General features: G+C 64.7%; 48 protein-coding genes, 1 tRNA gene and 1 pseudogene. 27 read left to right on the top strand and 23 right to left on the bottom strand.

From position 1 onward, the window contains the following. Positions 1 to 326: 326 nt before the first annotated feature. Positions 327 to 1700, bottom strand: a complete 1374-nt coding sequence (locus tag FJ957_RS24970) for a Ppx/GppA phosphatase family protein (protein ID WP_140835474.1) — start codon at positions 1698 to 1700, stop codon at positions 327 to 329. A gap of 265 nt (positions 1701 to 1965) precedes the next feature. On the opposite strand from FJ957_RS24970, the gene FJ957_RS24965 reads away from it, so the two are divergent. The 3 genes from FJ957_RS24965 (at position 1966) to FJ957_RS31920 (ending at position 3480) form a co-directional block, all read left to right on the top strand. After that, on the top strand, positions 1966 to 2898 hold the full coding sequence (locus tag FJ957_RS24965; protein ID WP_140835473.1) for a YbhN family protein: 933 nt from the start codon (positions 1966 to 1968) through the stop codon (positions 2896 to 2898). A gap of 203 nt (positions 2899 to 3101) precedes the next feature. Continuing rightward, a tRNA-Gln gene (locus FJ957_RS24960) sits at positions 3102 to 3175 on the top strand. A 140-nt stretch (positions 3176 to 3315) separates the two neighbouring features. Beyond that, the gene (locus FJ957_RS31920; RefSeq protein WP_181177509.1) at positions 3316 to 3480 is read left to right on the top strand and encodes a hypothetical protein; all 165 of its coding nucleotides are present in this window, start codon (positions 3316 to 3318) and stop codon (positions 3478 to 3480) included. 311 nt (positions 3481 to 3791) lie between these two features. Here the strand turns inward: FJ957_RS31920 and FJ957_RS24955 are convergent. Both FJ957_RS24955 and FJ957_RS24950 read right to left on the bottom strand, forming a co-directional pair. Next, positions 3792 to 3986, bottom strand: a pseudogene (locus FJ957_RS24955) (helix-turn-helix domain-containing protein); the annotation flags it as partial. 130 nt (positions 3987 to 4116) lie between these two features. Then, entirely contained in the window at positions 4117 to 5025 is a 909-nt protein-coding gene (locus tag FJ957_RS24950; RefSeq protein WP_181180703.1) for a LysR family transcriptional regulator, read from the bottom strand. A 103-nt stretch (positions 5026 to 5128) separates the two neighbouring features. Between FJ957_RS24950 and FJ957_RS24945 the strand changes: the two genes are divergently transcribed. Next, positions 5129 to 5911, top strand: a complete 783-nt coding sequence (locus tag FJ957_RS24945) for an aspartate/glutamate racemase family protein (RefSeq protein WP_140835471.1) — start codon at positions 5129 to 5131, stop codon at positions 5909 to 5911. 83 nt (positions 5912 to 5994) lie between these two features. Here FJ957_RS24945 and FJ957_RS24940 read toward each other — a convergent pair whose 3' ends face one another. Next, positions 5995 to 7428, bottom strand: coding sequence for an aldehyde dehydrogenase family protein (locus FJ957_RS24940; RefSeq protein WP_140835470.1), 1434 nt, complete (start codon positions 7426 to 7428; stop codon positions 5995 to 5997). A 285-nt stretch (positions 7429 to 7713) separates the two neighbouring features. Here FJ957_RS24940 and FJ957_RS24935 point away from each other — a divergent pair, with 285 nt between their 5' ends. Then, the gene (locus FJ957_RS24935) at positions 7714 to 8775 is read left to right on the top strand and encodes a YeiH family protein (protein WP_246685957.1); all 1062 of its coding nucleotides are present in this window, start codon (positions 7714 to 7716) and stop codon (positions 8773 to 8775) included. Positions 8776 to 8800: 25 nt separating this feature from the next. Here the strand turns inward: FJ957_RS24935 and FJ957_RS24930 are convergent, their stop codons facing one another. Then, on the bottom strand, positions 8801 to 9316 hold the full coding sequence (locus FJ957_RS24930; RefSeq protein WP_140835469.1) for a GAF domain-containing protein: 516 nt from the start codon (positions 9314 to 9316) through the stop codon (positions 8801 to 8803). 90 nt (positions 9317 to 9406) lie between these two features. Here FJ957_RS24930 and FJ957_RS24925 point away from each other — a divergent pair, with 90 nt between their 5' ends. The 7 genes from FJ957_RS24925 (at position 9407) to FJ957_RS24895 (ending at position 17940) form a co-directional block, all read left to right on the top strand. After that, on the top strand, positions 9407 to 9835 hold the full coding sequence (locus tag FJ957_RS24925) for an NUDIX domain-containing protein (protein ID WP_140835468.1): 429 nt from the start codon (positions 9407 to 9409) through the stop codon (positions 9833 to 9835). Further along, complete coding sequence (locus FJ957_RS24920; RefSeq protein WP_140835467.1) at positions 9832 to 10809, top strand: GlxA family transcriptional regulator; 978 nt, start codon at positions 9832 to 9834, stop codon at positions 10807 to 10809. The genes FJ957_RS24925 and FJ957_RS24920 overlap by 4 nt, the downstream gene beginning before the upstream one ends. 123 nt (positions 10810 to 10932) lie before the next feature. Next, on the top strand, positions 10933 to 12237 hold the full coding sequence (locus FJ957_RS24915) for a Xaa-Pro peptidase family protein (protein WP_140835466.1): 1305 nt from the start codon (positions 10933 to 10935) through the stop codon (positions 12235 to 12237). Positions 12238 to 12505: 268 nt separating this feature from the next. Continuing rightward, positions 12506 to 13183, top strand: a complete 678-nt coding sequence (locus FJ957_RS24910; protein ID WP_140835465.1) for an isochorismatase family protein — start codon at positions 12506 to 12508, stop codon at positions 13181 to 13183. Between the two features lie 5 nt (positions 13184 to 13188). Next, a complete protein-coding gene (locus FJ957_RS24905) occupies positions 13189 to 14232 on the top strand; it encodes an alpha/beta hydrolase (RefSeq protein WP_246685956.1) in 1044 nt (347 codons plus the stop codon). Positions 14233 to 14481: 249 nt separating this feature from the next. Next, positions 14482 to 16122: an ABC transporter substrate-binding protein gene (locus FJ957_RS24900; protein WP_140835463.1), complete on the top strand. Its 1641-nt coding sequence runs from the start codon at positions 14482 to 14484 to the stop codon at positions 16120 to 16122. Between the two features lie 132 nt (positions 16123 to 16254). After that, the gene (locus FJ957_RS24895; protein WP_140835462.1) at positions 16255 to 17940 is read left to right on the top strand and encodes a hypothetical protein; all 1686 of its coding nucleotides are present in this window, start codon (positions 16255 to 16257) and stop codon (positions 17938 to 17940) included. 50 nt (positions 17941 to 17990) lie between these two features. On the opposite strand, the gene FJ957_RS24890 is transcribed toward FJ957_RS24895, so the two are convergent. Continuing rightward, entirely contained in the window at positions 17991 to 18773 is a 783-nt protein-coding gene (locus FJ957_RS24890) for a hypothetical protein (protein ID WP_140835461.1), read from the bottom strand. 149 nt (positions 18774 to 18922) lie between these two features. Here FJ957_RS24890 and FJ957_RS24885 point away from each other — a divergent pair, with 149 nt between their 5' ends. From FJ957_RS24885 to FJ957_RS24860, 6 genes are read left to right on the top strand one after another with little or no spacing between them, the layout of a single operon-like run. Next, the gene (locus tag FJ957_RS24885) at positions 18923 to 19549 is read left to right on the top strand and encodes a DUF4129 domain-containing protein (protein ID WP_246685955.1); all 627 of its coding nucleotides are present in this window, start codon (positions 18923 to 18925) and stop codon (positions 19547 to 19549) included. Continuing rightward, positions 19546 to 20760: a DUF4350 domain-containing protein gene (locus FJ957_RS24880; RefSeq protein WP_140835459.1), complete on the top strand. Its 1215-nt coding sequence runs from the start codon at positions 19546 to 19548 to the stop codon at positions 20758 to 20760. The genes FJ957_RS24885 and FJ957_RS24880 overlap by 4 nt, the downstream gene beginning before the upstream one ends. Continuing rightward, positions 20747 to 21703, top strand: a complete 957-nt coding sequence (locus FJ957_RS24875) for a MoxR family ATPase (protein WP_140835458.1) — start codon at positions 20747 to 20749, stop codon at positions 21701 to 21703. Before FJ957_RS24880 ends, FJ957_RS24875 begins: the two co-directional genes overlap by 14 nt. Further along, positions 21700 to 23004 carry a DUF58 domain-containing protein gene (locus FJ957_RS24870; protein ID WP_140835457.1) on the top strand — a complete coding sequence of 435 codons (1305 nt, stop codon included), beginning with the start codon at positions 21700 to 21702 and terminating at the stop codon, positions 23002 to 23004. The genes FJ957_RS24875 and FJ957_RS24870 overlap by 4 nt, the downstream gene beginning before the upstream one ends. Next, positions 23001 to 24017 carry a stage II sporulation protein M gene (locus tag FJ957_RS24865; protein ID WP_140835456.1) on the top strand — a complete coding sequence of 339 codons (1017 nt, stop codon included), beginning with the start codon at positions 23001 to 23003 and terminating at the stop codon, positions 24015 to 24017. Before FJ957_RS24870 ends, FJ957_RS24865 begins: the two co-directional genes overlap by 4 nt. Continuing rightward, positions 24004 to 24882, top strand: coding sequence for an RDD family protein (locus tag FJ957_RS24860; protein WP_140835455.1), 879 nt, complete (start codon positions 24004 to 24006; stop codon positions 24880 to 24882). Before FJ957_RS24865 ends, FJ957_RS24860 begins: the two co-directional genes overlap by 14 nt. Positions 24883 to 24897: 15 nt before the next feature. On the opposite strand, the gene FJ957_RS24855 is transcribed toward FJ957_RS24860, so the two are convergent. Continuing rightward, entirely contained in the window at positions 24898 to 25584 is a 687-nt protein-coding gene (locus FJ957_RS24855; RefSeq protein WP_042646145.1) for a D-lyxose/D-mannose family sugar isomerase, read from the bottom strand. 201 nt (positions 25585 to 25785) lie between these two features. Between FJ957_RS24855 and FJ957_RS24850 the strand changes: the two genes are divergently transcribed. Then, the gene (locus FJ957_RS24850; RefSeq protein ID WP_140835454.1) at positions 25786 to 26844 is read left to right on the top strand and encodes a D-TA family PLP-dependent enzyme; all 1059 of its coding nucleotides are present in this window, start codon (positions 25786 to 25788) and stop codon (positions 26842 to 26844) included. Positions 26845 to 26960: 116 nt separating this feature from the next. Here the strand turns inward: FJ957_RS24850 and FJ957_RS24845 are convergent, their stop codons facing one another. From FJ957_RS24845 to hutI, 8 genes are all read right to left on the bottom strand, one after another. Continuing rightward, positions 26961 to 27719 (bottom strand): heme ABC transporter permease, encoded by a 759-nt coding sequence (locus tag FJ957_RS24845; RefSeq protein ID WP_140835453.1) that lies wholly within the window; start codon positions 27717 to 27719, stop codon positions 26961 to 26963. Between the two features lie 54 nt (positions 27720 to 27773). Then, positions 27774 to 29543: a glucan ABC transporter ATP-binding protein/ permease gene (locus FJ957_RS24840; RefSeq protein ID WP_140835452.1), complete on the bottom strand. Its 1770-nt coding sequence runs from the start codon at positions 29541 to 29543 to the stop codon at positions 27774 to 27776. A gap of 374 nt (positions 29544 to 29917) precedes the next feature. Further along, positions 29918 to 38500: a glucoamylase family protein gene (locus FJ957_RS24835; protein WP_140835451.1), complete on the bottom strand. Its 8583-nt coding sequence runs from the start codon at positions 38498 to 38500 to the stop codon at positions 29918 to 29920. Positions 38501 to 38770: 270 nt separating this feature from the next. Then, complete coding sequence (locus FJ957_RS24830) at positions 38771 to 39358, bottom strand: HutD family protein (protein ID WP_140835450.1); 588 nt, start codon at positions 39356 to 39358, stop codon at positions 38771 to 38773. A gap of 115 nt (positions 39359 to 39473) precedes the next feature. Next, positions 39474 to 41147: a urocanate hydratase gene (hutU, locus tag FJ957_RS24825; protein ID WP_181177511.1), complete on the bottom strand. Its 1674-nt coding sequence runs from the start codon at positions 41145 to 41147 to the stop codon at positions 39474 to 39476. 25 nt (positions 41148 to 41172) lie between these two features. Then, on the bottom strand, positions 41173 to 41991 hold the full coding sequence (gene hutG / locus FJ957_RS24820; protein ID WP_140835449.1) for an N-formylglutamate deformylase: 819 nt from the start codon (positions 41989 to 41991) through the stop codon (positions 41173 to 41175). Next, the gene (hutH, locus tag FJ957_RS24815; protein ID WP_140835448.1) at positions 41991 to 43532 is read right to left on the bottom strand and encodes a histidine ammonia-lyase; all 1542 of its coding nucleotides are present in this window, start codon (positions 43530 to 43532) and stop codon (positions 41991 to 41993) included. Before hutH ends, hutG begins: the two co-directional genes overlap by 1 nt. Next, on the bottom strand, positions 43529 to 44761 hold the full coding sequence (gene hutI, locus FJ957_RS24810) for an imidazolonepropionase (RefSeq protein ID WP_140835447.1): 1233 nt from the start codon (positions 44759 to 44761) through the stop codon (positions 43529 to 43531). Before hutI ends, hutH begins: the two co-directional genes overlap by 4 nt. A 94-nt stretch (positions 44762 to 44855) precedes the next feature. Between hutI and FJ957_RS24805 the strand changes: the two genes are divergently transcribed. Beyond that, complete coding sequence (locus FJ957_RS24805) at positions 44856 to 46211, top strand: formimidoylglutamate deiminase (protein WP_140835446.1); 1356 nt, start codon at positions 44856 to 44858, stop codon at positions 46209 to 46211. 13 nt (positions 46212 to 46224) lie between these two features. Further along, positions 46225 to 46971, top strand: a complete 747-nt coding sequence (hutC, locus tag FJ957_RS24800) for a histidine utilization repressor (RefSeq protein WP_140835445.1) — start codon at positions 46225 to 46227, stop codon at positions 46969 to 46971. 44 nt (positions 46972 to 47015) lie between these two features. Here hutC and FJ957_RS24795 read toward each other — a convergent pair whose 3' ends face one another. Then, on the bottom strand, positions 47016 to 47360 hold the full coding sequence (locus tag FJ957_RS24795) for a RidA family protein (RefSeq protein WP_112098006.1): 345 nt from the start codon (positions 47358 to 47360) through the stop codon (positions 47016 to 47018). 219 nt (positions 47361 to 47579) lie between these two features. Here FJ957_RS24795 and aztA point away from each other — a divergent pair, with 219 nt between their 5' ends. The 4 genes from aztA to FJ957_RS24775 all read left to right on the top strand — a co-directional run bounded on the left by aztA (position 47580) and on the right by FJ957_RS24775 (position 50792). Continuing rightward, on the top strand, positions 47580 to 48398 hold the full coding sequence (gene aztA, locus FJ957_RS24790) for a zinc ABC transporter ATP-binding protein AztA (RefSeq protein ID WP_140835444.1): 819 nt from the start codon (positions 47580 to 47582) through the stop codon (positions 48396 to 48398). Continuing rightward, positions 48398 to 49273, top strand: a complete 876-nt coding sequence (gene aztB, locus FJ957_RS24785; protein WP_140835443.1) for a zinc ABC transporter permease AztB — start codon at positions 48398 to 48400, stop codon at positions 49271 to 49273. The genes aztA and aztB overlap by 1 nt, the downstream gene beginning before the upstream one ends. Before the next feature lie 29 nt (positions 49274 to 49302). After that, positions 49303 to 50244, top strand: coding sequence for a zinc ABC transporter substrate-binding protein AztC (aztC, locus tag FJ957_RS24780; RefSeq protein ID WP_140835442.1), 942 nt, complete (start codon positions 49303 to 49305; stop codon positions 50242 to 50244). Positions 50245 to 50453: 209 nt separating this feature from the next. Continuing rightward, a complete protein-coding gene (locus FJ957_RS24775; protein WP_140835441.1) occupies positions 50454 to 50792 on the top strand; it encodes a TIGR01244 family sulfur transferase in 339 nt (112 codons plus the stop codon). A 67-nt stretch (positions 50793 to 50859) separates the two neighbouring features. On the opposite strand, the gene FJ957_RS24770 is transcribed toward FJ957_RS24775, so the two are convergent. Further along, positions 50860 to 51327, bottom strand: coding sequence for an Lrp/AsnC family transcriptional regulator (locus FJ957_RS24770; RefSeq protein WP_140835440.1), 468 nt, complete (start codon positions 51325 to 51327; stop codon positions 50860 to 50862). Positions 51328 to 51465: 138 nt separating this feature from the next. On the opposite strand from FJ957_RS24770, the gene hppD reads away from it, so the two are divergent. Then, positions 51466 to 52581 (top strand): 4-hydroxyphenylpyruvate dioxygenase, encoded by a 1116-nt coding sequence (gene hppD / locus FJ957_RS24765; RefSeq protein ID WP_140835439.1) that lies wholly within the window; start codon positions 51466 to 51468, stop codon positions 52579 to 52581. 29 nt (positions 52582 to 52610) lie between these two features. On the opposite strand, the gene FJ957_RS24760 is transcribed toward hppD, so the two are convergent. The 6 genes from FJ957_RS24760 to hmgA all read right to left on the bottom strand — a co-directional run bounded on the left by FJ957_RS24760 (position 52611) and on the right by hmgA (position 57022). Continuing rightward, positions 52611 to 52931 (bottom strand): BrnA antitoxin family protein, encoded by a 321-nt coding sequence (locus tag FJ957_RS24760; protein ID WP_140835438.1) that lies wholly within the window; start codon positions 52929 to 52931, stop codon positions 52611 to 52613. After that, positions 52918 to 53175 (bottom strand): BrnT family toxin, encoded by a 258-nt coding sequence (locus FJ957_RS24755; protein ID WP_140835437.1) that lies wholly within the window; start codon positions 53173 to 53175, stop codon positions 52918 to 52920. The genes FJ957_RS24760 and FJ957_RS24755 overlap by 14 nt, the downstream gene beginning before the upstream one ends. Positions 53176 to 53250: 75 nt before the next feature. Then, the gene (locus FJ957_RS24750; RefSeq protein ID WP_140835436.1) at positions 53251 to 53787 is read right to left on the bottom strand and encodes a DinB family protein; all 537 of its coding nucleotides are present in this window, start codon (positions 53785 to 53787) and stop codon (positions 53251 to 53253) included. Positions 53788 to 53802: 15 nt separating this feature from the next. Further along, a complete protein-coding gene (locus tag FJ957_RS24745) occupies positions 53803 to 54816 on the bottom strand; it encodes a fumarylacetoacetate hydrolase family protein (RefSeq protein ID WP_140835435.1) in 1014 nt (337 codons plus the stop codon). Further along, entirely contained in the window at positions 54813 to 55712 is a 900-nt protein-coding gene (locus FJ957_RS24740; protein ID WP_140835434.1) for an MBL fold metallo-hydrolase, read from the bottom strand. The genes FJ957_RS24745 and FJ957_RS24740 overlap by 4 nt, the downstream gene beginning before the upstream one ends. Then, on the bottom strand, positions 55709 to 57022 hold the full coding sequence (gene hmgA, locus FJ957_RS24735) for a homogentisate 1,2-dioxygenase (protein ID WP_140835433.1): 1314 nt from the start codon (positions 57020 to 57022) through the stop codon (positions 55709 to 55711). Before hmgA ends, FJ957_RS24740 begins: the two co-directional genes overlap by 4 nt. 132 nt (positions 57023 to 57154) lie before the next feature. Between hmgA and FJ957_RS24730 the strand changes: the two genes are divergently transcribed. After that, positions 57155 to 57598, top strand: coding sequence for a MarR family transcriptional regulator (locus FJ957_RS24730; RefSeq protein WP_140835563.1), 444 nt, complete (start codon positions 57155 to 57157; stop codon positions 57596 to 57598). Positions 57599 to 57671: the final 73 nt, after the last annotated feature.

Below are 57671 nucleotides of genomic sequence, written 5' to 3'. Positions count from 1 at the left end.
TTGCCCGAGCATGATCCTGCGCGAAAACCGATCGCCACTTTTCGCCGGTCCGGTCCTGAAATTCGGCATCTGGATTTCTGGTCCGCTTTTTCTCGCTCGCTTCATCGTGCCGGTTTTGCGACGGCTTCGCGTTTCACGGAGGGCTTCCCCCACTCCATCGCCGCTTCGCGGCGCCACCTCTTCTCCCTCCGGAGGGAGAAGAAGGGAGCCAAGGCTGGCGACCTCGCGCCTTTCCTCTTCCCCGTCGATCGGGGGAGAGGTGTCGAGCGAAGCCCGACGGAGTGGGGATCGACTGCTCATCAAAACAACGCGGCCACCTTTTGGGATCATGCCCGGCGCCCACCATCGCCACGCCAGACGCCGTCATCGGCCATCAGTTCACTCAGGATTCCCTCGCGCAGGCCGCGGTCGGCGACGCGCAGCCGCTCGGACGGCCAAACACCGCGGATCGCTTCCAGTATGGCGCAGCCGGCGAGCACCAGGTCGGCGCGGTCGGCGCCGATGCAGGGATTGGCGCAGCGCTGCTGGAAATCCCAGCCGATCAGCCGCTCGATCATACGATCGACGCTGTCGCGATCCATCCAGAGGCCATCGACACGGCGGCGGTCGTAGCGCTCGAGATCGAGATGCACGCCGGCCAGCGTCGTCACCGTGCCGGAGGTGCCGAGCAGATGGAAGTTGGGGCTGGCCAGTACATGCGCGAGCCGGTCGCGACCATCGAAGACCTTCAGCCGCACCGCCACGTCGTCGACCATGGCGGCGAAGGTCTCGCGCGTCACCGTGCGTCCGCCGAAGCGCTCGGCGAGCGACACCACGCCGACCGGCAGCGAGGTCCACGACACGATGTGATTGGCGAGCCGCGGAGAGCGCCGCCCGGTCAGGTCGATCAGGGCGATTTCGGACGAGCCGCCGCCAATGTCGAACAGCACCACGCCCTGCGTGTCGCGCTCGACCAGCGAGCCGCAACCGGAAACGGCAAGGCGGGCTTCGGTCTGGCGGTCGATGATTTCGAGCTTCAGCCCGGCCTCGCGCTCGACCCGGTCCAGGAATTCGACGCCGTTGGCGGCCGAACGGCAGGCTTCGGTGGCGATCAGCCTGGCTTTCCTGATCTTGCGGTTGCGCAGTTTCTCGCCGCAGACCTTCAGCGCCTCGACGGCGCGGTCCATCGCGGCATGGCTTAGCCGGCCGCTGGCCGTCAGCCCTTCGCCCAGCCTGACGATGCGCGAGAAAGCGTCGATGACGCGGAACTGCCCGTGACGGCCAGGCACCGCGACCAGCAGCCGGCAATTGTTGGTGCCGAGGTCGAGCGCGGCGAAAACCGGCAATTCCTGCTGCGGCGGACGCGGCGGGGCCTGGAGATGAGGCCTTGGCTCAACCTGTGGCAGGACGGTCCGAGGTTGGTTTGCCGCCGTGCTGGCAGGCGCGGCATGCGGCACGGCCCCGTTCTCGTCGCGCGCGAACACCTTGCGGCCGCGCTTGCGCTTGCGGCGCTTGCGCGTCTTGCCTTTCGGCTGATTGCCCTGCTGGTCGGCCTGACTTGCGCCAGTCTGCCTCTGGTTGGCATGTCTGGGGTCGGCATGTCTTTGGTGCGCACCCGCGTGGCGGCTGAATCGCGCCGTATGTTGGTCCGCCGACTGCGCCGGCGATGCCCCGGACATGCCCACTGCCGACGCGCCCGCGCCGGTATCGTGGTCTTCCACTTCAGTTCCTTCCGGCGCCGCGCGAACCGGGAACGGACGCAGCAGGCACCTCGATTTGTTTCAAGTTGAGGGCAGAGTAGCAGCGCCGTTCGCAATCACCAAGAGCGCATGGCCGAATTTCGCTGACGTCGCATTTTGCCGACGTCACGTTGGGGCAATGTCTTGCCGGTTGAATAGCCGGCTTCAATCAGGCATGTCTCAAATGAGGGTTCGAAAGGGTTTTGGGCACATCAATCAATGAGCTGCAACGCATGATGACGACGCCATGAATTGGAGGCGCTATTTCTGGCCGGTCATAGGCATCGCGGCCGTCGCATTCTCGCTGTGGCTGCTCATTCACGAACTGCGCGGCATTTCGCTCAACGATGTCTGGACCGGCATCTCCACCATCCCGGCGCGCGGCTGGCTGCTCGCGGCGCTGAGCTCAATCGTCGCCTACGCCGCGCTCGCCGGCTACGACCACATCGCGCTGCTGCATATCGGCAAGAAGGTGTCGTGGCTGTTCGTGACGCTGTGCTCCTTCACCACCTACGCGGTGTCGCACAATATCGGCGGCTCGGTGTTTTCCGGCGCGGTCATCCGCTACCGCGCCTACGCCACGAGAGGGCTGACCGGCCAGGAGGTCGGCGTGCTGGTGGCGATCTGCTGGTTCACCTTCATCCTGTCCAGCGTTCTCCTCGGCGGCCTCGTGCTGTTGCTGGAACCCCAGATCATCGATCGTTTCACGGGCGCGCCGCATCACGGCGCGGCCTTCGCCGCCGGGCTCGCCATGCTCATCCTTGTCGGCGCCTACGCCTTCGGCAGTTGGTTGCGGCTCAGACCGCTGAAGATAGGCAGCTTCCAGCTGCACTATCCGGCGCTGCCGATCGTGGCGCGGCAATTGCTGATCGGGCCGATCGAACTGCTGGGGGCCGCCGCGATCATCTATTTTGCCCTGCCCGAGGTTGGCAATCCCGGCTATTTCGTGGTGCTCGGCGTGTTCATGGTGTCGTTCTCGATCGGGCTGTTGTCGCACGCGCCTGGCGCGCTCGGCGTGTTCGAGGTCGTCTTCCTCACCGGTCTTTCGGACATGGATCCGGTCGGCGTGCTCGCCGCCCTTCTGGTGTTCCGCCTGTTCTATCTCATCATTCCGCTGCTGATCGGCCTTGGCGTGGTGCTTTATTTCGAACATTCGCAATACAGCCGCGAGGAGAACTGAAGCCTTCGGCGTCTGGCGGCGGAGCCAATGCATGTCGCCCAAAAAGCGCGGAGCGGTTTTGGGGGAACGACATGCATCGGACAAAGGCTCAAAAAGCCTGCGGTTGATCTCTGCTGCGGGCTTGACTATTTTTCGATGGCGGCTACAAGGCAGCGCTCGCGGCGCATGAGCCGCCCGCTTCGCGCGATACCAATCGCGCCTGCTGGGGAATAGGTTAACGGTAGACCCACGGACTCTGACTCCGTTAGTCCTGGTTCGAATCCAGGTTCCCCAGCCATCAATTTACCAAGCAATTTCAAATGTTTATGCAAGCACAAACTTTGCGCTTGGTGCATTTTCTTGTCGCGCCATGTTGCGAGCCAATACCGTTGATTTCCAACGGTTCCCGCTGATTGACGGCAACTCCACGCGACATGGATGCGACATGAATCAGAGAACCGTGTTCCGCTTTACATCGCCGCAATCGGCGTTGCGATGGTCGCCAACGCGGTTTGGCGCTATCGGCAGCGCGATGTGCTCGAGATGGCGGCAAGCGCCCTGATGGCCGCGCCGGCCCTGGCTGCTCTACTGCCAGTTCGCTGAGTCTCGGCTTATTGGCTGGCTGTATCGTTGTAGGACGGAAACGCTGGCATCAGCCTTGCACAGCAGAGATTGCCGGGTTGATCCCCGGCAGCTCGTCGGGCTTGAGGCTGTAGTTGGGGGCCTCGCCCGGCGAGTTCACCGAAACCGGTGGAAAAGACATAAAAATCTATATCAATACAAGATTGCTAATTTAGCCTCAGCTCCTAGCCGACTCCCACACCCTGACCCGAGTCGGTTAGGTCCGGCAGTTCAACCCAACGCACCCCAACAGAGCGCGGAACTGTCGGGCCGCTAAGGGCCCAGCCTCGCTTCTCGATTTGAAACGGAAGCTGATTGGCATGGCGGTAGGGCCGACGCGACCGATCCGTCAGCCCTTCAAGGCCGCTGTCGTTGTAGCGCGTGAGAATCTTGTAGCCGGTCTTGCGCGAGATATCGAACTCACGGCAAAGCACGGCCATCTTCTCGCCGTCCAGCAGCCGGGCGATGAACTTCAGCCGCTCTTCCATGACGTTACACTCCTTCCAAGGCACCTTGCTCTCCTCGCAAAGGGCCGAAAGTGTAACCCATCTATCCGGAATGAACTGTCACCCATCTCTCGGGAAGGGCATGCAAAAAAATCAAAGGCCTCATTTGCCCTCAGGCGGCAAAGGTCATTGCTCGAAGCTCCGAGAGAACGGCAGTCTCGAATTGGGAGGGCTGGTGAAACTCGCTGGTGACCACACCCAGCTTTCTCGGCGGCAGGCCATCGCGCAAGGGAATCACGGCAAGGCCGGGCAGAGGGCACGATCTGGCGGCGATCTCGGGGACGACGGTCAGGCCGATGTTCTGCTGTGCGAGCTGGCAGCCGGTCATAAGCTGGCGCACCTCGACGGCGGTTCTCGGCTGCAGGCCGGACCGCTCCGACATCATGGCCAGCCAATTGCCCGATGTCGTTCCCGAGGGAAAGCGGATGAAAGGTTCGGCAAGCACCTCTTCGTCGGCAAGCTCGGATCTGGCGGCGAGAGGATGCGATGTCGACAGGACGACGCAGGCGCCGTCCTGGCAGAGCAACTCGAACAGCAGGCCAGGCGACGGAACGAACACGCTGCTGATGCCGAAATCGATTTCGTTCGACCTCACGAGTTGAAACGTCTCTTCGCTGTCGATCTCCACGATATCGAGCACATGGTTGAGGAATCGGGGCCGCAGCGCATGGAAGGCGGGGCCAATGAACATCGCAGCGAAGGACGCCACGCTTGCAACCCGCAGGATCTGCTCGGTGCCGAGGCTGAGCGAAGCGAGCTGATCGACGATCGCCTCGTTGCCCGCAACAAGCCGCCGCAGCCCGGGCAGCAGCGAACTGCCGGCGGGGCTGAGCCGAAGCCCTTCGCGGTCGCGGACCAGAAGCGTGAAGCCCAATTGCTTTTCCAGTTGCGTGACGTGCTGCGAAATGGCCGGCTGGGTAAGGCCCAGCTCTTCCGCGGCCTGGGTGAACGAGTTCAATTCCAGCACCGTCAGCAGGCTGCGCACACGGCGCACGGATATCTCACCGCGTCGGGAAAGCATGACGGGCACCTTCATAAGCGTCTTTGGATGATCATAACGAAACGCTATTTCCTGGCGCATTCATAAGCAACTAGCTTCGCCGCAACGATGTGCGGAGATTTGGATGACGGCTCGCGATTCAGGGGTTCAACGAATTCATGCCCGCAAAAATCATTCCTGCTATGGAATGGGCCTTGGCATCATCATCCTGGACGAGGTGTATCCCGGGTTCCCCGGCGACGTGCGGAACGCCAGCGCCTATCCGTTCCCGATCCAGTATGAAATCGCCGAAGGCGTCGACATCCAGAACCTCGTCCGCGGCGACGACAAGAAAGCCCTGCTCGAGCCGATTGTCAGGGCCGCGCGGAAGCTGGAACGCATGGGATGTCGCGCGATCGCCGCCGAATGCGGCTACTTCGCCTGGTTCCAGAAGGAGATCGCGGCCAGCGTCGATGTGCCGGTTTTCGCGTCGAGCCTGCTGCAGGTGCCCCTCGCCCAGATGATCATCGGTCCCGAAAGGGTCGTCGGCATTCTCGTCGCCGAGGGCGACCGGCTCAGTGACCGGCACCTGACTTCGGTCGGCGTGACGCTCGGAACGAACTATGTCGTCCACGGCGCCAAGGATGACGGCAAGACGCCCCAGTTCGACAATCTCTGGACGAAGGACATCCGGCCCGAAATCCCTACCGCGGATTACGGCCTGGCCGAGCGCGACATCGTCAAGGTCGCGAAGGATTTCGCCGCCGCCCATTCGGACATGGGAGCTATGGTCTTGGAGTGCACCGGGTTTCAGCCCTTTGGCCGGGCGATACAGCGCGAAATCGACATGCCCGTGTTCAGCTGGTCGACCTTGCTGGACTACGCCTATACCGTCGCCGTGCACCGGGATTTCTACGGCCACGTCTGACCTGCGAGGTCAGTCCAAATGAAAAGGCGCGACCGAGGCCGCGCCCTTCTTAAGCTTCTTCGGAGGCCTGGTCTCCGAGCGCCCTACTCCGCCGCCTCGTAACCGGCGATACCCTTGATCTCGAGGAAATCCTCCAGGCCGTATTCGGCATATTCGCGGCCGTTACCGGACTGCTTGTAGCCGCCGAAGGGCAGGCCCGCGTCCCAGGTCGGATAGTTGATATAGACACTGCCGGAGCGCATGCGCGCCGCAACCTGGCGCGCCTTCTCGATGTCCCTGGCCTGGATGTAGGAGGCAAGGCCGAAGACGGTGTCGTTGGCCTGCTCGACCGCCTGCTCGACCGTGTCGTACGGCATGATCGACAGAACCGGCCCGAAGATTTCCTCGCTGGCGATGCGCATGTCGTGCGTGACATTGGCGAAGACGGTCGGGCGGACGTAGTAGCCGCGGTTGAGCTCGGCCGGGCGACCGGGGCCGCCGGCGACCAGCGTGGCGCCCTCGTCGATGCCGCTCTGGATCAAATCTTGAATCTTGTCGAACTGGATCTGGCTCACCACCGGGCCGAGCTTGGACGTGGGCGCGTCGGCCGGGCCGACGGTGAATTTCTCCGCCGCCCTTTTGGCGTAGCCCGCCGCCTCGTCGTGACGGTCGCGCGGCACGAACATGCGGGTCGGCGCGTTGCAGGACTGGCCGCTGTTGCCGAAGCAGCCGGCGACGCCCTTGGTGACGGCCCGCTCCAGATCGACATCGGGGAACAGGATGTTGGCCGACTTGCCGCCGAGCTCCTGATGCACGCGCTTGACCGTGTCGGCCGCCGCCTTGGCGACCTGGATGCCGGCGCGGGTCGAACCGGTGAAGGACATCATGTCGACATCCGGATGGCTGGCCAACGCCTGGCCTACCCCCGGGCCGTCGCCGTTGACGAGGTTGAAGACGCCCTTCGGCACGCCGGCCTCGTCGATGATCTCGGCGAAGATGATGGCGTCGAGCGGCGCGATCTCGGACGGTTTGAGCACCATTGTGCAGCCGGCGGCAAGCGCGGGACCGACCTTGCAGGTGATCTGGTTGAGCGGCCAGTTCCACGGCGTGATCAGGCCGACGACGCCGATCGGCTCCTTGACGATGAGCGAGGAGCCTTTGACATGACGGAACTGGAAGCTCTTCAGCACCTCGGCCATCTTTTCCAGATGTGCCTGGCCGACCCCGACCTGGCTGTCCAGCGCCATCTGCCGCGGCGCGCCCATCTCGCGCGAAACGGCGAGCGCGAGGTCCTTGCTGCGCTTCTTGTAGACTTCGATGACGCGGTTGAGGATATCGAGCCGTTCCTCGACCGAGGTGAAGCCGAAAGTGGCGAAAGCGCGCTTGGCGGCGGCCACCGCCTTGTCGACATCGGCCTTGGAGCCGAGTGAAATCTGGGCGAAAGCGTCTTCGTTCGAGGGGTCGATGACGTCGAGAGCGTTCGGCACCACGGGATCGACCCAGGCGCCGTCGATATAGAACTGCAGATCGTGTGACATGGTTTCGCTCCCTGCGGGCCGCCTTGCTCGATTGTGATGAAGTGATCGTCGTATACCGCCAGAAATAACGATGCGGCATGTGCTCTGTCAAACGCAAGCTTGAAGTGTTTGAGCCAGCGCGTCAGGCGCTGTCAAGCCGGCAGCGTCGACACGGCAGGCATATCGCCCGATCCGGCGGCCCGCTCCTCATCGTTCGAAAAAATCGATCATTATAACTCGAATAATTCGTTGGAAAGATTGGTTCTGGAATGGCATTCCGACTGCGAAAGTGCCTGGAGAATTGAATTGTCTTTCCTGCCCGCCACCGCGAACGATCTTCCAAATCGCCTGAACTCGGCCAACGCCGAGCGCAAGCGCCCTGCTCCAAACTCGATCTCAACCGGCGTCGTGCCGGGACTGGTGCTGGTGGCGATGATCACCAGCGTCGCTTATTCTGCGCGCGGTTTCTCCGGCCTCACCTTGTTCAGCCCGATGATCCTGGCGGTCGTCGCCGGCATGGTCTATTCCAACGTGCTCGGCCTTCCTGCCCATGCCAAGGCCGGCATCGCCTTTTCGCAAAAGCGCCTGCTGCGCTTCGCCATCGTGCTGCTGGGCTTCCAGCTCACGCTCGGCCAGGTAGCGGGCATCGGCCTCGACGGCGTCGGCATCGTCGCCGCCACGCTCGGCGCCACCTTCCTCTTCACCGTCACGCTCGGCCGGCTGATCGGCGTCGACCGGAAGCTCGCGCAACTCATCGCCGCCGGCACCTCGATCTGCGGCGCCTCGGCGATCGTCGCCACCAACATCGTCACCGATGCGCGCGACGAGGACGTCACCTATGCCGTTGCCGCCATCACGCTGTTCGGCACCGTCGCCATGCTAGTCTTCCCACTGCTGGCACCCGTGCTTGGGCTCGATCAGCACGCATTCGGTCTGTGGGCGGGAGCCTCGATCCACGAGGTGGCGCAGGTGATCGGCGCCGGTTTCCAGAACGGCACGCTCTCCGGCGAGACCGCGACCGTCGCCAAGCTGACGCGTGTCGCCATGCTGGCGCCGATGGTGATCGCGCTCGGCCTGATGGCGCGCCGCGGCAGCACCGACGCATCCGGCGCAAAGCCGCCGATGCCCTGGTTCGTGGCTGCTTTCGTCGCGATCGTGGCGCTGAACAGCCTGGTCGCGATCCCGGCCCAGCTCCACTCGGTGATCGCTTTAGCCGCGCAGGTCATGCTGACCATGGGGCTCGCCGCCATGGGCCTTCAGGCCGACATTTCCGAGCTGCGCTCGCGGGGCCTTCGGCCTCTGATGCTGGCCTTCTCGGCATTCATCTTCATCGCGGGCTTCAGCCTGGTGCTGGTAAGGTTCGCCTGAGGCAGGCCGGGGCCGGCCTCACCTTTCAGTCTTCGTCTTCGTCTTCGTCCTCGAACTCACACGCCGCGACGTAGATCGCGGCGAGTTTCTCGATGCCGGCCTGGTCTTCCTTGTCGAAGCGCCCGGGCAGCGGGCTGTCGAGGTCGAGCACGCCGAACGCGCCTTCAGCGTCGCGCAAAAGCACCACCAGCTCGGAACGCGAATCGGCATCGCAGGCGATGTGGCCGGGAAATTCGTTGACGTCCTTGACCAGCATCGACATGTCGAGCTCGATGGCCTTGCCGCAGACGCCCTTGCCGACGGCGATGCGAACGCAGGCGGGCTTGCCCTGGAAGGGCCCGAGCACCAGCTCGTCCTCGGAGGCGAGGAAATAGAAGCCGGCCCAGTTGAGGTCGGGCACCATCTGGTAGATCAGCGCCGCCGTGTTGGCGGCATTGGCGACGGAATCGCCCTCGCCTTCCAGCAGCGCTTTCAATTGCGTGGCCAACTCCTTGTAGAAGGCCGGCTTGTTGCTTGTGTCGATTGCCGTTGCCGCGAACATCGCTTGATCTCTCCGTTGCAAGCCGGCCGCGCGGCCAGCTACAGTTCACTTCTCTGTGCCACCAAAACCGCCGTTGGGAAACAGCCTATCGTGACCTCCAGTCATTCCAGATCAGCGAAGGCCAGGACGATCCGCATCGCCGCCGCTATCATCCGCGACGACGACGGCAGGCTGCTTCTGATGAGTAAGCGCGGTACCAGCGCCTTCATGCAGGCCGGCGGCAAGATCGAGCCGGGCGAGTTGCCGGCCGCCGCCCTTGCGCGCGAATTGCGCGAGGAGCTGGGCGTTGCCGTCGATCCGGTCGAGGCCTTCCATCTCGGTTCTTTCTCCGCGCCCGCCGCCAATGAGCCTGACACCCGCGTCGAGGCCGAGCTGTTCGAACTCTCCATCACAGGCGAGCCGGTCCCGGCGGCCGAGATCGAGGAGATGATCTGGCTGAACCCGGAGCTGGCGAGCGGCATGGAACTCGCGCCGCTTACCGCCGATATCGTGCTGCCGCGCTACGGCCGCCAGCCATGAGTTCACGCAACCAGCCAAGACAGGCGGCAGGCGGAGCGCCTTTGACCTTCGCGGTGCTGGTCTTTCCCGGCTTTCCAATGATGGCGTTTTCTTCCGTCATCGAGCCGCTGCGCGCGGCCAACGTGCTTGCCAGGCGCGAATGCTACCGCTGGGTGATCGTCGGCGCAGACCGGGGCGCGGTCGAGGCCTCCAACGGCGTCGTCATCCAGCCGGGCTTTTGCGCCTCCGACGCGCCGAAGGTCGACCGCATCGTTGTATGCTCGGGCGGCGATGCCGACCATGTCGTGGCCGACGAGGCGATGAGCTGGATCCGCAAAAGCCTGCGCGGCGGCGCGCATATCGGCGCTGTCGCCGACGCCGCCTTTTTCCTCGCCCGCGCCGGTCTGCTCGACGGCCATGCCTGCACCTTGCACTGGACCAGCCAGGCCGCCTTCACCGAAGCTTTTCCGGATATCGAGCTTCGGCGCGATCTCTTCGTCATCGACCGCAAGCGCTTCACCTCGGCCGGCGGCGTCGGCAGCCTCGACATGATGCTGGAGATCATCACGCGCGACTGTGGCGCCGAGATCGCGGCGGGCGTCGCCGAATGGTTCGTACATTCTCCGTTGCGCTCCAGCGTCGACCGCAAGCTGATGCCGCTCAGGCTGCGCACCGGCGTCCAGAACGAGCTGGTGCTGTCGGCCATCGCCATCATGGAGGATGCTGTGGAAGAGCGGCTCGGCATGGCGGAGCTGGCGGCAAGGCTCGGCGTGTCGTCCGACAAGCTCGAGCGCAATTTCCGCGCCGAACTGGATGTCTCGCCCAACGGATATTACCGGCGGCTGCGGCTGAAGCGCGCGGCCGACCTGTTGGCGCATTCGACGCTGATGGTGCGCGATGTGGCGCTGGCCTGCGGTTTTGCGTCGATGTCGAGCTTTGCGAGGGCGTTTCGCGAGGAACATGGTCACGCGCCGAAGGCGATGCGGCGGCATTAGTTGGAATGGTGCGGCTCTACGTTTCCTTCGTCGTTGGCGCGGCATTCGGCACGACATCTGCGGGAATCCGCACACACTTTGCGTGACGCATAGCTCATGTTCTCCGCATCAGGAGACCCCCGCATGAGCATCGTCGTTTTCGACCCCGACAGCACCGAGGATGTGGACTTCAAGGACCGCATGCGCCATCCGGCCGCGGCCGATCCAGCCGGCGGCATGTGGCTGTCCGACACCGAGCCGTCCTTCATCGACGCCGATGCCTTGCGTAAAGGCCGGCTGGCAAAACTGCGCGGCTGGATGCGCGAGGCGGGCTATGGCGGTGTCGTGCTGTTCGACCCCTACAACCAGCGCTACGCCACCGGCTCGCGCAACATGTTCGGCTATTTCCTGCGCAACTCGACGCGGTACTTCTTCATCCCAACCGAAGGGCCGATCGTGCTGTTCGAATATCCGCAGAGCTACCACGTCTCGATGGTGCTCGACACGATCGACGAGGCGCGGCCGTCCAAACTCGTCTGGTCCTCTGTCTCCGGCCGCGATGACGAGACCGCCGGACCGTTCGCGGATGAGATCACCGAGCTTCTGAAGAAGCATGGCGGCGGATCGATGAAGCTCGGGCTCGACCGCTGCAGCCATCTCCAGGCGCTGGCTTTGGAAAAGCGCGGCTGCGAGGTGCGCGATTGCCAGGGCGAGATTCTCGCCGTGCGCGCGGTGAAGACACCGGAGGAAGTCAAATGCCTGCAGGTGTCGATGGCCGGCGCTGAAGCCGCGGTGGCGGCGGTGCGCGAGGCGATCAAGCCCGGCGTTTCAGAGAACGAGTTGTTCGCCATCATGTATGGCGAGGTGATCCGGCAAGGCGGCGAGTTCATCGAGACCCGGTTGCTCACCTCGGGACAGCGCACCAATCCATGGTTCAACGAGGCGAGCGGCCGCAAGATCAGGCCGGGCGAATTGCTGGCGCTCGATACCGACACGATCGGCTGCTACGGCTATTATTCCGACTTCTCGCGCACCTTCCGCTGCGGCCCGGGCAAGCCGACGCCCTATCAGAAATCGCTTTACCGCATGGCGCACGACCAGGTGCAGCACAATATCGGGATCGTGAAGCCCGGCATGGCGTTCCGCGAGATTGCCGAGAAGGCCTGGAAAATCCCCGATCGCTTCGTCGACCAGCGCTACACCTCGGTCATGCACGGCGTCGGCATGCATGGCGAAACGCCTTTCATCGCGCACTCGATGGACTACGAGACCTATGGCCGCGACGGCATCATCGTGCCCGGCATGGTGGTGAGCGTGGAAAGCTACATCGGCGAGAAAGGCGGCCGCGAAGGCGTCAAGCTCGAGGACGAGATCCTGATCACCGAGACCGGCACCGAACTGCTCTCGCGCTTTCCTTATGAGGACGAGTTTCTGGAGCCGCAGGTTTGATGCAGGCAAGCACGATGAGCGCCGGTCCGGCATCGCAAGCCTTGGCGATTGGCCGCAACACCTGTGCCGTCATCATTCCAGGGCGAAGCAAGGAGCGAAGTGACGCGGCGCAGACCCTAGAAGCCATGCCGTTCCGTCTCCGCTTCGCCGCGGTGCGGAATTCTGTTAGGCAGCAATTGACGATCAAGGTACCGGCATGGATTCCAGGGTCTTCGCGACGCCGCTGCGCGGCTGCTTCGCCCTGGAATGACGAAGTTTGAGCATACGCATGAAAACGCCCATTTCCATTCGACGCGGCACGGTGGCCGCGGTGTTCATCGATCTCCAGGAGGAGCATCGCAAGGACAGACGCTATCTGGTCGAGGGGTTTGCCGACATCCTCGCCAATGTGCAGCGCCTGCAGGAGGCGGCGCGGCGCAATTTCGTGCCGCTCCACCACTGGGCCTATATCGTCGACCTCGCCGAGGCGCGGCCTTTCCACCCGGTGGACGAAAGCGGCAAGTCGGCCTTCTCCGACAAGGACGATCCGCTGACGGCGATCTGCCATGAGGTGGCGCCGCAAAACGGCGAAGCCACTCTGGTCAAGCAGGAAGCCAGCGCCTTCGGCAAGAACGATTTCGGCGACAAGCTCAAGGCAGCCGGCATCGAATGGCTGGTGATCGCCGGCGTCTGGACCGAGGCCTGCATCGACGCCACGGTGAAGGACGCGGTGGCGCGCGGTTTTCGCGTGCTGCTGGTCAAGGACGCCTGCGGCAGTGCAAGTGCGGCCATGCACCAGACCGGTATCCTCAACCTCGCCAACCGGCTCTATGGCGGCGCCGTCGTCAACACGCTCGATGCCTGCCGGCTGATGGCAGGCGATACGGTAAGCGTATGGCAGGTCGAGGGCTCGGTGCCGCTGCGCTTCACCTTCGAGAACGCGGCGCGGCTTTACGCCGAGCTCTGACGACAGTGGCCAGCAACCCAAGCAATTCGGCGAGGCGCGGCAACTATGCCGATCGGCTCGACCCGGAGCTGTGGGACTATATTGACAAGGTGGACAGCTGGTACCCTCCGGAGATCGTGGCCGCGCCGACCGCCGAGCAGCGCGCCGTGTACGACAGAATGTGCGTGGCTTTCCATCAAGGACATCCCGAAGGCGTGACGACCAGCGACGGTCTTGTCGCCACGGCGGCGCATGCCATCCCGGTCCGGCGCTACCGCATGGCGGGCAAGGCGGCAGCGGCGATCGTCGTCTATCATCATGGCGGCGGTTTCGTGCTCGGCGATCTCGACAGCCATGACGACATCTGTGCCGAAATCTGCGCCGGCACCGGTTTCGAGGTGGTCTCGGCCGACTATCGGCTGGCGCCGGAGCATCTGCATCCAGCCTCCTTCGACGATGCTCTTGCCGTGTTCGAACGGGTCGCCGCGACCAGCACGCTGCCGATCTTGCTTTGTGGCGAGAGCGCCGGCGGCAACCTCGCCGCCGCGGTGGCGCAAGCGACGCGACAACATGCGCGGCGTGCCATCGGCCAGATGTTGATCTATCCTGGCCTGGGCGGCGACGGGAGCGGGCGTTCCTATGTCGAGCACGCCAAGGCGCCGCTGCTGACGCTCGCCGACATCGAGTTCTACCTCCGCGTCCGCTCGGCGCCCGGGCAATCGCCTGACGACCCGACCCTTTCTCCACTCATGGCTCGTGATTTCTCTGGTCTGCCGCCGACGGTGATCGTCACCGCCGAATGCGATCCGCTGTCGTCGGACGGCGAGACCTATCGCGACCGCATCCTCGCCGCCGGCGGGCAGGCCATGTGGCGCGAGGAGCCGCGGCTGGTGCACAGTTTCCTGCGGGCGCGCCCGACGGTGCCGCGCGCGGCGGCGGCGTTTCGAAGGATTATCAGCGACATTGCAAGGCTGGGTGCCGGTGGCGGAGCGCTAATCTCCCCACTCGTGGGGGAGAAGTCCGGCAGGCCAGAGGGGAGCGCGAAGGATCGCGACCCTTCGGTTTCCTAACGTCCGACATCTGCCTGAGAAGACATCTCCAATCCGCTGAGACGTATGGCGGGACAGCGCCCCCTCTGTCCTACCGGACATCTCCCCTCAGCTGTCCCCCTGCGGAACAGCGCACAAGAACTGCGGAAAACCAAACATTTCGCCGCGGAAAGCGGACCTATCATCGCTCAACAGGCAATGGCGCTCCGGCGGCCGCATCCGCCCCCGCGCATGGCGTCCCCGGAGCGCCCAACAACAGAGGGAACGACGATGAAATTCATGCTGACCGACAGAAAACTGCACCCGCGCGCCAAGTCGATCGCCGACGATTTCAGGAAGGGCGCGATCAGCCGGCGCGAATACCTGGCGCTGATGGCCGGCTTCGGCGTCAGCGCCGCCGGCGCGATGGCGCTGGGCGGGATCGCTCCCTCGCCTGCCCGCGCCGCCGAGCCGAAAAAGGGCGGCGTGCTGCGCGTGGCGATGAACGTCAAAGGCTTCAAGGACCCGCGCACTTTCGACGGCGTCGAGATGTCGAATGTCGCGCGCCAGTGCAACGAATATCTGGTGCGCTGGAACACCGACTTTTCCTTTGAGCCCTGGCTGCTGGAAAGCTGGGAAACCAGCGATGACGCCAAGACGATCACGCTTCACGTGCGCAAGGGCATCACCTGGTCGAACGGCGACACTTTCAACGCCGACGACGTGATCCACAACCTCAACCGCTGGTGCGATGCCTCGGTCGCCGGCAATTCGGTCGCCGCGCGCATGGGCGCGCTGGTCAACGCCGACACCAAGAAGCCGGTCGACGGCGGCATCCAGAAGATCGACGACCATACCGTCAAGATCAACCTGCCGAAGCCCGACATCTCGCTGATCGCCGGCATGGCCGATTATCCGGCGCTGATCATGCACCGCTCCTATGAGGGCGATGCCGACCCGAAGAAGGCTTTGGCCATCACCACCGGCCCATGCGAGCTGGTGAGTTGGGACGCCGAGACGGGCGCGGAGGTGAAGCGCAAGGACAAGCCCTGGTGGAAGGGCGAATTCTATCTCGACGGCATCAAATGGGTCGACTACGGCTCGGACCCCAACGCAACGCTGTCGGCCTTCGAATCCGGCGAGATCGACACCGATCACGAGACCGCTTCGGACGCCGTGTCGCAGACCGACCAGATGGGCCTGCAGAACTCCGAGATCGCCACCGGCTCGACCATCGTCGCGCGCTTCAATGTCTCCAACGCGCCCTATGACGACGTCAAGGTGCGGCGCGCCGCCCAATTCGCCGTCGATAATACAGCAGTGCTGAAGCTCGGCCTCGACGGTCGCGGGAAACCCGCCGACAACCATCATGTCGGCCCCATGCATCCGGAATTCGCCGATATCGGCCCTGCGGTGCGCGATGTCGATCAGGCCAAGAAGCTGATTTCGGAAGCCGGCAAGGCCGACCACGAATATGAGCTGATCTCGGTCGACATCGAATGGCAAAAGAGCACCGCCGATGCGATCGCGGCGCAAATCCGCGAGGCGGGCCTCAAGGTCAAGCGCACGGTATTGCCGGCCGCGACTTTCTGGAATGACTGGAGCAAGTTCCCCTATTCCTGCACCGAATGGCTCGGCCGGCCGCTCGGCGTCCAGGTGCTGGCTTTAGCCTACAAGTCCGGCGCGGCCTGGAATGAAAGCGCCTATGCCAACAAGGAGTTCGACGAGTTGCTCGACAGGGCGCTTGCGACGCCGGACGCGGCGGCGCGCAAGGAGATCATGGCCAAGATCGAGACCAATCTGCGCGACTCCGGCATCATCATCCAGCCCTATTGGCGCTCGGTCTACCGCACCTACCGCAAGGGCGTGCAGGGCTGCGAACAGCACCAGGCGCTCGAGCAGCATTTCGAGAAGGTCTGGCTGGAGTCCTGATCCTCCCAGGACAGAGTGGCCGGCGCGGCGTTCAAGGCCGTGCCGGCCGCTTGTCATTTGCCAAGCGATTGCCTTTCAGCACAGAGTGCGCCGACCGGCTGTCCGCCGGGGGAATGCGAGAAGCAGCAAGGCATGGACCACTTCGATCTCGGCACCTATCGCCGCCCCATCTCCACATCGTCGGCCGAGACGCAGCGCTGGTTCGATATCGGGTTGAACTGGTGCTACGGCTTCAACCATGAGGAAGGGATAAAGTGCTTCGAGAAGGCGCTGGAGACCGATCCCGGCTGCGCCTTCGTGCATTGGGGCATCGCCTATGCCGCCGGGCCTTTCTACAATCTGACCTGGAAGGAACATGGCAAGGCCGAGGCCGACCATGTCGCCAGGCGCTGCTTCGAGCATGCGCGGCTTGCACAAGCCAACGCGGCAAGCGCAAGCCCTGTCGAACGGCGGCTGATCGAGGCGCTGGCCGCCCGCTTCCAGCAGCCGCATGGCGTGAGCGCGGCCGAGTTCGAAAAATGGGACGACGCCTATGCGGCCGCGATGCGTCAGGTCTATCGCGACTTTCCAGACGACCATGACGTGATGGCGCTGACGGTCGAAGCGCTGATGATGCGCACGGTGCGGCGCCTGTGGAACCTCAAGACCGGCGCGCCGGCACCGAATTCCGACGTGCTCGAAGCGCTGGAGATCTGCGAACGTTCGATCCGGCTCTCGGACGAGGCAGGTGCTGCGCCGCATCCGGCGGCGCTGCATCTTCACATCCACCTGCTCGAAATGTCGACGCAGCCCGAGCGTGGCACGCGCTCGGCGGAGCGGCTGGGCACGATGTGCCCCGATGCCGGCCACATGAACCATATGCCTGGGCACATCCATGTGCTCTGCGGCGAGTATGAGAAGGCGAAGATCGCCAGCGAGAAGGCGGTGCGCGCCAACGATCTCTACCTCGCCTATGCCGGCGAGCCGACCTATTACCTGCTCGGCTGCTGCCACGACCTGCATCTGATGATGTTCACCTGCATGTTCCTTGGCCAGTACCGCCCTGCCCTGTGGGCCGCCGACAAGGTGCGCAGCCTGGTGACGCGCGACGTCGTCAGCATTGCCGGGCGGCCGAAACTGACGCAGACGGTCGAGGGCTACCATGCGATGAAATCGCATGTGCAGGTGCGCTTCGGGCGCTGGCGCGAGATCATCGACGAGCCGATGAATGGCGAGCCCGAAATCTATGTGGTGACCGCCGCGCTGCAGCATTACGCCAAGGGCGTGGCGCATGCGACGCTGCGCGAATTCGCGGCAGCCGAGCGCGAGCGCGAGCTATTTAGCCGGCAAATCGACAGCATTGCACCGGAGCGCCGCTTCCTCAGCAACCCGACAAAAGCCTCGCTCGCGGTCGGCGCCACCCTGCTCGACGGCGAGCTTGCCTACCACCAGGGCCGGCATGATGAGGCCTACGGGCATCTGCGGCGCGCGGTCGAGCTCGACGATAATCTCTCCTACACCGAACCATGGGCCTGGATGCACCCGCCGCGCCACGCGCTGGCGGCACTCCTGCTCGACCAGGGCCATGCGGCGGAGGCCGAGCAGGTCTATCGCGACGATCTGGGCCTGAGCGACGCCGTGCAGCGCTGCGCCCAGCACCCGGACAATGTCTGGGCGCTGCACGGGCTGGTCGAATGCCTGAAGCGACGCGGCGAGAAAGAGGAATTGCCGGGGTTGCAGGCGAAGCTCGCGGCAGCACTTGCCAAGGCGGACGTGGCGATAACCTCGTCGTGCCTGTGCCGGACCAGCGCGCAGGCAGACCATTGCTGTTATCATTGAGGCTGCGGGGGTTCGGCGCCCCTCGATCGAGCGCAGCTCCGCGGCGTTCCTTACGAGAATATCTCCGCCAGTTCGTCGATGCTTGCACCTTCCTTCGCCTGGCGCAACTCGACGTAGCTCACCGCCGTGGCGATCGACAGCACCATCGACACCACGGTCTGCACCAGCGCGGCTCCGATCTCGGCTATGATGCCGCCGAACAGCACAAGAACGAGCAATATTCCCCACTGGATGATCATCGCGATGATGATGAGAATAAGGAACAGGCCGAACAGTGCCCAGCGGCTGCCCTTGGTCAGAACCCGGCTGCGCGACATCGAGCCGAACACGCCCCGCCGCTCCTGGATCAGAACCGGCACCGACATCGACCAGCCGAGCCAGAGGATGATGCCCGGCACGATCAACAGCATCAGGCCGATACCCGCGCCGAGACCGACGAGAAGGCCGATGCCAAGCGTCGGCAGCAGAAAGCGGATCGCAATCTGGACGCAGTCGCCGAAGGACGGGCGCTTGCCGTTGAGGTCCTCGATGGTCGCCCGCACCAGCGCCGACTGCAGCAGCAGCGCGCACACAAACGAGATCAGCCCGGCGATGATGGTGATGTAGGAATTGCGAAACATGGCGCCTGGGTCGGCCATGGTGGCGGGGTCGCGCTGCATCATCGCCTCGATCTGCGGCTGGGTCCACAGCCTGACGAGCAATGCCGGCAGACCCGCAAACAAAGCCGCCAACCCCACGCAAAGTCCGACGTTTCGGCCAATCACGCCGAAGGTGTTGCTGAACACCCTGCCGATCTCGAATCGGCCGGGTCGTCCCAATGTTGCAGTCGTCATGATAATTTCCCCCGAGTCACCATCGCATCCAATCGGCGACTTCAAAGTAAATTTGCCAAGATTGAAGGGCTACGTCCAGTGCGCTTGCAATTGTCATGGCGTATTGCCAGTGTCTGCCCCGAACCGCAGGTTGCAGGGGGAACGAGCGGGTGACAGCCGCAGCGACGGATGAGGCCGGACGGCTGGCGCAGTTGCACAAGCAGCTGCTGGCCGACGATTCGATCCAGTTCGCGCTGCCGACCTATGTGCGGCCCGAGCCTCCCGAATGGCTGAAGCCTGTGCTGGAGAGCCTGGCTAAGGTCGGCCCTTACATGATCTATCTATTCTGGGGCGCGGTGATCATCGGCGTCGCGATCATTGCTTTCCTGCTTTTCCTCGAGGCGAAAGGCATTGCCTGGCGCCTGCCATGGCGGCGGAAACGCGAAGAGACCGAAGCAAGGGAAGAATGGCGCCCTGACGCGGGGGCCGCCCAGATCCTGCTCTCCGAGGCCGATGCGCTCGCCGCGCGCGGCGAGTTTGACGAGGCGGTGCATCTTCTGTTGCGCCGCAGCGTCGCCGACATAGCCACCCGGCTGCCCAACTTCCTGCGCCCGTCGCTCACCGCGCGCGATATCGCCGCCGCGGGCTCTATCCCCACCCGGCCCCGCGCCGCGTTCAGCGAGATCGCCCGCATCGTCGAGGCAGCCTTGTTTGCCCGCCGTCCCGTCGGCGCCGAGGGCTGGCGGCAGGCGCGCGGCGCCTATGAGCGTTTCGCCTTCCGGGATGCCTGGGCATGAGCGCGCAGCCCGCCGAGACGACCAAGGCGCCGTTCAGCCGCAGAACCCTGTTCTGGGGCATCTTCGCCAGCCTGCTGGCGGCGGCCGGTTTTTTCCTTTTGTCCACCTATGCGCCCGATTTCCGCCAGCCCGAGGGCGGCGCCACGCCGTTTTCGAAGGGTGGCACCGGCTATGCAGGGCTTGTCGAATGGTTGAAGCTCGCCAACGGACAGGCGCCACCGATGGAGCGCGGCGAGAAGGACCTGGCGTCGCCGCTGGCCTCGACTTTTCTGCTCATCGTCACCATCGCGCCGGGCAGCGACCCGGCCGCGCTCGACCGCATCATCAAGCTGCGTTCCGGCAAGGACACGCTTTTCGTCCTGCCGAAATGGCAGACCTTTCCCTTGTTCAGCCATGACGGCTGGGAGACCAAGGTCGAGCGGCTGCCCAATACGGTCGTCAACGACTGGCTCGGCCGCATCGCCAAGGCGAAGCTCGGCGAGGCGAAGAACACGCTCTCGCAGATTAATATCGCCGGCCGAACGGTGCCCGCGCCGGAGGAACTGCAATGGGTGGCGGACGACCATCCGCTGATCGCGGCCGGAAACGGCAGGGCTATCCTGACCGAGCTCGACAACGAACCTTTCTACATCCTCACCGATCCCGATTTCATCAACAATGCCGGGCTCAAGGACGAGCGGACGGCAGCCGCCGCGCTCGACATGATCGCCATGATCGAGCCCGCCAAGGGCGCCGTCATGTTCGACCTGACATTGCACGGCATCGGCCAGAAATACGATCTTGCCAAGCTTTTGGTCGAACCGCCCTTCCTGGCGCTGACGCTGTCGGTGCTGGTGGCGGCCGCGCTCGCCTTCCTGCATGGGCTCGGCCGCTTCGGCCCGCCGCGCGCGGAAGGCCGCGCCATCGCCTTCGGCAAGCAGGCGCTGGTCGACACGACGGCGATGCTGCTCAGGCGCGCCGGGCGGCTGCAGGGGCTCGGCGACCGTTACGCATCGCTGATGCGGGCACGAGCCGCGGCGCTGCTCGGCGCGCCGCACGGACTGCAGGGCGAGGCGCTCGACCGCTGGCTCGATTCCCGAGACAAGGGCGAGACGCATGGCTTCAGCCGGCGCTGCATGGCCGCGAATGAATCCAACAATTTGGCCGCAATGCATGAAGCAGCCGAACAGCTGCATGACTGGACGGCAAGGAGGCTCGGTGAACGTCGATGAAGTCAAAGCCCTGGCGGGCGCGATCAGGGAAGAAGTCGCGAAAGCGATTACCGGACAGCGCGATACCGTCGACCTGATGCTGACGGCTTTGTTTGCCGGCGGGCATATCCTGCTCGAGGGCCCGCCGGGTACCGCCAAGACCATGACGGCGCGCTGCTTCGCGCAGGCGCTGGGCGTCGCCTATGGCCGCATCCAGTTCACGCCCGACCTGATGCCCGGCGATATCGTCGGCTCCAACATCTACAATTTCCAGACCGGGCAGTTCACGCTGACGCGCGGCCCGATCTTCTGCGATCTTCTGCTTGCCGACGAAATCAACCGCACGCCGCCGAAGACGCAAGCGGCCCTGCTCGAAGCCATGCAGGAGCACGCCGTCACCTTCGACGGCACCACGCATTCGCTCGGCGGTAATTTCATGGTGGTGGCGACGCAGAATCCGATCGAGCATCAGGGCGTCTATCCGCTGCCCGAAGCCCAGCTCGACCGCTTCCTGTTCAAGCACAGGGTGAGCTATCCCGACCTCAAGGAAGAGCGCGCCATCATCGTCCATCACGGCGGCGGCTCTGCCTCGCACGATATCGAGCAGTACGGCATCAAGGCGCGGACCGACCGCAAGACGCTTGAAGCTGCGCTTGCCACGGTCGGCGACGTCACGCTGGTCGACGATGTCGTCGGCTATATCGCGGCGCTTGTGCGCGGCACGCGCGAAAGCCCCGACCTCGAGGTCGGCGCCAGCCCGCGCGCGGGCGCCATGCTGGCGAGAGCCGCGCGCGCCAAGGCGGCGCTCGACGGCCGCAACTACGTCATCCCCGACGACGTCAAGGCGCTGGCCGTGCCGGCGTTGCGCCACCGCGTCGTGCTTTCGCCGGCTGCGCAGATCGACGGGCGGCTGGTCGAGCAGATCGTCTCCGACCTCGTCGACCATACGGAAGCGCCGCGTTGATCTATCCGAGCGGCCGAGCGGTCTGGGCAGCGGCGGCGGGGGCGATCCCCGCCTTCCTGATCGCGCTCGCGCTGCCGCATGTCTGGTATCTCGGCCTATTGTGGATCTGCGTGCTGCTCGCCTTCCTGGCGGTGGACGCGGCGGCGGGCAGAGGCCGCGCCTCGCTCAACGCGACGCTGACGGCGCCGCCGCAGGTCGGCGTCGGCGGGCGCTTCACGCTGCATATCGCGGCGGGTTTCGGCGCCGAGCTGCGGCGCCTGCAGGCGCGTGTCGGGCATGACCAGCGGCTGCAGCCGGTCGCGGGCACCGGCGGCGCGCTGCCGGCCAATGGCGGCACGCTCGATCTCGAATTCGAGGCCATCCGCCGCGGCATCGCCGGCTTCGACCGCCTGTGGCTGCGCTGGCAGGGTCCATTCGGGCTGATCTGGAACCAGGTCGTGCTGCCCGTCGACCGCAAAGTTGCGGTGCTGCCCGACGTCAGCAGCGCGCGCGACGAGGCGATCACGCTCTTGCAGCGCTCCGCTCTTGCCGATGGTCATGCGCAGAAGCGCGCCGGCCAGGGCCGCGAGTTCGAGTCGCTGAAGGATTATCAGCCCGGCATGGGCCGGCGCATGATCGACTGGAAGCGCAGCGCCCGCCACGGCAAGCTTTTGGCGCGCGAGTTCCGGATCGAGGAGAACAACAACATCGTTCTGGCCATCGACAGCGGCCGGTTGATGTGCGAGCCGGTCGACGGCGTACCGAAGGTCGACCGGGCAGTGACGGCGGCGCTCCTGTCGGCCTTCATCGCGCTCAAGGGCGGCGATCTCGTGAGCCTGTTTTCTTTCGATGCCAGGCCGCGCGTCTCCAGCGGCGCGGTGCGCGGCTCGCCGAGCTTCACCATGATCCAGAAGCGCGCCGCCGAGATCGACTATTCGGCCGAGGAGACCAACTTCACCCTGGCGCTGACCACGCTTTCGGCCAAGCTCGACCGGCGCTCGCTGGTCATCATCTTCACCGATTTCGTCGATCCGATCAGCGCCGAATTGATGCTGCGCACCGTCGGCCGGCTGACCGAGCGGCATCTGGTGCTGTTCATGCTGATGAAGGATGTGGAGCTGGAGACTCTGGCCGACATGGCCCCGGCTACGCCCGAGGACGTCGCCCGTTCCGTCACGGCCGGCGACCTCCTGCGGCAGCGGCAGGTGGTGATCGGCCGCCTGCGTCTGCTCGGCGCGCATGTTATCGAGGCCGACCATCAGCGGCTCGGCCCGGCGCTGGTCGAGCGCTATATCCAGCTCAAGGAGGAGAACCTCTTATGACGCTGTCGGCCGGCACCGATGCCGTGCGCCAGTCGCTGGCAAGCTTCCGCCAGGAGCGCGAAGCCGACTGGAAAGCCTTCGAGGCGCTGCTCGCGCGCGTCGAGAAGCGCGCGCCACGCACGCTGTCGGAAGACGAGCTGCTGTCGCTGCCGTTGCTCTACCGCTCGGCGCTGTCGTCGCTTTCGGTGGCGCGCGCGACCTCGCTCGACAGCGCGCTGATCGCCTATCTCGAGGCGCTCTGCCTGCGCGGCTATTTTTATCTCTATGGCGCGCGGCGGAGCCTGCGGACGCGCATCGGCGACTTCTTCCTGCACGATTGGCCGGCTGCGATCCGAGACCTGTGGCGCGAGGTGTGGACATCCGTCGGGCTGACGGTGATCGGCGCCATTGCCGGATATTGGCTGGTCGCTTCCGACAAGCGCTGGTACGACGCCATCATCGCGCCGAGCCTGGCCGGCGGGCGCAACCCGGATTCATCGGCCGAAACGCTGCGCAGCGTGCTTTACGGCGGCGGCGACCATTTCCTGTCGGGGTTCGCGGCCTATCTCTTCACCCACAACACGCAGGTCTCGATCCTGGCCTTCGCGCTAGGCTTCGCGTTCGCCGTGCCAAGCGTGCTGATCATCCTGATGAACGGCTGCATGCTCGGCGCCATTTTCCAGATCTATGCCGCCAAGAGGCTCGGCTTCGAGCTCGGCGGCTGGCTGTCGATCCACGGCACGACCGAACTGTTCGCCATCGCCATCGCCGGCGCGGCCGGCATGCGCATCGGCACCAGCATCGCCTTTCCCGGCGAACTGACCCGCATGGCGGCCGCCGCCCGGGCCGGTCGCGTGGCGGCGACCGCCATGATCGGCGTCACGGTAATGCTGCTTTTTGCCGGACTGCTCGAAGGCATCGGCCGGCAGACGATCACCAGCGACATTGTCCGCTATTCGATCGGCGGCGGCATGCTGGCCTTTTGGATTTGTTATTTCTACCTGTTCCGGATGGTGCGGCATGGCGACCGCTAGGACAGCGAAGGTCAAGAACCCGGCAGCATTGATCCGTCCGCTTGTGACGCCGGAAGGCGTCGACCTCAGGGTCAAGCTGGCCGACGCCGGCACCCGGGCTTCGGGCTTCCTGCTCGACGCGGTGATCATCCTCACTGCGGCCGTGGTCGTCTCTCTGGTGATAATCTTTGGCCTGGCGGGCCTCGGCTTCCAGGACGCGCAGCCACTTTTCATCGTCTGGATCATCTTCATCTTCTTCCTGCGCAACGTCTATTTCATCGCCTTCGAAGCGGGACGGCGGGCAGCCACACCGGGCAAGCGCATGGTTGGCGTGAGGGTCGCGTCGCGCAGCGGCACCGGCCTCACGCTCGATCAGGTCATCGCGCGCAATCTGATGCGCGAGATCGAGGTGTTCCTGCCGCTGTCGATCCTCGCCGCGCGCGCCAGCGCCGATGTCGCCGACACGCTGACGACCATCTTCGGCCTGGTCTGGACGCTGCTGTTCTCGCTGTTCCCGCTGTTCAACCGCGATCGGCTGAGGATCGGCGACCTGCTCGCCGGCACCTGGGTGGTCGAGGCGCCGAAAGTGGCGCTGCTCGAGGATCTTTCGCGGCGCAAGGACCCGATCGCGGCGCGCTTCCAGTTCAGCCCCGCGCAGCTCGACGCCTACGGCATCGCTGAGTTGCAGAAGCTGGAGGAAGTGCTGCGCCGCGACGACTATTCGGCGCTCAAAGCGGTCGCGGAGACCATCGGCCGCAAGATCGGGGCCAAGGTCGAGCCGGTCGATTCAAAGGCTTTTCTCACCGCCTACTACGGCGAGTTGCGCGCGCATCTGGAGCGCAAGCTGCTGCTTGGGAATCGCAAGGCCGATAAGTACGCGCGGTAGCGAAGCGTCCCTCGCCTACCCCACCCACTTCTCGTAATCCGACACCAGCAGGTGCAGCGGCGGCACGTCCTCGTCGATGTTGGAGAAGCGGCCGATCGGCTCGCGGAAGACGTTGTCGGTGAGGTCGTCGTTGACGGTCGAGACCTCGCCGATCAGCACGTCCTTGCCCTCGGCCCAGAAGGCGTGCCAGACGCCGGGCAGAAGCGTGACGCTCTGGCCCGGGTCGAGCTTCAGCAGCCCGCCCGCCGGCAATCTGGTGATGGTGCCGTCGACCGGGACCGACACTTCGGCCTTCGGATCGATGCCGCCGTCGCGGTCGTGCATGAACAGCTCCAGCACCAACTTGCCGCCGCCGCGGTTGATGATGTCCTCGGCCTTGATGTTGTGTCGGTGCATCGGCGAGAGCTGGTCCTTGCGCGAGATCATGATTTTTTCGGCATAGAGCATGCCCATGCCGAGCTTCATGTCCTCGTAGCGGCCGTTGCGGACGGTGAACAGGAACAGGCCGAGCTCGTCGAACTTCTCCTGGCCATAATCGGTGATGTCCCAGCCGAGGCGCGAGGTGAAGATGGCCGAGGAGTCGGCCTTATGCGCCTTCATCTCTTCCGGCGACCAATAAGCGAAGGGTGGCATGATATAGCCGAAGGAGCGGATGAAGGCGTCGGCTTCGCGGATGATGTCGTTGATCTTGGAGCGCTTCATGGTCGTGTTTCCTCCCGGCCGTTGCCTGCTGAAATCTGCCCATCCGAATAGCCCAATACCCGCCCGCTGTCGACGCAAACTGACGGTCTGGCCCCGTGACATGGGCGGCGTTCAGGGCCATAACCCAACTGATTTGTTTTAACGCAATGTCTTGTCCCGCAGCGGTTGCCGCTCGGAAGACATGCTTCGGACGGTGATCCCATGCCAAGCATAGACGACCTCGACACGCCGGCGATCCTCATCGATGCGGCCCGCGCCGAAGCCAACATCAAAAAGGCGCAGGCGCACGCCGATGCGCATGGGTTGAAGCTCAGGCCGCACATCAAGACGCACAAGCTGCCTTACTGGGCAAAGAAGCAGGTGACGGCGGGCGCCGTCGGCATCACCTGTCAGAAGATCGGCGAGGCCGAGGTGATGGCCGATGCCGGGCTGACCGACATTTTCCTGCCCTACAACATCCTCGGCCGCGCCAAGCTGGAGCGGCTGAAGGCGCTGCATGGCCGTGTCACGCTCTCGGTGACGGCGGACAGCCACGAGACGCTGGAAGGGCTTGCCGCCGCGTTCACCGATGCCGGCCATCCGCTGTCCGTGCTGGTCGAGTGCGACACCGGCATGGGCCGCTGCGGCGTGCAGAGCGCCGACGACGCGCTGGCGCTGGCGAAGGTGATCGACAAGGCCAAGGGTCTCAGTTTCGGCGGGCTGATGACCTATCCGGCCGCGGGGCGCGCGGCCGAGGCGGAGGCCTGGCTGAGGACCGCGCGCGATACGCTTGCCGCGGCGGGGCTCGAATGCGAGCGTATCTCCAGCGGCGGCACGCCGGACATGTGGCGTTCGGGCGAAGACAGCGTCGTCACCGAATACCGGCCCGGCACCTATATCTATCTCGACCGCTACCAGGTCGCCAAAGGCGTCGGCACGCTGGACGACTGCGCGCTGACGGTGCTTGCCACGGTGGTCAGCCATCCGACTGCGACCCGCGCCATCCTCGACAGCGGCAGCAAGGCGCTGTCTTCAGATACGCTCGGGCTGCCGGAGTTCGGCGAGCTGCTCGGGGTGCCGGGCGCGCGCGTCACCGGCTTGAGCGAAGAGCATGGCACGGTGACACTCTCGGACGGCGCGGGCCTTGGCATCGGCCAGCGCGTGCGCGTCGTGCCCGATCATTGCTGCGTGGTGACGAATTTGTTCGACCAGGTGCACCTGATCGACGGCGACAAGGTGCTGGAAACGCTGCCGGTGGCGGCAAGGGGACGGATGGGATAGCGCCTCCCCTTCTCCCTTGTGTCCTGCCCTTCGCAGGCTCAGGGCGAGCTCGAAAAGCCAAGCAATTGGCTTTTCGTCCGCTACCGCGGCCGCTTCTCACCCCACGAGAGGAGAAGTTAGATCCGCTCCGCCTGTCGCGCTGCAACCCTGCGCATCGCAATCACGCGGCGCCTGAAAATCTCCGTGCGCATCGCCATCAGGTGCAGCGCGAAGAACAGCACGGTGAAGCCGAGCGCCATGACGCCGAGCGGCCACAGCATCGAGGGGTCGATGGTCGGGCCGCCCAGGCGGAAGACCGACGCCGGCTGATGCAACGTGTTCCACCAGTCGACCGAGAATTTGATGATCGGGATGTTGATGAAGCCGACCAGCGTGATGATGGCGGCGGCCCAGGCGGCGCGGCCGGCATCATCCAGCGCCCGGGTCAGCGCGATGATGCCGAGATACATCAGGAACAGCACGAAGACCGAGGTCAGCCGTGCATCCCACACCCACCAGGTGCCCCACATCGGCTTGCCCCAGATGGAGCCGGTGATCAGGGCCAGGGCTGTAAAGGTGGCGCCGATCGGCGCCGCCGATTTCAGCGTCACGTCGGCCAGCGGATGACGCCAGACCAGCGTTCCCAGCGCCGCGATCGCCATGATCGTGTAGCACATCATGGCGAGCCAGGCGAAAGGCACGTGGATGTACATGATGCGCACGGTGATGCCCTGCTGGAAATCCTCCGGCGCGGTGAAGCTCATATAGAGGCCGATGGCGAGCAGGATCGCCGCGACCGCCGCCAGCCACGGAATGATCTTGTCCGCCAGCCCGACGAAGCGCGTCGGGTTGGCGAGATCGGTCCAGGCGGCAAGTCGTGAGGTGGTGTCGCTCATGCCGACCTAAATAGACCGGCAATGGGTCAGGGGCAATCGGGGGAGTCGCAGCCTTTACGCCGCTTCCGTAACCGGACGGCTGAGGCGGCGGACCTCCTCGTCGTTGAGCAGGCCGCCGGCGCGCAGCAGGGAGGCGAAGCGGCCGTTGCGCAGCGACAGCTCGGTGAAGCCGCCGGACTCGACCACCTTGCCGTTGTCCATGAAGACGACGAGGTCGGCGTCGCGGACCGTGGTCAGGCGGTGAGCGATGATGAAGGTCGTGCGGTTGCGGCGCAGCTCGTCGATCGCTTCCTTGACGCGGTCCTCGGTTTCCACGTCGAGCGCGCTGGTCGCCTCGTCGAGCACCAGGATCGGGGCATCCTTCAGCACGGCGCGGGCAATGGCGATACGCTGGCGCTCGCCGCCCGAGAGCTGGCCGCCGCGCTCGCCGACGACGGTGTCGTAGCCGCAGCTCTTGGAGAGGATGAAGTCCTGCGCGGCGGCGGCATTGGCGGCAGCGTGCACCTCGTCATTGCTCGCATCGGCGCGGCCGACGCGGATGTTGTCCTCGATCGAGCGGTTGAGCAGGCCGGCGTCCTGGAAGACGGTGGCGATCGAATGGCGCAGCGACTTGCGGGTCACCGTGCGGGTATCGATGCCGTCGATCAGGATGCGGCCGCTGGACGGCGTGAAGACGCGCTGCAACAGATTGATGAGCGTCGTCTTGCCGGCGCCGGTCGGGCCGACGATGGCGACCGTCTGGCCGGCCTGGACCTCGAACGAGACGTCCTCGATGCCGTGACCGGAATTGGCGAACTCGAAGCTGACGTCCTCGAAACGCACATGGCCGGTGACGTTGGTGAGCTCGCGCAGGCCATCGGGCTCGACGGTATCGCCGGCCGAGTCTTCAAGACGGTAGAAGTCCTCGAGCTTGGCGCGCGCCTCGGAAATCTGCGTCGTGAAGGCAGACATCTGGTCGAGGCGGGCGATCAGCATCCCGGCAAAGCCGGTGAAGGCGACGACATCTCCGACGCGGAGCTGGCCCTGGGTAACGAGATAGGCGCCGATCGACAGCACGATCATCATCGAGATGGTCGACGACAGGCGGTTCAGCGCATTGGCGATCGCCCACCAGTCGAGCACCGGGTTCTGCGCGTCGAGCAGGTCCTTGACGTAACGCTTCAACGTCGCGGTCTCATGGCCGATGCGGTTGTAGCTCTGCAGCACGGCGACATTGCTGACGCTGTCGGAGACATGGGCAAAGACGGTGTGGTAGTGGCGCTCGACGGCGGTCTGCCCCGACTTGGTGCGGCGCATGACGATGCGGCCGATGCCAACGTAGAGCACGCCGAGGCCGAGCAACACGATGGACATGCGGATATCCATGGCGAGCGCGGTCGGCACCAGCAGCACCAGCGCGATAGCGGTCGAGAGATGCACGCGCATGAATTCGAGCCACAGGCTGAACAGGGTCTCGACGGCGCGCAGCAGCGTGTGCAGCGAATTGGACGTGCCGCGCTGGTGATGCCAGGCGAGCGGCATGGTGATCACGCGCTCGAAGGACTGGCACAGCACTTCGGAGCGGCGGGCATGGGCGAAGCGATCGGCGCCGCGCGCCACCAGCACGAAGGCGATGACGTTGAAGATGCCGAGAGCGGCCCAGACGGCGAGCGTCGAAAACACCGGGCCTTTTTCCGAGATGGCACCGATCACCCGGCCGAGCAGGATCGGCTCGAGGATTGCGATCGCCGCGAGCGCGACATTGGCGCAGCAAATCAGCGCGACGCGCTTCTTGTCGGCCGCCAGATAACCCAGCGCTCTAAAGTAGATCTGCAGAAGTGACACTTCAGCTACTCCGCCAAACTCTTGTCCGTGCTCAATGCCCGTATTGTGCACCGCACCATTTTTTGACACGTATCGGTTAATGTGTCGCGAAACAATGCGTCGTCTATCCCTTCCGTTCCCATTTAGCGAACAAAAGATGACGACGGTACGAAATCTGACGTGATCACCTAACGGTTTGAGATAAAAGGTGAAATGTCAGCCTTGCGGCAAAATAATGGCACTTGCCCCACGCTGCCACATTTTTAATCACAAGCCTCTTGCTTAGCCTGCCCTAAAGTAAGGCACGCGCTCGGGCGCGAGAGGCTCGCCAAGTAAAAACGGCGATCGGCCGCGCACCCCTAGGGACGCGCGGCCGACAAGCCAAGACTTTGATTTTACGCAGGTATCCTGACGACGACTTCGGTCTTGCCGCCGGCTTTCGGCTCGAAAGAGGCCGATTTTTTCTTCGAGCCGTCGACTTCTAACGAGATCGACTTGGTCTTTTTGTCGCGGATGACGCGAAGCTTGACTTCGCCGTCGAACATCTTGAGCGTCGCGGCGTAGCCGTCCCAGTGCCCGGGCAGCTTCGGCCTAAACGTGATCTCCTTGCCGCGCCGCTCGATGCCGAGGATGCCTTCCACCGCGGCGCGGTAAAGCCAGCCGGCCGAGCCCGTATACCAGGTCCAGCCGCCACGGCCGCCCTTGCCTTCGCCGGCATAGATGTCGGCGGCCACGACATAGGGCTCGACGCGGTAGTGCTCGGCCGCCGCCTCGTCCACAGCGTGATTGACTGGGTTCAGCATCGAGAAGCAGCGGTAGGCCTCGTCGGTGCGGCCCATCTCGGCCAGCGCAATCACGAACCAGGTGGCGGCATGGGTGTACTGGCCGCCATTCTCGCGCACGCCCGGCGGGTAGCTCTTGATGTAGCCAGGGTCGTGCTCGCTTGTCGAGAAGGGCGGCGTGAACAGCTTGACGATCTTGAGATCGTCGTCGACCAGCAGCTCGGTCGCCTGTTCCATGGCCGTCGTCGAGCGCGCCGGATCGCCCTCGCCCGACAGCACGCTCCAGGACTGGGCGATGGAATCGATCTTGCACTCGTGCGAATTGTGCGAGCCGAGCGGCGTGCCGTCGTCGAAGCTGCCGCGTCGGTACCATTGGCCGTCCCAAGCGGTGCTTTCCAGGGCCCGCTTCAGCGCGTCCGCGTGCTTCACCCAGGCCTGCGCCCGCTTGACGTCGCCCTGTCCCTTGGCGACAGGCGCGAAGTCGGTGAGCGTCTTCAGGAGGAACCAGCCCAGCCACACGCTCTCGCCCTTGCCGCCCTCGCCGACACGGTTCATGCCGTCGTTCCAGTCGCCGCCGAGGATGAGCGGGAGGCCTGCAGGACTGCTGCGCTTGATCGCCAGATCGAGCGCCCGCGCGCAATGGTCATAGAGCGGCGCGGTGTTCTTGGTGATCTCGGGCGTGAAGAAGGCGTCATGCTCGCCCTCGCCGAGCTGCTGCCCGTCGATGAAGGGCAACTGCTCCTTGAGGATCGCGGCGTCGCCGGTCACCTCGATGTAGCGGGCCGTCGCGTGCGCCAGCCAGACCACGTCGTCGGAGATCATGGTGCGCACGCCGGCATCGGTGCGCGGCAACCACCAGTGCTGCACGTCGCCCTCCGGGAACTGCCGGCGCGCGGCATTGAGGATCTGGTCACGCGCCAGCTTCGGATCGTGCGCCAGAAGGGCGAGCGTGTCCTGCAACTGGTCACGGAAGCCGAAAGCGCCGCTCGCCTGGTAGAAGGCCGAGCGCGCGCGGATGCGGCAGGCAACGGCCTGATAGGGCAGCCAGTGGTTGACCATGGCGTTCATCGCTTCGTCGGGCGTCTCGACCTGGATGGTGTCGAGGAAGCCGCGCCAGGCCTTTTCATTGTCGGCCAGGCGCTGGTCGAAATCCTTGCCGCGGTGGGTCTGCACCAAGGCGCTTGCCTCGGCGGACGTGGCCGCGTCGCCAAGTAGCCAGAGCAGCGTCACGTCGCCACCGGCCGGAATGTCGATGTCGCTGGCGACAACCGCGCAAGGATCGTCGCCCGCCTCGATGCGCCCGGAAAGCGCAAGCCCGCCTAGCACGGCTTGCGGATACTCCGTCGTGCCGTGCCTGCCGACGAATTCGGAGCGGTCAGCGGTCACCGAATGGATTGGATGGCTGGCCCCCAGGAAGGCGACACGCTCGCCGAAGTCGAGGCCATAGGGGTTTTGCGCCAGAAGCGCGCCCGTCGCAGCGTCGCGCGAGGGCACGATGGTCGCCGCAGTGCGCGAGCGATGGCCGCCCAGCACCCATTCGGCATAGGCATAGACGCGCAGGCGCGCCGGCACGGAGCCCGAATTCTGGATGCGCAGCCGGCTGACCTTCACCGGATCGACGGGATCGACAACCTGCGTCAGGTCCATCGAGAGCGGCCCGCGCTTGGAGCGGAAGGTGGAAAAGCCCTGGCCGTGCCAGGTCTCATAAGTCATGGACGGATCGCGGACCGTCGCGGCCATCGGCGAGAACGCCTTGCCGCTGGCGTGGTCGAAGACATAGAAGCCCTCGCCCGGCCGGTTCGACACCGGATCGTTCGACCACGGCGTCAACTGGTAGTCGCGGCTGTTGCGGCTCCAGGTGAAGCCGGCGCCTTCCGCCGAGACGTGGAAGCCGAAGGCAGCGTTGGAGATGACGTTGATCCAGGGCTGCGGCGTCGAACGCCGCCCCGTCAGCCGGGTGACATAGTGGCGGCCGTCCCCGTCGAAGCCGCCAAAGCCGTTCCACAGGCTGAGACCGCCGCCGTCGGCGGCGATATCGCTTCCCCCCTGGCTTGCAGGCACCGGCAAAGGCAGCGGCGGAACCGGTTCGCGCGGCGAGCCGCCCTCGGCCTGCAGCAAGGCATCGCGGGCCTGGAGGGCCGCGGTCTCGGCGCGTTCGAGCTGGTCGAAGATCGTGCCGTTGCGGGTGTGCAGCACGACGCGCGCCACCGACAGCAAGGTCTTGTAGGTCGGCTCATCCATCAGGTCGCGGCGCACGGCGAAGATGTGCTGGCGTGGCCCGAGCTCGCGTCCGCGCAGGCGGCTGTTCTCGCACAGCGTCTCCACGGCGCGCTGCAGGTCCTGCACATAGGACGAGGCCTGCTCGTTGACGACGACGAAGTCGATCATCATGCCGCGGGCGCGCATGTATTCCTGGAAGCGGAGCGCCTGGGCGACGATCTCGAGATCGGCGACGTCGCCGATGCGCACGAGGAAGATCGGGAAATCGCCGGAGATACTGGTCGGCCACAGGCTCGACTGGCGGCCGAGGCCCGACGCGATGGATTCCGCCGGCAGGCGCAGGAACGGATCGGGATAGATCAGGTAGCGCGCCAGCTTCTGCACGTTGGCGGCGTCGGTGAGGCTGAGCCCCAGATGGCGCGTCTGCACCTGGCTGCGCGTCCAGGCCAGCATGGCCTGGCGGGCGAAGCTCTCCTGGTGGTCGAGGCGGGCGATCGCCTCGTCGAGCTCGGCGCGATTGGCGCCGACGGCGGTCCAGAAGGTCAGCGATATCTTCTTGTTGGCCGGCACGCGCACCTGGCGGCGAAGTGCTGCCACCGGGTCGAGCGTGAAGCCCTGGCTGCCGGAAAGCCTGACGCCGGGATCGAAGGCGACGGCATCGGCGATGGTGCGGCCACGGCCGATGAAGGCGCGCCGGTCGGTCTCGGCCTCGGCATCGCGCGACGGGCCCGACGGGTCGGTGACGAAATGCACCATGGTGAGGTCGGGGTCGTTCTTGTCGCGCTTGCGCCGCGTGGCGAAGATCGCGCCGTTGTTCGGCGCGATCTCGGTCTCGACGAACATCTTGGAGAACGCCGGATGCGCGTTGTCCGAGGCTTCGTTGCCCAGCACCAGCTCGGCGAAGGAGGTCACCTCGATATGCCGGTCGGCAGCACCGTCATTGTAGAGGGTGATGCGGCGGCCCTCGCCATTGCCTTCGGAAATGACAATGCACTCGACCTCCGATCGCAGCGAGCCTACGGACTTGGTGAAGCTCGCCTTGTCGTCGCCGAACAGCGTCTGCACGCGTTCGCCCTCGGCGCGCTTCGGTTCCGCCGTGGCCGACCACCAGTCACCCGTCGCGGTGTCGCGCAGGAAGATGTAGGAGCCGAGGCGGTCCTCGCTCGGATCCGGCTGCCAGCGGGTGACGGCAAGCTCGCCGAAGCGGCTGTAGCCGGAGCCGGTCGCGGTGACCATGACCGAATAGCGGCCGTTGGACATGACGTTGGTCGCGCGCAGCGCCTTGATGGGATCGAGGATGACGCGGCTGTCGGGGCTCTCGGTCTCGGTCTCGTCCTTGGATCGCTCGTCCGCTTCCGTCCTTACCGTCGCGGTCGGAATGTCGCGCGGCGCCTTCTCCTGCAACAGAAGCTCGGCCGACTCGATCACCGGATCGCTGTGGAAACGCTCGCGCAGCCGGCCCTCGAAAATGGCGTCCGCGACGGCGGCGATCGACATGCCGGAATGGTGCGCCATGTAGTTCTGCACCACCGCGTGATCGGTGCCTTCGGGCACGCGCTGCGGCGTGAAATCGACCGCATCGTAGAAGCCGTGGCGGCCAAGCGCGCCGATCGCGCGCAGCCGCTGCAGGTTCTGCACCGCCTCGCGCGGGCTGAACTGCGCGGCCAGGATCGTCGCATAGGGTGCGATCACGGTGTTCTGGCCAAGGCCGCGCTTCAAGCCGAGGCCGGGCACGCCGAAATTGGTATACTGATAGGTGAGCTCGCGGTCGCGGGCATTGTAGGCCGCTTCCGAAATGCCCCAAGGCACGTTCTTGGAACGCGCATACTGGATCTGGCGCTTGATGATGAGCTTGCTGGTCTGGTTGAGGATCGAGCCCTGCGGCTCCTTCATCACCAGCGGCGGCATCAGATACTCGAACATCGAGCCCGACCAGGACATCAACGCGCCCTGGAAGCCGATCTCGACGATCGGCCGTCCGAGACGGAACCAATGCTCGGTCGGCAGGTCGCCCTTGGCGATGGCGAACAGGCTGGTGAGCCGCGCCTCGGAGGCGAGCAGGTCGTAACAGCTCTCGTCGAGCTGGCGGTCCTCGACCCGGTAGCCGATCGACAGCAGCTTGCGCTCCTGGCGCATCAGGAAGGAGAAATCCATCTCGAAGGCATAGCGGCGGCAGCGCTCGCGCAGCGCAAGCAGCTTGGCGCGCAATGCGGCGACCGCGCTCTCGTCATTGTGCGAATCGTGCACATGCGCCTCGCAGGTCGCTTCCAGCCGTTCCGCCCAGTCGGCGATGACATCGCTCTTCGGCGAGGCCGCTTCGGTGTGGATGGCGGTGGCGAGCTTGCGGATCTCGCCGGCCAGCACGGCAAGGTTGATGGTGCGGATCGACGCCATCTCCGGCTGCGCCTTGATGGTCGCAACGGCACGACGCATGCCATCGAGACGGTCGGCCAGGCGCTGGCGCAGGGGCCGCAGCTGCCGGCGGTCGTCCGGCAATTCGTCCAGGCTTTCGTCGAGAATGGAAACGGTGTCGATGATGCCTTCGAAATCGCCCTGCAGGTGCACCGACGGCGCCTCGGCCCATTCGGCGCAGGAGGCGGCCACCGCGACCAGATGGCCGGCGAGATTGCCGCTGTCGACCGCGGAGATGTAGAGCGGATAAAGCGGCTTCAGCGTCGTCGTGTCATACCAGTTGTAGAGATGACCGCGATCGCGCGGCATGTTCTCGATGGTCGTCATCGTGGCGTCGATGCGGGTGATGGCGTCCGACAGGCTGATCCAGCCGAAATCGCGCGCCGAAACCACCGAAAGCAGATAGACGCCGATATTGGTCGGCGAGGTGCGCGGCGCCACCACGGGCGCGGGGCTTTCCTGGAAATTGTCCGGCGGCAGGTGATGCTGCTCGGGCGTGACGAAGGTCTCGAAATAGTGCCAGGTGCGGCGCGCGAAGGTGCGCAGCGCGTGGATGTCGGCGGTCGAGATGCGCAGCCTGTCCTCGGTTTCGGCCGACCGGCTGATCCAGCAGGCGACGGCGGGCGAAGCGATCCAGAAGATGGCGAAGAAGAAAGCGACGAAGGCGCCGGTGGAATCGGCCAGCACCGGAATCGCGAGGCCGACGACGCCGATGATCACCGCGCCATACATCATGCCGTAATAGGCGCCGAGATCGCTGCCGCTGTTCTTGGCGGCCTGCGAGGCGGTGCGCCATTCGAGCAGGTTCTGACGGCTGACGAAGAGCCGGTAGATGGTGCGGATGATGGCATCGCCCATCATCCAGGCGAGATGCGCCATCAACAGCACTTTCAGCGCCACAAGCGCGGTGCCGAACACGGTGTCGCGGGCCAAAGCGGAGAAATGGCCGCGCGGCGTCTGGTCGCCGCTCTTCGGCAGGATGCCGTTCACGATGTCGAAGGTCGGCGCCATGAACAGGCTGAGGATCAGAAGCGCCTGCCACTGCGCCGCCTGGGTGAAGGGCAGCAGTGTCCAGCCGGCGACGCAGGCCATCACCCAGAAGATCGGCGTGACCGAGCGGCGAAGATTATCGACCATCTTCCAGCGCGACAGCGCAGGCACGCCGGAGCGCGGATCGAAGATGTAGCCGAGCAGCTGCCAGTCGCCGCGCGCCCAGCGATGGTGGCGCGAGGCGTCGACCGAGTAGCGCGTCGGATAGTCCTCGACCAGCTCCACATCCGTCACCAGCGAGGCCCGCGCCAGCGCGCCTTCGAGCAGGTCGTGGCTGAGGATGGTGTTTTCGTCGATGCGGTTCTTCAAAGCCGCTTCGAAGGCGTCGACATGGTAGAGGCCCTTGCCGGTGAAGGAGCCGTCGCCGAAGACGTCCTGGTAGAGGTCGGAGACCGCGAAGACATAGGGGTCGAGGCCGCGATTGGCCGAGAAGACGCGCTGGAAGAAGGAGGCATCGTCGCCGCTGGTGAGCGAGGCGGTGATGCGCGGCTGCAGGATGGTGTAGCCGGCGGTGACGACGCGCTTTACCGGATCGAAATGCGGGCGGTTGAGCGGGTGGGCAAGCTTGCCGACCAGGTCCGAAACCGCGTCGCGCGTGGTGCGCGTGTCGGCGTCGAGCGTCATCACATAGACGACCTTTTCCGGCAGCGGCACGTCGAGCGGCAGGAAGGTGGTGTCGCTGTCGCCGCGCAGCAGAAGGTTCAGTTCATGCAGCTTGCCGCGCTTGCGCTCCCAGCCCATCCAGCAGCCCTGCGCCTGGTTGTAGAGCCGGCGGCGATGCAGGAGGTAGAAGCGCGGCGAGCCTTCCGACGGATAGCGGGCGTTCAGCCTGGCGATCTCGTCGCGGGCATATTGCAGGATCTCGATGTCGGCGGCGTCGATCTCGGTCTTGGAATCCGGCCAGTCGGACAACAGGGCGAAATGGATCTCCTCGGCCGTGTTGGCGAGGTGATGCACCTCGATGTTGCGGATGTTTTCCTCGACGTCGTCGCGCGAGCCGATCAGCGAAGGCACGACGACCAGCGTGCGCGACTGGGCTGGGATGCCGTGCTTGTTGTAGTCGTAACCGACAAGCCGGGTCGGCTTCAGGAACAACGCCACCACGGTGTTGAAGAAGGCCAGCGCGCCTTCGCTTGCCGGCACCGCGAACAGCGCCAGCATCAGCGTGATCGATTCCACCGACAGGCCGAGATTGGCGAGCGCCCTGCCCGACAGCACGAGCAGCAGCGCCGTCAAAAGGAAGACCGGCACGACGATGCCCAGCCAGCCGGCGCTGGCAAAGCCGCGCTTGAAGGTCACATAGAAAGGCGGCCGGTAGCCGATCGCCTCTTCCAGTTCCTGGCGGCGCGGGCCAACCAGGAAGAAGCCGACATCGGTATGCACGTCGGGGTCGGCGGTTTCGGGCACGCCGGACGCGTCGGTAACGCCGGGTGTGTGGCCGGCAAGCTCGATCGCCTTTTCGGCCACCCGGTATTCGGACAGATCCGAGCGGCGCGCCAGCTGCTCGATCGCGGTGCGGTACTGGTCGCGCGAGAAGAAGTCGAGGTCGGCGAAATCGGTCTTCTGGCGCAGCAGCGTGTCGATGCGGCTGACGCCCTCGAACCAGACCGTCCAGTCGACGTCGTTGATGAGGCGCAGACCGCGGATGATGTTGCCGGTCGTGACGTTGCCGCTGGAGAGCGTCTGATGCTCGGAGATGATGATCTCCTCGGCGTCGGAACCGGTCTTTTCGAGCTCGCCTTCCAGCCATTCCAGCGCGCGGCCGGCGTTCTGCGACCCGTCGCGCAAGCGGTAGAGCAGCTGGGTGGCGAAGGTGGTGTCCTGCGCATGCGTGCCGTAGTTGGACAGGATCCTCGTGCGGTCGGCATTGTCGTCGGTCGCCAGAACGCGGTCGGCGACCTCGTTGGCGATGTGGCGCATCTGCCTGGTGCGATCGACGCGCACGGCGATGCGGCGCAGGTTCTCGATCAGCACGAAGCGCAGCAGCGACGGCAGCGCCCAGAGCTCGCCGATCTTCATCGGCTCGACCGACTGGAAGCCCTCGACGATCGCCTTGAACATATTGGCCGAGACGGAGCTGTCGGAATGCTCGACATAGCTCCAGGCAACGACGAAGGCGCGCGGCAACACCGTGCCGTCGCCCAGTGTCAGCGTCGGCAGTTGGCGATAGAAGCGGGGCGGCAGGTCGCGCTTGACCTGGAAGATTGTCTCCTCGACCAGATAGTTGTTGTCGAGCAGCCATTGCGCGGCCGGCGTGATGGTCTCGCCCTTGGCCTGGGCGGCGTTGGTCGAGCGGTAGACTTCGAGGATTTTCTTGGCGCTGTCGCGGATGCGGGCCTGGAACTCGAACGGAGCGAGCCCGAACAATTCCTTGACTTCGCCGTTGGCGAGCGCAACGCCCAAGGCGCGCAGCCGGTCCTCAGGCAGAAAATTGGAACGTATCGGCGCTTCCGTCGCCGCCGGGAAGCCGGCGCTTGTCTGTTCGATCTTGTTCGGGTTCGTCTGAATGTTCATTGAAAATTCCGTAAGCGGGGGCGCAATGCGGCGTCACCGCCACGGCAATGCCCCTAAAACCGGTTCTATTGCAATTGGTTGCATGACTGGTTGGCCGAAAGTTTGTCTTGCGCACCACAACAGGGGCGTGCCCTTTCGACAGCTCGTGGGCGAACGCCCCTCGCTCTCCGCCCCCGGTTGGATCAGGGCAAGGATTCAGGCTTTTTCGTGATACATGCAAGAGGCCGGGCGATAATTCACCCAAGCCGCGATCATGTTTGGCAACAGCCGTTAATGGTTGGCGGCGAGGCGATGGAGCTCGATCACGAAAAGCCTGCCCTGCCCCTTGGGCTGAAGCCGCAATTCCGGGCTGTCGCGGTCGAGGATCAGCGTGTCGAGCGGTCCCAGGCCCGGCGCATCGTCCGTGAAGAGCGTGAGGCCTCCGCCGACGGCCAGAACCAGCGTCGTGTCGGCGCGCGGCGTGATGCGAATCTCACTGGCAAGCGGCCGACACTCGACCTTGTGGGCCATCCGACCACGGCGGGTCATGACGTTGAGATCGGTGATCGGACCACCAATCAGCGCCGCCCCGGTCGGCACGTCGCCCGGAAAGGCAAGCGGTGCCGAAGCCGCGGTCAGTTGCGCCGACGGCTGGCCGGCGATGTCGAGCACGATCCCCTCGCCTTCCAGCACCGACAGCGTGCGGTCTATGCCGGCGAAGCTGGAGAACGGCCCGCTGGTCTCGACGCGGGCCATCGAGACGCGCCAGTCGAAATCGTCGAGCCCGGCGCCGTCCGGGGAAACGGCGATTTCGGTGGTCGTGCCGCCGCCATTCTTCCACGGCATGACGCGGTAGCCGGCGGCACGAAGGATGCGCATCGGCCTAGCCCCGGACGATTTCAAGTCGATTCGACCTGAAATCATCCGGCTCTGTCTTTTTGGTTGGGAGCATGATGTTGTCCGAAAACCGCTTCACACTTTTCGGCATCATGCTCTAGCCCAGGATGCCCGGCAGGTTGAGCTGGTGCTCCTTGGCGCACTCAATGGCGATGTCGTAGCCGGCATCGGCATGACGCATGACGCCGGTCGCCGGGTCGTTCCACAGCACGCGCTCCAAGCGCTTGGCTGCATCCGCCGTGCCGTCGGCGACGATCACCATGCCGGCATGCTGCGAGAAGCCCATGCCGACGCCGCCGCCATGGTGCAGCGACACCCAGGTGGCGCCCGATGCGGTGTTGAGCAGCGCGTTGAGCAGCGGCCAGTCGGAAACGGCGTCCGAGCCGTCCTTCATCGCTTCGGTCTCGCGGTTCGGCGAGGCGACAGAGCCGGAATCGAGGTGGTCGCGGCCGATGACGACCGGCGCCTTGAGCTCGCCCTTGGCCACCATCTCGTTGAAGGCCAGGCCGAGCCGGTGGCGGTCGCCGAGGCCGACCCAGCAGATGCGCGCCGGCAGCCCCTGGAACGAGATGCGCTCGCGCGCCATGTCGAGCCAATTGTGCAGATGGGTGTTGCCGGGGGTCAGCTCGCGCACCTTGGCGTCGGTCTTGTAGATATCCTCCGGATCGCCGGACAGTGCCGCCCAGCGGAACGGACCGATGCCGCGGCAGAACAGCGGCCGGATATAGGCCGGCACGAAGCCGGGGAAGGCAAAAGCGTTCTCGAAGCCTTCGTCCTTGGCGACCTGGCGGATGTTGTTGCCGTAGTCGAGCGTCGGCACGCCGGCGTTCCAGAACGCCACCATCGCCTCGACGTGCTCGCGCATCGAAGCGCGGGCGGCCTTCTCGACGGCCTTGGGGTCCGAGACGCGCTTCTCGCGCCATTCGGCCATCGTCCAGCCCTTGGGCAGATAGCCGTTGATGGGGTCGTGCGCCGAGGTCTGATCGGTGACCATGTCGGGACGGATGCCGCGCCTGAACATCTCCGGCACGATCTCGGCCGCGTTGCCGAGCAGGCCGACCGACTTTGCCTCGCCGGCCTTGGTCCAGCGGTCGATCATTTCCATCGCTTCGTCGAGCGTCTCGGCCTTTTCGTCGACATAACGGGTGCGCAGGCGGAAATCGATCGAGTCCGGATTGCATTCGATGGCCAGGCAGCAAGCGCCGGCCATGACGGCGGCCAGAGGCTGGGCGCCGCCCATGCCGCCGAGGCCGCCGGTCAGGATCCACTTGCCCTTGAGGTTGCCGTTGTAGTGCTGGCGGCCGGCCTCGACGAAGGTTTCGTATGTGCCCTGCACGATGCCTTGCGTGCCGATATAGATCCAGGAGCCGGCCGTCATCTGGCCGTACATCATCAGGCCCTTCCTATCGAGCTCGTTGAACTTCTCCCAGGTTGCCCAATGCGGCACGATGTTGGAGTTGGCGATGAGCACGCGCGGCGCGTTGGAATGGGTCTTGAAGACGCCGACCGGCTTGCCGGACTGCACCAGCAGCGTCTCGTCCTCGCCCAGCGTCTTCAGCGACGCGACGATGCGGTCAAAATCGTTCCAGGTGCGCGCGGCCCGGCCGATGCCGCCATAGACGACTAATTCGTTCGGATTCTCGGCGACCTCCGGGTCGAGGTTGTTCATCAGCATGCGCAGCGGCGCCTCGGTCGTCCAGTAGCGCGCGTTGAGCTTGTCGCCGCGGGGGCTGCGCACTTCGCGGATGTTGTGACGGGGATCGTTCATCATTGTCCCTTTCGAGTAAGGCGGCGCCTCAGCGCCCGGCCCATTCAATGGCGGTTTCGAGGATGGTTTTCAGCGTGGCGCGGATCGGCGCTGCGTAGGTGGCGTCGTAAGGCACCGGCCAATTTTCCGGCGAACCCCTTTCCGACGGCTCACGCATGTAACCGCGGTTGGAGAGCTCCATCTGCAGCGCGTGCACGCCATTTTCAGGCCGGCCGAAGCTTCTGGTGATCCAGCCGCCCTTGAAGCGGCCATTGACCACCCAGGTCTCGCCGGTCGCGGCGAGGATGGCGGCAACCTTTTGCTGCAGCACAGGATCGGTGCTCTTGCCGTCATTGGTGCCGAGGTTGAAGACCGGCAGCGTGCCTTCGAACAGCCGCGGCAGCACCGAGCGGATCGAATGGCAGTCGTAGAGCACGATCTTGTCGTGCATGCCGCGCAGCCGATCGATCTCGGCCTGCAGGGCGGTGTGATAAGGCTTGAAATAAGTCTCGCGGCGCTGGTCGATCTCGGCCGGCGTCGGCTCATCACCCATGCGGTAGAGCGGATCGCCGTCAAAAGTGTCCGTCGGGCAAAGGGTGGTCGTCGCCTGCCCGGGATAGAGCGAAACGCCCGACGGATCGCGGTTGACGTCGATGACGGTGCGCGAGATCGCGGTATGTACGACAGTCGCGCCGAGATCGGTCGCAAAATCATAGAGCTTGTCGATCCACCAATCGCAGTCGCGTTGGCCGAGCCACGTCGAGACCAGCCGGTTATCGAGGCCGGCAAGATCGATGCCGGTGTGCGGGATCGAGACCAACAGCGGCGCGGTGCCTTGGGTGACGGTGAGCCAGGACGGCGTTGCCATCATGCCGCTCCCGCAATCGACGGCAGCGCGACAATGCTCGCCGCCTTCACGGTGGCGCCGCTGCGCACCATGGCGATCGCCTTTTCCATATCGGGATGGAAATGGCGGTCATTGTCGAGATGCGGCACTTCGGCCCGGACCAGCTTGCGCACCGCTTCCAGTGCTTCGCTCGAGGCAAGCGGCGCGTGGAAATCGCAGCCTTGCGCGGCTGCCAGGAGCTCGATGCCGATGACGGCGGTGGCGTTCTCGATCATGCCGAGCAGCCGGCGCGCGCCGTGCGCCGCCATCGAGACATGATCTTCCTGGTTGGCCGAGGTCGGGATCGAATCGACGCTTGCCGGATAGGCCTTCTGTTTGTTTTCCGAGACAAGCGCCGCGGCCGTCACCTGCGGGATCATGAAACCCGAGTTCAGGCCGGGCTTCGGCGTCAGGAAGGCCGGCATGCCGGACAGCGCTGGATCGACCAGCATGGCGATGCGCCGTTCCGACAGCGAGCCGATCTCGCAGACGGCAAGCGCGATCATGTCGGCGGCGAAGGCCACCGGCTCGGCATGGAAATTGCCGCCCGAAAGCGCCGTGTCGTCCTCGGCGAAGATCAGTGGATTGTCGGTGACGCCATTGGCTTCGGTCTCAAGCGTGTCGGCCGCCTTGCGCAGCACGTCGAGCGCGGCGCCCATCACCTGCGGCTGGCAGCGCAGGCAGTACGGGTCCTGCACGCGCTCGTCGCCGACACGGTGCGATTCACGAATGGCGCTGCCGGCCATGAGATTGCGGAGCGCATCCGCCGTTTCGATCTGGCCGCGATGCTTTCTCAAAAGATGGATGCGCGGATCGAAAGGCGCATCGGAGCCTCGTGCCGCGTCGGTCGACAGCGCGCCGGCGACCAGCGCCGACTGGTAGAGCACCTCGGCCTCGAACAGGCTGGCCAGAGCATAGGCGGTCGAGAACTGGGTGCCGTTGAGCAGCGCAAGGCCCTCCTTGGCGCCTAATATCACCGGCTCCAGCCCATGCGAGACGAAGGCGACCTTGGCCGGGAAACGGCCATGTGGGGTAAAGCATTCGCCGACGCCGATCATCACCGCGGTCATATGCGAGAGCGGCGCAAGGTCGCCGGACGCGCCGACCGAGCCTTGCGCGGGCACGACGGGGATGACGTCGTTGGCGAGCATGGCTTCCAGCAATTCGATGGTCTGAGGCCGCACGCCGGAGGCGCCCTGCGCCAGGCTGGCGAGTTTCAGCGCCATCATCAGCCGCACAACGGCGACGGGCATCGGCTCGCCGACGCCGGCGGCATGCGAAAGCACGATGTTGCGCTGGAGGGTTTCGAGATCGTCGGCCGGGATGCGGACGCTGGCGAGCTTGCCGAAGCCGGTGTTGATGCCATAGACCGGCTCGCCCTTGGCGACGATGCGGGCGACCGCCTCGGCGCTGGCCTTGATCTTCGGCCGGCAAGCGGCGTCAAGCTTCGGCACGGCGCCGCGATAGATGGCGCGCCAGTCGGCAAGCGTCGCGTTGCCGGGCGTCAGGGTCAGTTCGGTCATTGTCCTCTCCAGATACGGGCATGGAGCGGATTGAAGCCCATGCGGTAGACGAGTTCGGCCGGGCGCTGGATGTCCCAGATGGCGAGATCGGCCGATTTGCCGGTTTCCAAAGTGCCGGTCTTGTCGAGAAGCCCCAGCGCACGCGCGGCCTCACGGGTGACGCCGGCGAGGCATTCGTCGACAGTCATGCCGAACAGCGTCGCGGCCATGTTCATGGCGAGCAGCAGCGAGGTGAGCGGCGAGGTGCCGGGATTGGAATCGGTGGCCACCGCCATCTTCACGCCTTGGCGGCGGAAGAGATCGACCGGCGGCTTCTTAGTCTCGCGGATGAAGTAGTAGGCGCCGGGCAGGATCGTCGCCACGGTGCCGGCCCTGGCCATCGCCGCGGCGCCCTCCTCGTCCGTATATTCGAGATGGTCGGCCGACAACGCGCCATAGCGGGCGGCAAGGGCCGCGCCATGCAGGTTGGAGAGTTGGTCTGCGTGCAGTTTTACGGGCAGGCCAAGTGCCTTGGCCTTGTCGAAGACGCGCGCCATCTGTTCGGGCGAAAAGGCTATGCCCTCGCAAAAACCGTCGATGGCGTCGGCGAGCTTTTCGGCGGCGACTTCCGGCAGGATCGTGCCGGAGACGAGATCGATGAAGGCGTCCTTGTCGCCTTCGGCTTCGGGCGGCAGCGCGTGGGCGGCAAGACAAGTCGTGCGGACCGTGACAGGTCGCTCGTGACCCAGCCGGCGGGCGGCGCGCAGCGACTTCTTTTCGTTCTCGAGGTCGAGGCCGTATCCCGATTTCACCTCTACGGTGGTGGCGCCTTCGGCCATCAGCGCGTCGAGACGCGGCAGCGTCTCAGCGACCAGCTCGTCCTCGCTGGCGGCGCGCAGCGACTTGACCGAGGAGACGATGCCGCCCCCAGCGCGCGCCACTTCTTCATAAGTGGCGCCGGCCAGTCGCATCTCGAACTCGTTGGCGCGGTTGCCGGCATAGACAAGATGAGTGTGGCAGTCGATCAGGCCGGGCGTGATCCAGCGGCCTTCGCAATCGACGGCCTCGGCGCCCTGCCCGGCAGCGGTCGGTATGTCGGCCTCGGGACCGACATAGACAATAAGCCCATCACGCGCGGCGACCGCGCCTTTCTCGACGATGCCGAGGCCAGCCGCGCCCCCGGCCATGGTCGCCAGGCGCGCATTGCGCCAGACCCGAAGGCCGCTCTTGTTGTTTGCTCCACCCATCATCTTTTCCGTTTGCTTGGATGACGATTATGTATATACATATAGAAAAGCGGCGCAAGTGGTAATGTCGCTCTCGCATCGAGATTCGGAGATAAAGGTGACGGCGATCTTTGCGGAACAGGCACTGCTGCCTGGCGGTTGGCAGAGCAATGTGAGGATCGCTTTCGACGGCGGCCGCATCTCGACGGTCGAGGCCGGCGCTTCCGCCCAAGCCGGCGACGAGCGCCATGCCATCATCCTGCCCAGCATGCCTAACCTGCACAGCCACGCCTTCCAGCGCGGCATGGCGGGTCTTGCCGAGCTGCGCGGCCCTTCGGCCGACAGTTTCTGGAGCTGGCGCGAGGTGATGTACCGCTTCGCGCTGTCGATGACGCCCGACCAGGTCGAGGCGGTCGCGTCACAGCTTTATGTCGAAATGCTGGAGGCCGGCTTCTCGCGCGTCGGCGAATTTCATTACCTGCATCACGACCGAGACGGACAGCCTTACGCCAATATCGCGGAGATGGCGGAGCGGATCGCCGCCGCGGCCGCCGACACCGGCATCGGGCTGACGCTGCTGCCGGTCTTCTATGCCCACTCCGCTTTCGGCGGCGCCGCACCCAACGAAGGCCAGCGGCGATTCATCAATGATGTGGAGCGTTTCGGGCGATTGCTTGAGAAAGCTCGCGAGGGCGTTCAGCCATTGGAGCAGGCTGTCGTCGGTGTCGCGCCGCACAGCCTTCGCGCCGCAACGCCGGACGAGCTCAATGCCGTCGCGGCGATGGCGCCGAACGGGCCGATCCATATCCATGTCGCCGAGCAGGTGAAGGAAGTCGAGGACTGCATCGCCTGGTCGGGCAAGCGTCCGGTCGAGTTCCTGCTCTCCAACGCCACGGTGGACGGGCGCTGGTGTCTGATCCACGCCACGCATATGACCGAGGCCGAAACGATCGCCATGGCCAAAAGCGGCGCCATCGCCGGGCTCTGCCCTATCACCGAGGCCAATCTCGGCGATGGCACGTTTGCCGCGCCGCTGTTCATCGAGCATGGCGGCCGCTTCGGCGTCGGCTCCGATTCCAATGTGCTGATCGGTCTGCCGGACGAGTTGCGGCAGCTCGAATATTCGCAGCGCCTCGCGCACCGCGCCCGCAATGTGCTGGCCCGCGCCGGCGGATCCACGGGACGCGCGCTGTTCGACGCTTCGCTCGACGGCGGCAGCCAGGCGCTCGGCGCCGGCCCGTCGCGGATTGCCGGCGGCGGCCCTGCCGATCTCGTTTCGCTTGACGCAGGCCATCCCTCACTTGCCGGCAAATCGGGCGACGCGATCCTCGACGCCTGGATCTTTGCCAATGGCAGCAAGGTCGACTGTGTCTGGATACACGGCAAGAAACAGGTCAGCGGCGGTAGGCATACGAAGCGCGACGCGGTCGCGGCGCGGTTCCGCGAAGTCATGACCGCATTGTCACAAACCTGAGCAGGACCATCCGATGAGCCTTGTCGAAACGGATGATGTCGAGGGCGGCGAGATCCTCTCGCTGCATCAGCGCATCCTGTCCGACATCCGCGAGAAAATCCTGTCAGGCGCCTGGGCGCCTGGCCACCGCATTCCGTTCGAGCACGAGCTGACGGCTCAATACAATTGCTCGCGCATGACTGTGAACAAGGCGCTGTCGCAACTCGCCAAGGCCGGATTGATAGAGCGCCGCCGCCGCTCTGGCAGCTTCGTGCGCCAGCCGCAATCGCAGGCAGCGGTGCTGGAACTGCACGACATCCGGATCGAGGTCGAGGCGCTCGGCCTGCCCTATCGCTATGAGCGGCTGGAACGCCTCAAGCGGCGCAGCAGCGCCGAGGACCGCGCGCTGCTCGGGCTTTCCGCATCAGGTCAGGTGCTTGCGCTGGAAGGTCTGCATTTTGCCGGCGAACGGCCGTTCGCGCTCGAGCAGCGGCTGATCAATCTCTCAGCCGTGGCCGAGGCCAGCGAGGAGGAATTTGCCGACATTGCGCCGGGCCCCTGGCTGATCGGCCGCGTGCCGTGGAGCGAGGCCGAGCACCGCATCCGCGCCATGGCCGCCGACGAGACAACCGCCGACGCGCTCGACATCGACCCGGCCGCGCCCTGCCTGGTGGTCGAACGCCGGACCTGGAGCGCCGAGCACCCGGTGACGCATGTGCGGTTTGTCTATCCGGCCGAGAGCCACACGCTGGTGGCGCGGTTCACGCCGTCGCAGGGATAGCGCTGTTCCCTTCTCCCCTTGCGGAAGAAGGGAAAGTCGGCGCCTTACAGCGCCGCCGTGACAATGATCTCGACCAGATACTCCGGGGTGGCGAGCTTGGCTTCGCCGGTGGCGCGGGCCGGCGTATGGCCCTGCGGCACCCACTTGTCCCATTCCGCGTTCATCTCGGCGAAGGTCTTCATGTCGTCCAGCCAGATGATCGCCTGCACGATCTTGGTCTTGTCGGTGCCGGCCTTGGCCAGCAATTCGTCGATTGTCTTCAGGATATCGCGCGTCTGCGAGGCGACGTTGCCGCCGGGCTCGCCGACCTGGCCGGCCAGATAGACGGTGTTGCCGTGGATGACGATCTGGCTCATGCGCGGGCCGACATCGATGCGACGAATGCTCATTGGAGGTTCCTTCGTTGTGGTAGTCGCTGCTCTTTAGAGTCCGGGCCGGCGCGGGGCAAGGCCGCGGACGCGAAACCAATTGAGCCAATTGTCCGGTCTCGAACGGCTCGCCTATACGGCGAGTTGACCGGTCGTGACACAATTGGGCCGATCTGGCGTGTTGACTAATGTAATAACATCACATATCGACGACGCACTCGATTTCGCGGACCGACGTCTATGACCAATGCCTGCCTGACCTTCCGCGACCTGACGCTGGGCTACAACAGCCACCCGGCCATCCATCATTTGAACGGCATCGTCCGCAAAGGCTCGCTGACCGCCGTGGTCGGCGCCAACGGTTCGGGCAAGTCGACGCTGATGAAGGGCATCGTGGGCGTGCTGAAGCCGATGGAAGGCGCGGTGGTCCGCATGCTCGGTGTGCGTACCGCCTATCTGCCGCAGCAGTCGGAGCTCGACCGCTCCTTTCCGGCGCGTGTCGTCGACCTGGTCTCGCTGGGGCTGTGGCCGAAGCGCGGCATGCTCGGCCGCTACACCAGGGAAGACCGCGACTCCGTCAGCAGGGCGCTGACGGCGGTCGGGCTCGGCGGCTTCGAGAAGCGGCCGATCGACACGCTCTCCGGCGGCCAATTGCAGCGCACGCTGTTTGCCCGCGTGCTTTTGCAAGACGCCGACCTCATCCTGCTCGACGAGCCGTTCAACGCGGTCGACGCCAAGACCGTCGGCGACCTGATTGCCCTGATCAAACGCTGGCATGGCGAGGAGCGGACGATCATGGTCGTCGTGCACGACCTCGATCTCGTGCGGCAGAATTTCCCGGAGACGCTGCTGCTTGCCCGTCAGCCGGTCGCCTGGGGCGAGACGCGGGAAACGCTGCGGCCGGAAAACCTGCTCGAGGCGCGGCGCTTCCACGAGGCGTGGGAAGAGAACGCGCCCTGGTGCGAGCCGAGCGGGCATGATCACGCCCATGACCGTGGGCACGGCCATCATGATCATGCGCATGATCACCAGCATGGCCCCAGACCGAGGACGGCGTGATGGATTTCCTCTACGGCCTGCTCATCGCGCCCTTCGCCGACTTCGCCTTCATGCAGCGGGCGCTGTTCGGCTCGCTGATGCTGTCGCTCGGCGCCTGCCCTGTGGGCGTCTTCCTGATGCTGCGGCGCATGAGCCTGTCGGGCGACGCCATGGCGCATGCCATCCTGCCGGGCGCCGCCGCCGGCTTCCTGCTTTATGGCCTCGAAATCCTGCCGATGACCGTCGGCGGACTGATCGCCGGCATCATCGTGGCGCTCGGCGCGGGCGCCGTATCACGCTTCACCATCCAGCGCGAGGACGCCTCGATGGCGGCCTTCTATCTCATCTCGCTGGCCGTCGGCGTGCTGATGGTGTCGATCCGCGGCTCCAGCGTCGACCTCATGCATGTGCTGTTCGGCACGGTGCTGGCGCTCAACAATGAGGCGCTCATCCTGATCGGCGGCATCGTGGTGGTGACGCTCGCCTGCCTCGCCGTCTTCTGGCGCGCGCTGGTCGCCGAGTGCCTCGATCCGCTGTTCCTGCGCTCGGTGAGCCGCATGGGCAGCCCGGTGCATTTCATCTTCCTCGGCCTCGTCGTGCTCAACCTCGTCGGCGGCTTCCAGGCTTTGGGCACGCTGCTCTCGGTCGGGCTGATGATGCTACCGGCCGCCGCCGCCCGCTTCTGGACGGTGCGCGTGGAGCCGATGTGCGTGCTGGCGGTACTGATAGGCTTTGCCTCCTGCATCGCCGGACTGCTTTTGTCCTATCACGCCTCGCTGCCCTCGGGCCCGGCGATCATCCTTTCGGCCGGCGTCGTCTATTTATGCTCGGTCCTGTTCGGCACGCGCGGCGTGCTGAGCGCCCGCATCGTGCATCACCGACACCGAACCGCCTGACCCCAATCCCCAAGCAAGGAGACCACCCAATGCTGAAATCCTTCCGTGTCGCGCTGACGTTGAGCGTTATAACATTAAGCGTCTTTGCAGCGCCCTCCGCCTTCGCGGCGCCGCTCAAGGTCGTGGCGAGCTTCACCGTGATTGCCGATTTTGCGAAGAATGTCGGCGGCGACCGTGTCAACATCACCACCATCGTCGGGCCGGACGGCGACGCGCATGTCTATGAGCCGAGCCCGGCGGACGCGGTTGCGATGGCTAAAGCCGACGTCGTACTGGTCAACGGCCTGCATTTCGAAGGTTTTCTGCAGCGCCTGGTCGACGCCAGCGCCACCAAGGCCTCGATCGTCACCTTGACCAAAGGCGTGACGCCGATCGACTTCAAGCCGGAATTCGCCGATGCCGACACGGCCGAAGGCGCGGACACCGGCGGCGGCAAGACCGTCACCGATCCGCACGCCTTTCAGTCGATCGCCAACGCCAAGATCTATGTGAAGAACATCGCCGAGGCGTTCTGCACGGCCGATAGCGAGGGCTGCGACAGCTACAAGGCCAATGCCGCCGCCTACACCACCAAGCTCGACGCGCTGGAAAGCGAAGTGAAGGCAGCGATCCAGTCGATCCCGGAAGCCAAGCGCGTGGTCATAACCTCGCATGACGCCTTCGGCTATTTCGAGCGCGCATACGGGCTGACCGTCCTGGCCCCGCAGGGCATCTCGACGGATTCCGAGCCGTCGGCCGCCGATGTCGCCAAGCTGGTCGAACAGGTGAAGCAGGACAAGGCGACGGCGATCTTCGTGGAAAACATCACCAATCCACGGCTGATCGAGCAGATCGCCGGCGAGACCGGCATCAAGGTCGGCGGCACGCTCTATTCGGATGCGCTGTCGGCGTCCGATGGCCCGGCGTCGACCTATATCGACATGATGCACAACAACATCACGCAGATCAAAGGCGCGATCCTGGGAAGCTGACGCGCAGCCCGGCGAAACATTCGACGCCGGCGCTGCCCCTCATCCGCCCTTCGGGCACCTTCTCCCCGTGAACGGGGAGAAGGGAAAATGCCGACGATTGGATTTTCCGGCCGACATTCTCTATTTGGCAGGGAAATCCGCTGGTACGGATTGCCGCTCCTGCCACACGGTGGCATGACTGCGGCCAAAGAGATTGCGAGGACGACACCATGGAATACCGCCAGATCAGCGACGACTATTCGGTCTCCGGCCAGATCCAGCCGCAGGACATTGCCGCCATCAAGGACGCCGGCTTCAAGAGCGTGATCTGCAACCGGCCGGACGATGAGCAGCCCGGCCAGCCTTCCGCCGGGAGCGTCCAGGCGGCGGCTGAGGCAGCCGGACTCGGCTTCCGCTATATCCCGGTGATCAGCGGCCAGATCACCATGGACAATGTCGAGGACCAGGCCGCCGCGCTCGACGAACTCGAAGGCCCGGTGTTCGCCTATTGCCGTTCAGGCGCGCGCTGCACCAACCTTTACGGGCTGATCCAGCAGCAGCGGGGGTGAAGGGCGTCGCGGCAGGCCGATCTCACAGGGGGCGCTGTCCCGCCAGCGTATCCATACCACCCAAGAACTAAATCGGCAGCGCACCGGTTTCCTTGAGCGTCTCCAGCACGATCGCCGTCTTCACGTGCTGCACGGATTCGTGCGGCAAGAGCACGCCGTTGACGAACTCGGACAATGATTTGAGGTCGGGCGTCACTACCTTCAGGATGTAATCCATCTCGCCGGTCAGCGCGTGCGCCTCCTGCACCTCCGGCAGCCGCGCCACCAGTTCGCCGAAGCGCCGCGCATTGTCTCGGTTGTGGGTGGCCAAAGTCACCGAGATGACGTTGACCAGCGAAAAGCCCAGACGATCGCGGTCGAGCACGGCACGGTAGCCCTTGATATAGCCATCATCCTCCAGCCGCAGGCGGCGGCGCGAACATTGCGAGGGCGAGAGGTTCACGCGCTCTGCCAGATCGTTGTTGGTGTATCGCGCATCATCCTGCAAAAGCGCCAATATCTTGCGGTCAAATTGGTCAATGCGCGCATCATCCATGGATTTTTCTCCAATCATGCACAATTTGCGCGCAAGATGAGCATTTCAAGCGGTTGAATGCAAGCACCGTGCGGACGCTCCGCGCTATCATCGTGAAAGTTGGCCGAGCACGGCCGCAACAGCTTTCGGAGGACTGCCATGGGCCCCTTCCCGCACGACGCCCCACCCGCCAGGATCAACAAGCAAAACCCCGCCGGCACCGACGGTTTCGAATTCGTCGAGTTCGCGCATTCGGAGCCCGAAAAACTCGCCGAGCTTTTCACCCGCATGGGCTATACGGCGGTGGCCAAGCATCGCAGCAAGGACATCACCGTCTGGCGCCAAGGCGACATCAACTATGTCGTCAATGCCGAGCCCGGCTCGCATGCGATGAAGTTCGTCGAAAAGCACGGCCCCTGCGCCGCCTCGATGGCTTGGCGCGTGGTCGATGCCCAGCATGCCTTCGACCACGCCGTGTCGAAGGGCGCCACGCCCTATGAAGGCACCGACAAGGCGTTGGACGTGCCGGCCATCGTCGGCATCGGCGGCTCGCTGCTCTATTTCATCGAGGCCTATGGCGAAAAGGGTTCGGCCTATGACGGCGAGTTCGAATGGCTGGCCGCGCGCGACCCCAAGCCCGAAGGCGTCGGCTTCTATTTCCTCGACCACCTCACCCATAATGTCTATCGCGGCAACATGGACAAATGGTGGGATTTCTACCGCGACCTGTTCGGCTTCAAGCAGATCCATTTCTTCGACATCGACGGCAAGATCACCGGCCTGGTCAGCCGCGCCATCACTTCGCCCTGCGGCAAGATCCGCATTCCGCTGAACGAGTCCAAGGACGAGACCAGCCAGATCGCCGAGTATCTGAAGAAGTATAATGGCGAGGGCATCCAGCATATCGCTGTCGGCACCGACGCCATCTACGAGGCCACCGACAAGCTCGCCGCCAACGGGCTGAAGTTCATGCCCGGCCCACCCGACACCTATTACGAGATGTCGCAGACCCGTGTGAACGGCCATGACGAGCCGATCGAGCGCATGAAGAAGCACGGCATCCTCATCGACGGCGAAGGCGTCGTCGACGGCGGCACGACCAAGATCCTGCTGCAGATCTTCTCCAAGACCGTCATCGGGCCGATCTTCTTCGAGTTCATCCAGAGGAAGGGCGACGAAGGCTTTGGCGAAGGCAACTTCCGCGCGCTGTTCGAGTCGATCGAGCAGGACCAGATCAAGCGCGGCGTGATCAAGCTGGACGGCAAGGCGGCGTAGCCAGCCGAAGGACCAAACCGCCGGCTATCCTAAAGGCCGGCGGCCTTCCGCAGAATCTCGTTTATCCGGCTCTGCCAGCCCGGTCCGCCGGCACGGAAGCGGGCGACCACATCGCTGTCGAGGCGCAGCGTGACCTGTTTCTTCGGATTGTCGAGTGCCGGCCGACCGCGCGAGCGGCGAATGCTTTCGGCAAGATATGGAAACACGTCGGCGAAGGGACTGGCATTCCGAAAATCCTCCTCGGTCCATTCGGGATTGTCCGAAACCGCATCCCAATCTTCCTTGGTGAAGCCCTTGCCTGCCTTGAATTCCTTCTCGGGCTTTGCAGCGTTCGGCTTAGCTTTCGCCATCGAACAATCTCCGTTCCGTTTGATTGGCCGGCCGCATTGAAACTATCGAGACGCCTTCAGAGCCAAGCCGGGCAAAGACTACGGCAACAACACCGCCGACCATCCGGCCAATCGCCATGAAACGGCCGGTTTTGGCCGCTCGAATCGTCGACGCAAGAAAAAACTCCTCGTCCAACGCGGCGAAATCCAAGCCGTGCTTATCGATGTTGGCCAACCGTTTCGGTTCGTCCCAAACGATCTTCATAAGAATTTATGTACCGACAATAATTAAGTCAATAATTTTCGTAACTACGATAACTCCCGAAGCATACTCGCTCGTTCACAATCTCAGCCGCTCGACCTCGTCCTTCCTCAGCTTGATGTCGTAATCGAGCAGAAACTCATCCAATTGCGGCGGCGGAACGGAAGTGCCGGAAAGCATGGCATGCACCTGGCCGCGGTGATGGATGTCGTGCAGGAAGAGATGGGCGAGGAGGTCACCGATCTTTTCGGGGATCATGCCGTCTTCGCGCCGGTCGGTGATGACGCGGCGGTCGAGATCGGCTTCGGACAAGCGATCGCAGAAGGCAATCAGCCGGCGGTCGAAGTCGGCCTGCGCCGCCGCCAGGCTCGCCGCATCGTCGAACGGAACATAGTCGTCGTAGGCTGCGGCACCACGGCCTCCATCCGTCAGGAAGTCGAGATAGAGAAGGTCGACTGCCAGGATGTGATTGAGCGTCTCCCTGATCGACGGAAAGAAGCTGGTGCGCCCGGCCTCGAGCTCACCAGGCTGAAGCGCCAGCACGGCACGAGAGAGCCGGTCGTTCGACCAGAGATTGTTGCGCGCCATGCGGCGCAGATGCTCCAGCATGGTCACCGCCTCAATGCTCCCTCACCTCTCGTATTTCTCGACCTTCTGCTCGATGGCGCCGAAGATCGAATGTCCAGCCCTGTCCTTCATCTCGATGCGCACCATGTCGCCGAAACGCAGGAAAGGCGTCTTCGGCTCACCGTTCTCGATGGTCTCGATCATGCGCAGCTCGGCGATGCAGGAATAGCCGGCGCCGCCCGCCGCAACCGGCCTGCCAGGCCCGCCATCGAGCTTGTTGGAGACGGTGCCCGAGCCGATGATGGTGCCGGCGGCGAGCGGTCGCGTCTTGGCGGCATGGGCGATCAGCGCCGGAAAATCGAAGGTCATGTCGACGCCGGCATTGGCGCGGCCGAACGGCTTGCCGTTGACATCGACCAGCAGCGCGAGATTGACCTTGCCACCATCCCAGGCATCGCCCAGTTCATCCGGCGTGACCGCGACCGGCGAGAAGGCCGAAGAGGGTTTCGATTGGAAGAAGCCAAACCCTTTTGCCAGTTCCGGCCCGGTGACGGCGCGCAGCGTGACGTCGTTGACCAGCATAATTAGGCGGATTGCCTCCTTCGCTTGTTCCAGACTGGCGCCCATCGGCACATCGTCGACGACGGCGGCGACCTCCGCCTCCAGGTCGATGCCGAAGGCTTCGTCCGCCATGCGGATCGGATCGCGCGGCGCAATGAAGGCGTCCGAGCCGCCCTGGTAGATCAGCGGATCGGTCCAGAAGCTCGCTGGCATCTCGGCGCCGCGCGCCTTCCGCACCAGCTCGACATGGTTCACATAGGCCGAACCGTCTGCCCATTGATAGGCGCGCGGCAATGGCGAATGCGCGTCATGTTCATGAAAGCGTGCCGACGGCACCGCGTTGGTCTCCAGCGATTCCGCCATCGCCGCCAGATGCGGGGCGATGCGGCGCCAGTCGTCGAGCGCCGCCTGCAGCGTCGGCACCAGGAAGGAAGCGTCGGTGAACCGCGTCAGATCGCGCGAGACCACGACCAGCTTCCCGTCGCGCGTCCCGTTCTTCAATGTGGCAAGCTTCATGCGGTTTCCTCTCCTGACGCGGCCTTCTGACCGCTTAACCCCACAACAAGGCCGTCTCGGGCAATCGTCAAGTCACCGGCCCACGATTTCCTAGCGGCGGCGACCCAGTCGGCCTCCCCGATCGCCGGATCGTCCGCCGGAATGAGGTGGTTGAGCACCAGTCGCTTCACGCCGGCGTCCCTGGCGATGTGGCCCGCCTCCTCGGCGAGGCTGTGGCTGGCGAAAAGGTGCTCTTTCAGCCGAGCGCCATTGCCCGTCCTAGCGACCAGCCTTTCCACACCTTCCTCCAGCATGGCCTCGTGGACGAGGACATCGGCCCCTTTGGCAAAATCGGCCAGCGGCGGAAAGAACGCTGTGTCGGCGGAAAACACCACGCTTCTGCCGCCATGCTCGAAACGCAGCGCGAAACAGTCGATCACCGGCGGATGGTCGACGCGCAGCGCCGTCACCGTCAGGCCACGCTCCTCCAGGACCAGCCCTTCGCCGAACTCCTCGACCGAAAGCAGGTCGCGAATATCCGGCCGGCCTTCGTCGACGATGCGGATCTCGATGTCGAACTCCATCGCCTGGCAAAAGCGCCGCCAGTAATGGCCGGTGCCGGGCGGCCCGAAGACGTTGACCGGTGTCGCCAAACCCGCCGTCCATGCGGTGTGGATCAATGGCCCGAGCTCGAGAAGATGGTCGGAATGGAGATGTGTGATGAAGATCAGGTCGAGCGCCTTGAGGCTCATGCCGGCATCGACCAGGCCGCGCGTGACGCCCAGCCCGCAATCGACGACGATATTGCGCCCGCCGATCTCCAGCAGCGACGAACTCGGCCAAGGTCCGTCCGGCCGGACCGCCGGGCCGCCCTTGGAGCCAAGCACGACCAGCCGATCCAGCTTTTCGGTACTCAAGACCAGTCGCCCTCGGGCGTACCGTTGAAGCGCTTCTTCAGGTCGGCCCAGCAGTCGATGTAGTTCTCCTGCAAGGTGCCGAGCTCGGCGGCGTAGCGCGTCAGCATTTGCGGGAATCGCGTCTCGAACATGAAGGCCATGGTGTTGTCGAGCTTGACCGGCTTCAAGTCCGCTCGCGCCGCTTTCTCGAAGCCGGAGGCGTCCGGCCCGTGCGCGAGCATCTGGTTGTGCAGGCTGATGCCGCCCGGGACAAACCCTTCCTCCTTGGCGTCGTACTGGCCGTGGATCAGGCCCATGAACTCGCTCATGATGTTGCGGTGATACCAGGGCGGCCGGAAGGTGTTTTCCGCCACCAGCCAGCGCGGCGGGAATATGACGAAGTCGACATTGGCAGTGCCCTCCTCGCCGCTCGGCGCCGTCAGAACGGTGAAGATCGACGGGTCGGGATGGTCGAACAGGATGGCGCCGACCGGCGAAAACGTCGCCAGATCATATTTGTAGGGCGCGTAGTTGCCGTGCCACGCGACGACATCGAGCGGCGAATGGCCGAGTTCGGTGACGTGGAAGGCGCCGCACCATTTGACGATCAGCCGGCACGGCGTCTCCTTCTCCTCGAACCAGGCATTGGGCGTCTTGAAGTCGCGCGGGTTGGCCAGGCAATTGGCGCCGATCGGGCCGCGGTCGGGCATGGTGAACTTGGCGCCGTAATTCTCGCAGACATAGCCGCGCGCTTCCTTGTCGGCGAGCTCGACCTTGAAGACGAGGCCGCGCGGCAGCACGGCGATCTCGCCGGGCCGAAGCTCGATCACACCCATTTCGGTGACAAAGCGCAGCGCGCCTATCTGCGGCACGACCAGCAATTCGCCGTCGGCGTTGAAGAAGTGGTCGTCCACCATCGAGCGGTTGGCGACATAGACGTGCGCGGCCATGCCTGACTGGCCGACCGCGTCGCCGGCCGTGGTGAAGGTGCGCATGCCGGAGATGAAATCCGTCGGCTCGCCGGGCATCGGCGTCGGGTTCCAGCGATACTGACCGAGTGCCAGCTCATGGTCGCCAATACTGGGCCCGGTCTTCCACAAGGGGTAACTCGCGCCCCGGAAGCGACCGGTGTGTTTCACGCTCGGGCGAATGCGGTAGAGCCAGGAGCGCTCGTTGGTGCCACGCGGCGCAGTGAAGGGCGAGCCCGACAGCTGCTCGGCATAGAGCCCGTAGGCCGGCCGCTGTGGCGAGTTGCGACCCTGCGGCAGCGAGCCGGGCAGCGTCTCGGTCTCGAAATCATTGCCGAAGCCCGGCATGTAGGAAAAGCCCATCCGATCCTCCCTGATCCCGGCTTGTCGGCCTTCGCCAAGCGAGGCTTGCCGGCGATGTTGACCAAACTGGTTTCATTTGTAACCATTGAAAATGTAACTATCAACGGCTGTGTTGTACCCCGGGAGCGCTCCATGGAACCGGATATCCTCGAGCTGGAAAGCTTCCTGCCCTACCGGCTCTACCGGCTTGCCGACACCGTCAGCCGCGAGTTCTCGCGCATCTACAAGGAGCGCCACGGTCTGACGCGGCCGGAATGGCGCACGCTTTCCGGGCTGGGTGAACGCGGAACGATGACGGCGACGGAACTCGGAGAGCAATCGGCCATGCACAAGACCAAGGTGTCGCGCGCGGTGGCGGAGCTTGAACGGCGGCGCTGGCTGACGCGCATGCCGGACGAGAAGGATCGGCGCGTCGAGCACCTGGCGCTGACCAAGGCGGGGCTCGCGGCCTATCGCGAGATGGTGCCGCTGGCGAAAGCATTTGAAAGGGAGTTGCTGGAGGATTTAAGCAAAGGCGAGCGCGCGGCAATCCGGGCGGCGTTGGCCGCTCTGGAGGGTCGTTTGGGACGAGCCTAGGTGTTTGATCCCAGGCTTTGATGGGGCATCCTTATCTTCCGAATCAAAGGATGCGCTATGGGCCAGGTTCTGC

The organism is Mesorhizobium sp. B2-4-6, assembly GCF_006442775.1.
Taxonomy (GTDB): domain Bacteria; phylum Pseudomonadota; class Alphaproteobacteria; order Rhizobiales; family Rhizobiaceae; genus Mesorhizobium.
This window is presented reverse-complemented; position numbering and strand designations above follow the sequence as displayed.

Bases quoted from the DNA above. Each gene is read 5' to 3' on its own strand.
- FJ957_RS24880 (WP_140835459.1), top strand. From the start codon at position 19,546: ATGAGCGCGCAGCCCGCCGAGACGACCAAGGCGCCGTTCAGCCGCAGA.
- FJ957_RS24965 (WP_140835473.1), top strand. From the start codon at position 1,966: ATGAATTGGAGGCGCTATTTCTGGCCGGTCATAGGCATCGCGGCCGTC.
- FJ957_RS24795 (WP_112098006.1), bottom strand. From the start codon at position 47,360: ATGAGCATTCGTCGCATCGATGTCGGCCCGCGCATGAGCCAGATCGTC.
- FJ957_RS24835 (WP_140835451.1), bottom strand. From the start codon at position 38,500: ATGAACATTCAGACGAACCCGAACAAGATCGAACAGACAAGCGCCGGC.
- aztB (WP_140835443.1), top strand. From the start codon at position 48,398: ATGGATTTCCTCTACGGCCTGCTCATCGCGCCCTTCGCCGACTTCGCC.
- aztC (WP_140835442.1), top strand. From the start codon at position 49,303: ATGCTGAAATCCTTCCGTGTCGCGCTGACGTTGAGCGTTATAACATTA.
- FJ957_RS24930 (WP_140835469.1), bottom strand. From the start codon at position 9,316: ATGTTCGCGGCAACGGCAATCGACACAAGCAACAAGCCGGCCTTCTAC.
- FJ957_RS24915 (WP_140835466.1), top strand. From the start codon at position 10,933: ATGAGCATCGTCGTTTTCGACCCCGACAGCACCGAGGATGTGGACTTC.
- FJ957_RS24845 (WP_140835453.1), bottom strand. From the start codon at position 27,719: ATGAGCGACACCACCTCACGACTTGCCGCCTGGACCGATCTCGCCAAC.
- FJ957_RS24770 (WP_140835440.1), bottom strand. From the start codon at position 51,327: ATGGATGATGCGCGCATTGACCAATTTGACCGCAAGATATTGGCGCTT.
- hutC (WP_140835445.1), top strand. From the start codon at position 46,225: ATGAGCCTTGTCGAAACGGATGATGTCGAGGGCGGCGAGATCCTCTCG.
- FJ957_RS24900 (WP_140835463.1), top strand. From the start codon at position 14,482: ATGAAATTCATGCTGACCGACAGAAAACTGCACCCGCGCGCCAAGTCG.
- FJ957_RS24830 (WP_140835450.1), bottom strand. From the start codon at position 39,358: ATGCGCATCCTTCGTGCCGCCGGCTACCGCGTCATGCCGTGGAAGAAT.
- FJ957_RS24945 (WP_140835471.1), top strand. From the start codon at position 5,129: ATGACGGCTCGCGATTCAGGGGTTCAACGAATTCATGCCCGCAAAAAT.
- hutG (WP_140835449.1), bottom strand. From the start codon at position 41,991: ATGGCAACGCCGTCCTGGCTCACCGTCACCCAAGGCACCGCGCCGCTG.
- hutI (WP_140835447.1), bottom strand. From the start codon at position 44,761: ATGATGGGTGGAGCAAACAACAAGAGCGGCCTTCGGGTCTGGCGCAAT.
- hutH (WP_140835448.1), bottom strand. From the start codon at position 43,532: ATGACCGAACTGACCCTGACGCCCGGCAACGCGACGCTTGCCGACTGG.
- FJ957_RS24760 (WP_140835438.1), bottom strand. From the start codon at position 52,931: ATGGCGAAAGCTAAGCCGAACGCTGCAAAGCCCGAGAAGGAATTCAAG.
- FJ957_RS24730 (WP_140835563.1), top strand. From the start codon at position 57,155: ATGGAACCGGATATCCTCGAGCTGGAAAGCTTCCTGCCCTACCGGCTC.
- hppD (WP_140835439.1), top strand. From the start codon at position 51,466: ATGGGCCCCTTCCCGCACGACGCCCCACCCGCCAGGATCAACAAGCAA.
- FJ957_RS24890 (WP_140835461.1), bottom strand. From the start codon at position 18,773: ATGACGACTGCAACATTGGGACGACCCGGCCGATTCGAGATCGGCAGG.
- FJ957_RS24860 (WP_140835455.1), top strand. From the start codon at position 24,004: ATGGCGACCGCTAGGACAGCGAAGGTCAAGAACCCGGCAGCATTGATC.
- FJ957_RS24865 (WP_140835456.1), top strand. From the start codon at position 23,001: ATGACGCTGTCGGCCGGCACCGATGCCGTGCGCCAGTCGCTGGCAAGC.
- FJ957_RS24950 (WP_181180703.1), bottom strand. From the start codon at position 5,025: ATGCTTTCCCGACGCGGTGAGATATCCGTGCGCCGTGTGCGCAGCCTG.
- FJ957_RS31920 (WP_181177509.1), top strand. From the start codon at position 3,316: ATGCGACATGAATCAGAGAACCGTGTTCCGCTTTACATCGCCGCAATC.
- hutU (WP_181177511.1), bottom strand. From the start codon at position 41,147: ATGATGAACGATCCCCGTCACAACATCCGCGAAGTGCGCAGCCCCCGC.
- FJ957_RS24755 (WP_140835437.1), bottom strand. From the start codon at position 53,175: ATGAAGATCGTTTGGGACGAACCGAAACGGTTGGCCAACATCGATAAG.
- aztA (WP_140835444.1), top strand. From the start codon at position 47,580: ATGACCAATGCCTGCCTGACCTTCCGCGACCTGACGCTGGGCTACAAC.
- FJ957_RS24855 (WP_042646145.1), bottom strand. From the start codon at position 25,584: ATGAAGCGCTCCAAGATCAACGACATCATCCGCGAAGCCGACGCCTTC.
- FJ957_RS24895 (WP_140835462.1), top strand. From the start codon at position 16,255: ATGGACCACTTCGATCTCGGCACCTATCGCCGCCCCATCTCCACATCG.
- FJ957_RS24775 (WP_140835441.1), top strand. From the start codon at position 50,454: ATGGAATACCGCCAGATCAGCGACGACTATTCGGTCTCCGGCCAGATC.
- FJ957_RS24920 (WP_140835467.1), top strand. From the start codon at position 9,832: ATGAGTTCACGCAACCAGCCAAGACAGGCGGCAGGCGGAGCGCCTTTG.
- FJ957_RS24745 (WP_140835435.1), bottom strand. From the start codon at position 54,816: ATGAAGCTTGCCACATTGAAGAACGGGACGCGCGACGGGAAGCTGGTC.
- hmgA (WP_140835433.1), bottom strand. From the start codon at position 57,022: ATGGGCTTTTCCTACATGCCGGGCTTCGGCAATGATTTCGAGACCGAG.
- FJ957_RS24940 (WP_140835470.1), bottom strand. From the start codon at position 7,428: ATGTCACACGATCTGCAGTTCTATATCGACGGCGCCTGGGTCGATCCC.
- FJ957_RS24850 (WP_140835454.1), top strand. From the start codon at position 25,786: ATGCCAAGCATAGACGACCTCGACACGCCGGCGATCCTCATCGATGCG.
- FJ957_RS24910 (WP_140835465.1), top strand. From the start codon at position 12,506: ATGAAAACGCCCATTTCCATTCGACGCGGCACGGTGGCCGCGGTGTTC.